This window comes from Polycladomyces abyssicola (assembly GCF_018326425.1).
Classification (GTDB): domain Bacteria; phylum Bacillota; class Bacilli; order Thermoactinomycetales; family JIR-001; genus Polycladomyces; species Polycladomyces abyssicola.
This window is the reverse complement of the sequence record NZ_AP024601.1, coordinates 2,604,854-2,662,524: the sequence shown is the minus strand read 5'-3', so window position 1 is coordinate 2,662,524 and position 57,671 is coordinate 2,604,854. Positions and strand designations below refer to the sequence as shown.

The window sequence follows — 57,671 nt, the reverse complement described above, 5'->3', positions numbered from 1 at the left end:
TATTCGTCACGACGAAACTGCTGAGAAATCAGCGGAAATTGCGGTTGCACCTTGAAAATTGGATACGGGAGAGTCAAGCATTCACAGGTAGCGAGTCCTGAGGAGAAGCTAGTAAGGGCGCACGGTGGATGCCTTGGCGCCAGGAGCCGATGAAGGGCGGGGCGAACACCGATATGCCTCGGGGAGCTGTAAGCGAGCGTTGATCCGAGGATTCCCGAATGGGGCAACCCACCAGTCCGACGAGGGCTGGTACCGCCACCTGAACACATAGGGTGGACGGGGGCACACCGGGGGAACTGAAACATCTTAGTACCCCGAGGAGAAGAAAGCAACAGCGATTCCCTGAGTAGCGGCGAGCGAAAGGGGAACAGCCCAAACCGTCGGGTTTTGCCCGGCGGGGTTGTGGGGCGTCTCACATGGAGTGATAAAAGGCGAGGGTAGACGAAGTGACCTGGAACGGTCCGCCATAGGAGGTAACAGCCCTGTAGTCGAAACCTTCGCCTCTCCGAGACGGACCCCGAGTACCGCGGGACACGTGAAATCCCGTGGGAAGCAGGGAGGACCACCTCCCAAGGCTAAATACTCCCTGGCGACCGATAGCGAACCAGTACCGTGAGGGAAAGGTGAAAAGCACCCCGGGAGGGGAGTGAAAGAGAACCTGAAACCGTGTGCCTACAAGCAGTCGGAGCGTCCTTGGGGCGTGACGGCGTGCCTTTTGTAGAATGAACCGGCGAGTGACGGTCACGTGCGAGGTTAAGGCGAGAAGCCGGAGCCGTAGCGAAAGCGAGTCTGAACAGGGCGAATGAGTACGTGGTCGTCGACCCGAAACCGGGTGATCTACCCATGTCCAGGGTGAAGTTGAGGTAACACTCAATGGAGGCCCGAACCCACTGGTGTTGAAAAACCAGGGGATGAGGTGTGGGTAGGGGTGAAATGCCAATCGAACTCGGAGATAGCTGGTTCTCCCCGAAATAGCTTTAGGGCTAGCCTCGGAGGATGAGTGACGGAGGTAGAGCACTGATTGGGCTAGGGGCCCTTCCCGGGTTACCGAACTCAGTCAAACTCCGAATGCCGTTTACTTTACTCCGGGAGTCAGACTACGAGTGCTAAGATCCGTGGTCAAGAGGGAAACAGCCCAGACCACCAGCTAAGGTCCCCAAGTGTCCGTTAAGTGGAAAAGGATGTGGGGTTGCCGAGACAACCAGGATGTTGGCTTAGAAGCAGCCATCATTTAAAGAGTGCGTAATAGCTCACTGGTCAAGTGACCCTGCGCCGAAAATGTAACGGGGCTAAACGGACCACCGAAGCTGTGGGTGTATCGGAAGATACGCGGTAGGGGAGCGTTCCCAGGGCGTCGAAGCTGTGCCGGAAGGCATGGTGGAGCGCTGGGAAGTGAGAATGCCGGTGTGAGTAACGAAAAGAGGGGTGAGAATCCCCTCCGCCGTAAGCCTAAGGTTTCCTGAGGAAGGCTCGTCCGCTCAGGGTAAGTCGGGACCTAAGCCGAGGCCGAAAGGCGTAGGCGATGGACAACAGGTTGATATTCCTGTACCACCTCCACTCCGTTTGAGCGAAGGGGGGACGCAGGAGGGTAGGGGATCGCGCGATTGGAAGTGCGCGTCCAAGCGGTAAGGCTGATCGGATAGGCAAATCCGTCCGGTCATAAGGCTGAGCCGTGATGGCGAGGGAAATTGAAGTACCGAAGTCCCTGATCCCACACTGCCAAGAAAAGCCTCTAGCGAGGAGTGAGGTGCCCGTACCGCAAACCGACACAGGTAGGCGAGGAGAGAATCCTCAGGCGCGCGGGATAACTCTCGTTAAGGAACTCGGCAAAATGACCCCGTAACTTCGGGAGAAGGGGTGCCTCGGTAGGGTTAACAGCCCGAGGAGGTCGCAGTGAAGAGGCCCAAGCGACTGTTTAGCAAAAACACAGGTCTCTGCTAAGCCGTAAGGCGAAGTATAGGGGCTGACGCCTGCCCGGTGCTGGAAGGTTAAGGGGAAGGGTTAGCCGAAAGGCGAAGCTCTGAACCGAAGCCCCAGTAAACGGCGGCCGTAACTATAACGGTCCTAAGGTAGCGAAATTCCTTGTCGGGTAAGTTCCGACCCGCACGAAAGGCGTAACGACTTGGGCGCTGTCTCAACGAGAGACCCGGTGAAATCGTAGTACCTGTGAAGATGCAGGTTACCCGCGGCAAGACGGAAAGACCCCGTGGAGCTTTACTGCAGCCTGATATTGAATCTAGGTACAGCTTGTACAGGATAGGTGGGAGCCTGAGAAGCCGGAGCGCCAGCTTCGGTGGAGGCGCCGGTGGGATACCACTCTGGCTGTACCGGGGTTCTAACTCGCAGCCGTGATCCGGCTGGAGGACCGTGTCAGGTGGGCAGTTTGACTGGGGCGGTCGCCTCCTAAAAGGTAACGGAGGCGCCCAAAGGTTCCCTCAGCGCGGTTGGAAATCGCGCCTAAGAGTGTAAAGGCAGAAGGGAGCTTGACTGCGAGACCTACAAGTCGAGCAGGGACGAAAGTCGGGCTTAGTGATCCGGTGGTTCCGAGTGGAAGGGCCATCGCTCAACGGATAAAAGCTACCCCGGGGATAACAGGCTAATCTCCCCCAAGAGTCCACATCGACGGGGAGGTTTGGCACCTCGATGTCGGCTCATCGCATCCTGGGGCTGAAGTCGGTCCCAAGGGTTGGGCTGTTCGCCCATTAAAGCGGTACGCGAGCTGGGTTCAGAACGTCGTGAGACAGTTCGGTCCCTATCTGCCGCGGGCGTAGGAAATCTGAGAGGAGCTGTCCTTAGTACGAGAGGACCGGGATGGACGCACCGCTGGTGTACCAGTTGTGTCGCCAGATGCATCGCTGGGTAGCCAAGTGCGGACGGGATAAGCGCTGAAAGCATCTAAGCGCGAAGCCCCCCTCAAGATGAGATTTCCCATCCCCTCGTGGGAGTAAGACCCCTTGTAGATGACGAGGTAGATCGGTCCGAGGTGTAAGCGCAGTAATGCGTTGAGCTGACGGATACGAATCGGTCGAGGGCTTCCCCTCACTCGCAAGTGAATGCAGACGATCCCGTAACCAATTTTGAAGGTGTAACCAAACACCATATCCTGTCTGGTGGTGATAGCGGAGGGGAACCACCCGTTCCCATTCCGAACACGGAAGTTAAGCCCTCCAGCGCCGATGGTACTTGGGGCGGGAGCCCCTGGGAGAGTAGGACGCTGCCAGGCAGGTTTTCTCCTCTATAGGCAACGCGGAGAGGTGTCCGAGCTGGCCGAAGGAGCACGATTGGAAATCGTGTAGGCGGGCAAAACCCGCCTCGAGGGTTCGAATCCCTCCCTCTCCGCCATTTTCATGCCGACTTCTGGATTACAGGAGTCTTTTTTCAACAATTTGAAAACGAGGAATCCGGTTGACGGATCCCCCTTCACTATGTTAGGATAAATTTCGCCTTGGTTCGGTAGCTCAGTTGGTAGAGCAGAGGACTGAAAATCCTCGTGTCGGCGGTTCGATTCCGTCCCGAACCACCATTATGCCGATGTAGCTCAATTGGTAGAGCAACTGACTTGTAATCAGTAGGTTGGAGGTTCGAGTCCTCTCATCGGCACCACGGGTAGTGGAGGGGCGTAGTTTAATGGCAGAACAGAGGTCTCCAAAACCTCCAGTGTGGGTTCGATTCCTACCGCCCCTGCCAATTAATCCCGGAATCCGTTTTGAATCCGGGTTTCAAGCTCTCGAAGCGCCGATTGTGCTCTGTCGATCCATTTCTCATCGACAGGAGCGTCTTTAACGGCCGGTTCTTGGAACTGGTCGATCAAGCCGGAAAAGACACCGGTATTGACACGATCATCCGGTCCGGCTTGGAATTCGTGACGCAGCACAAAAGGCCGGCCGAGCTTGACGGTGGCGTTGGGGTCACCGATTCGCCCTTTGACGGAGGAAACGGGAACGCGCAGGTAAGATTGATGCGCATCCGATTCCCGGTCTAGGGCCTTGTCAAAGTAACCGTGGTCATATTCATACGCACCGCCCAATTGGAATCCTTCTTTATCAAGCAGGGATTCCACGTCGGCAAAACGTCCCTGTACGTTTTCGATGATGGGTGAGTGTAGTGGGATCATGGATACCCCTCCTTTCAAAATAGTGTGCGACAGGATACTGTCGATCATACGACAAGGCGGCATAGCCAAGTGGTAAGGCAGAGGACTGCAAATCCTTTATCCCCGGTTCGAATCCGGGTGCCGCCTCCAAAATCTAGAAAAAAATTTCTTCGAAAAAAGGGTTGACATCATGAACAAGCTATAATAAAATAAATGATGTCGCCGCTGATTGAAGGACAAAAAACAAAACACGCGGACGTGGCGGAATTGGCAGACGCGCAAGATTCAGGATCTTGTGGTCGCAAGACCGTGGGGGTTCAAGTCCCTTCGTCCGCACCAACCATGTGCCCTTAGCTCAGCTGGATAGAGCGTCTGACTACGAATCAGAAGGTCGGGAGTTCGAATCTCTCAGGGCACGCCAAAGAACCACCATCCGCATGGATGGTGGTTTTTCCTTTCTTGGAAACAATCTGCTGACACGGGTTTTAACCACTGCATGATTCCGGGTGCGCTGTTTTCCCTTTTGCTCAAAGGTTGCTCATGGGTAACCCAATATCCTGTCGAGTGAGGAGTGGGTACGGGAAATAGCAGCCGGGGTCTGGATTTCCCACAGCGGCTACCTACTTCAAACGATTTCGATCTCATCGCTTGTTCAATTACCATCCACACTTTCGGATCTTCCGTTCCGATATACCAGTGGGTTACACCCCCGATATTGGGATATCGCTGAATGATGACATCCAGTTTGGCTTTGTAGCTGATGGTGTCCTGGAAATATCCTGTCTGAGTTTTACCATCTCGTCGATTCACCAGATAAGGTTCATGGTTTGCATCGCGCCGGAGGGGCCATCCATTTTGAAGCAGCACTTGTGCTGAGGAATAGGTTAAAGGATCTGGCGATGTCCGATCTGTCTTCCAAAGTTGGCCGACCCACGGAAAAACCACTTGGATTTTGTCCACCGGTATTTGAGTGACTGCAAAATCGAGAACTTTTACCAACCACGTGAGCGGGGTTCCGGGCCCCGGCTTTTTTAAGCTGTAGTTAAAAGTCATGATATTCACTTTGTCTGCATATCGGCCGAGATGTGCCCAGTCCTGAGCGATCTGCCCGGACCAATCTCCCGGTTCCCGGGTTTTGGGAAAGACGGAGATGTGAAGTTGTTTTCGTTTGGCGTGCAAATTCCGGGCGACAAGCACGACAAAGTCGGACAAGCGCTCTCGGTCCTGGGCGAGCAACGGCTCCAAGTTTAATTCCACACCGTCGATTCGTTGTTGCTCGGCCCATTGTACGATTTGTTTCGTCAAAAAACGTCGTCGGTCTGCCGTTTCCAGCCAGTAATGCAGACGCTTGGGATCCCACCCGTTTCCCAAAGAAAAGATGATTTGGATCCGATGTTGTCGCACCAGTGTCAGGGCTTTTTCGTTCTCTTTCGCCGAAGGAATGAGACCGATGGTGCCGTTCTGTTTTATTTCGTACCAAACGAAATATGCTGTGTCTATGGAGTCAGTATGTCGCTGAAAGGAAGTGGTGGCGGCATTCGTTTGCCAATACGGTACATAAACGGCCACCTTGGACCGGATGGACGGAACCGGCCGGTTGGCGGTCGGCGGAGCGACAACAGGTGGTGACGGGTGGGGCCTCCCGGCTTGGTCTGATGGGGTATGCTGATCGGTTGAATGCCAACGGTTATGTTTAGGTGGTACCGGCTGTTTTGCATCAGGGTAGGGAGAAGGGCCAGACTCCGCGTCTGTTTCTCCCCATTCATCCTCTCCTTCCCAACCGTACGGATCATCATCGTCGCTGGCAAACGGCTGAGTTGAAGACGGATCAGAAGGGTTTTGCTGTGGTTTCGTCACTTTCACCAGAGGGGCCCACCGGTTGACGGCGTATAGAATTCCCGCACTTGACGTGCCTGTAATCAACATAAACAGCAAAACGGTCCAAGTGGTAAATGACAAACCCCGCCACTGCCACGATCGTTTCTCCGGTTGTTTTTCGGGTGAAGATGGCGGTTTCGGTTTTCGATATAAATCATAATGATTCCGCATGGTCCTCTCCTCCTGAAAAATGGGTACATGCCCATCATAATGAAACGGCTCTGTGGGCAATAGTGCCAAAGGTCCTGATTTTTTTTTGTCATTCAAGGATGCTTATCCCTTTTCCTTGCATGGAAGGAAAAGGGATTATCCGTATAGTAATAACCGGTAGTGAGAAAAGGGGGGCCATTTCATGTGGAAAATGTGGTGCGGGCTGTTGCTGGCGTTTTTGTTGTGGGGAACTGGGGTAACCGGGCAAGCGATTCCCCAGACACAGGCAGAGGAAAGAAAGGCGGCGATGATGGCGGACTATGCCATGGAAATCAGGGAGAAAACACCACGGTCCGATGGGATTTACCATGTGGATACGCCCGCTATGATTCAACGGCTGAAGGAACTGAACATCAATACCTACTATTACCTTGTGTGGCATGAACGGACCGACTGGGATGATTTTGTTCATGAATTCATGCCTGCAGCTCAGAAAGCGGGCATCCATGTCATTGTTTATCTGGTCCCGCCGACGGAATCGACGGGGACGAGAAAATCGTATCCATATGTGACGGATTATCTCGCATGGGCACGGGCGATTGCCGAGATGTCGAAGCAATATCCCAATTTGATCGGTTGGGCAATTGACGATTTCAATCACAATCTGGATTTCTACACCCCGGCATATATGGAACAGATGAAAGAGACGGCCAAAAGCATCAATCCCGATCTGCAGTTTTATCCTGTCATGTATTCGGTGGCGTTGAACGAGGATTTTCTGAAAACGCGCGGTGCATTTATTGATGGCGTCATTCTGGCTTATCGGGACGATCCGTATCGAAATACGCAAATCTGGGCAACCGAACCGGCGCAAATTGAACAGGCGAGCGCGCTCACCCAAAAATACGGATTGGACCTGATTTGGATGGTGTACGCGTCCAAATTGTCCCGTACGCCGGCCAATCCCAGTCCCGTTTATGTGCGGGAGGTGTTACAGACGGCGCTGGACGCAGTGCGGGACGGGAAGATGGATGGAGTGGTCACCTACTCTTTGGCCAAGGAAAATCTGGCCGAACCGGAGGATCATAAAGCGGCCGATGGGAATGGTTATCTCAGCTTTTTCGTCCCGGCGGCAGTAGCCACCCGTCCTGGCGATCATGTGGATGCTACACAAACGATCCGTTCGGTACCCGGTCAGACGGATTCGTACAAACTCACTTTTCGGACGATGGACGAAGGCCCCAATGCCCCCGGATATCATGTGAAGCAGCTGCTGGTCGACGGGCAAGTCGTTTGGGAAGAGGATGTCGCAACGGAACTGACCGATCTCAAGTGGCGGGAGATCAGCCTAGATTTGACGCCGTATCTGAAAGGGAAGCCCCAAGCGACGCTGACGTTTCGGCTGATCGAAAAAAATGGCGTCAACAACTATTGGACCAATGTCGGTTTCGATTCGATCCGCACCGAAGGGTTTGAACTGGACAATCCTGAATTTGAAACGGATGCGAATTGGTCCATCGAACGAGACATACCCCGCCTGATCGGGGAAATCCTGCATTATGACCCCGAGCGGCAAGCGCATACCTTTCATCATGTCAACACCACGTATCTGACATACGATTTGTTTGATGACATCCGACTGGCGCACATCGATGAAGAAGTGAAAACCAATCTGGTGACCACAGCCGAAAATGCGATGGATTACTATTTCTCCGAAGAAATCGACAACGCGCTGAATCAACTGGAAGCGTTGGAGAACACGATTTCGGCACAATCGGGCAAGAAGATTCCTAAGGAGACGGCTGATGCATGGTTGAAGCAAATTGATGCCATCCGCGGGTTATACCGGACACAGTAAAAGGAAAAAATTTTTTGTCTGGTATTTTCAGTATAGAAGGATTTTACAGAATAAAAGAAGTATTATATATAGGCCAATCATATCAAAATTGGGGGGAACAGGATGCGCAGCCGAACTCGAGTGTTGTTCGCAGTGTTGTTGGCCGTTCTGCTCACAGTTACCGGTGCTTCCGTACCGGCTTCCGCATGGTATGATCCTTCTAGCGATCAAACGGTGGTCAAGTCGGGTGAAGACGGGTATTACTTTGTCGAGTTGAGCGACCCTGCCATCGCGGAGTACAACGGTGGAATCCAGGGATACGCCAGGACGAAGCCCGTAGCGGGAGATAAGATCAGCATACAGTCCGAAGCCGTTCAGTCCTATGCCAAACACTTGAAGAGCAAGCGAGACGCGGTGAAAAATTGGCTCCGGAATCAGGCTCCTCAAGTACGGGTAGTGACTGAATATGCGATCACCATAAACGGATTGGCCGTCAAAACCAACGGCACCGACCCGAGCATCCTGCGTCAGGCTCCCGGAGTCAAGCGAGTGGTCAAAAGCATCAAGTACCGCCCGGCAATGAATGTGAGCCACGAGATCATTCACGACATCCCGATGTGGAAATCCGGTTATGACGGGAAAGGGATCAAAGTGGCGGTCATCGACAGCGGGATCGACGCCAAACATCCGTTTCTGACCGATCCTGCTTTGAAGACGCCGGAAGGCTTCCCTAAAGGGGACACCCGTTTTACCAGCAACAAGGTGATCGTCGCGCGGGTATACTCTCCGGACCCAACCAAAACACCTGAACCGATCGACAGTCACGGCACACACGTTGCGGGTACGATCGCCGGCATCGCGGATTACCAAGATCCGTCCGGTGTTGCGACGAAGCCTCTGAGCGGTGTCGCGCCGAAGGCATATCTGGGTAACTACAATGTATTTCCGTGTAACGATTGCGAAGCGGAAAGCATTTATATCGCCAAAGCGGTGGAGGACGCGGTACGGGACGGAATGGATGTGGCCAATCTGAGCTTGGGCGGTCCGGCCGAACCCGGGTTTGACCTGCTGGCGGAAGTGGTCAACGCGGCTGTCGACGCCGGGATGGTCACCGTCATCTCCGCAGGGAACGAGGGACCCGGACCGATGACAATCGGTTCTCCCGGAACAGCGGACAAGGTGATCACGGTTGCCGCTGTGACCAACAAGCACTTCATCGGGTTACCGATCAAAGTGACGGTGGACGGAGTGGAAAAAACTCTGCCGGCCGGTTCCTCCGCACCTGGCGGACAAATCCAGACGCGAGTGGCAGCGCCGCTGGCCGTCGTCACCGATGATAACGGTACGGCCTGTCAGGGAATCACAGCCGATTTGACCGGCAAAATCGCCGTGATCAAGCGCGGTGGATGCACGTTCACGCAAAAAGCTACAGCGGCTCAGGATAAGGGAGCTGTCGGCGTGATTTTGATCAACAACAGTGATGGTGATCCCACTGCCATGTTGGTGGAAGAAAGCGTCACGATTCCGATGGTGATGGTGTCGCTGAATGACGGGGATTGGATTTTGAAGGGACAATCGGCGTCCGCCGTGTTGGAACCCCTCCCCGAGCGGGAATTCCTCACGACCAATGACAGCTATATCGCTAACTTCTCCTCCAGGGGACCGACGGTAAACTACACGCTGAAGCCGGATGTGGCCGCAGTCGGGGTAAATGTGTACTCCAGCGTGGTGGGAGGCGGCTTGGCGTCATACAATGGTACCTCGATGTCGGCACCTCATGTCGCCGGAGCGGCGGCCTTGTTACACCAGGCACACCCTGATTGGACACCGCAGGACATCAAAGCGGCGTTGATCGGTACCGGAAGGGATCCGAAGAGTGCGGCCAACCCGTTGGAAGTGGGCGGTGGAATCATCGACGTGGCCGCGGCCAATAAGCCGGTCGCTTTGGCCAATCCAGCGAGCCTGAGTTTCAAAATCGTGCCGCCCAACGGACAAAACAGCAGCAAAACCATGCAGGTAACGGTCAAAAACACCACAAACACCAAACAGATGTATTACATCATTGTTGACAACAAAGGAAATGTCAAAACAAGCGCTACCTATATCACCGTCAAACCGGGCGCTGAGGGCACGTTCGATGTGACCGTTTCCGGAAAAGGAAAAACGTTGGGGCTGGATTATACAGGATACATCACGTTGTTGGCCAAAAACGGCAAAAAGATTCGCATCCCATACCACTATCGGGTGGATCATCCCTAAAAATCAAATATCCCGGACCATTGCGGTCCGGGTATGTTTTTGATCTTATTTGAGGTGTTAAGACGCCTCTTTTTTTTGGGTTGTGTCGATGATACCGCCACCGAGACATACTTCCCCATCATACAATACCACGGATTGACCGGGTGTAACGGCCCGTTGTGGACGGGCGAATTCCACCAGAATCGTGCCGTCATCCCGGGGATGTACGACCACTTCCTGATCCGGTTGGCGATAGCGAAATTTAGCGGTACAACGGAAGGAACCCTTCGGCGCTTCCCCGCTGATCCAATGTACGTCGGTGGCGATGAGCGAATCGGAATACAGTGCAGGATGATCGTGTCCCTGTGCGACATAAAGAATATTGTTTTCCAGGTCTTTGCCAACCACAAACCAGGGCTCACCCGTTCCGGAACCACCGATCCCCAGACCGTGACGCTGACCCAAGGTGTAGTACATCAGGCCGTCGTGTTGACCTTTGTATTCACCGTCCAAGGTGCGCATTTCCCCTGGTTGGGCTGGGAGATAATGGCTTAAAAACTCTTTAAAATCCCGCTCGCCGATAAAGCAGATTCCTGTGCTATCTTTCTTTTTGGCGGTGGCCAATCCGGCTTCTTCGGCGATGCGTCGTACTTCCGGTTTGGTCAGGTGCCCGATGGGGAACAGCGTACGTGCCAGCTGTTCCTTTCCGACCATGTAAAGGAAATAAGTTTGATCCTTATTGGGATCCGCACCGCGAAGCAGTTGAACCTCTCCATCCGTTCGACGTACTTGGGCATAATGACCGGTGGCGATGTAATCGGCTCCTAATTGCAGGGCTTTCTCCATGAATTCGCCGAATTTGATTTCCTTGTTGCACATGACGTCCGGGTTGGGCGTCCGGCCTTTGCGGTATTCATCGAGAAAGTAAGCAAACACTTTGTCCCGGTATTCCTTTTCAAAATTGACCGAGTAGTATGGGATACCGATTTGGGCGCAAACCCTTCGGACATCTTCAAAGTCTTCCGTTGCGGTGCAGTTGCCGAACTCGTCGGTGTCATCCCAGTTTTTCATGAACAAACCGATCACGTCATATCCTTGTTGCTTCAACAGAAGTGCGGAGACCGACGAATCGACGCCGCCGGACAAGCCGACGACTACACGCGGTTTTTTACTCATATGATCAAGTCCCCTTTCGTCGTGAATGCTTGCCGGATCAAGGGGGAACGCAGTTCGCTTGTTCCTTCCTATCTTCTCCATTATAATCAAAACCAAGTGATGGACATAGTATCCACTAAAGGAATGTTGTATTTCACTTATTTAAAGTTAGTATATCACAGATGTCAAGGGTGAAAAGAAAGGGATTATGATGGCTACCATTATTGGTAAGAAAAAACTGACACCCTCTCAAATTTTGGTGATCGGGTTCGCTGTTACCATCCTGATCGGGGCCTTGTTGCTTACTTTACCCATCTCAACGGAAAACGGTCAGCCGCTTCCATTTGTCGATGCGCTTTTTACGTCTACCTCCGCCGTTTGTGTGACGGGGCTGGTTGTTCGAGATACGGCGACGACCTTCAGCACTTTTGGAGAATTGGTTATCATCACCCTGATCCAGGTAGGCGGATTGGGATTCATGACGTTCGCCACTTTGTTGGCGGTCTTGCTGGGAAAGAAAATCGGAGTAAAAGAACGACTTGTTTTGCAGGAAGCATTTAATCAGTTGAAAATGGCGGGCGTCGTCAAATTGGTTTTGTATGTCGTTTTCATCACTTTCACGATCGAAGGGCTGGGAATGGTCGCACTGGCCTTTCAATGGGTACCGCAATTCGGGTGGGAAAAGGGTATGTACTATTCCTTTTTTCACGCGGTTTCCGCTTTCAACAATGCGGGCTTCGACTTGTTCGGAGATGTGTACGGGAAATTTTCCGGTTTGACGCATTTTGTTGAATCACCGATTGTCAGCTTGACCATTTCCAGCTTGATCATTCTCGGCGGGATCGGTTTCATCGTCATCGTAGAGGTAATTCAGTACTATCGAACCAAACGGTTGAGTCTACATACCAAATTGGTGCTGTCCGTATCGGCGATCTTGATTGTAGCTGGCACGCTGCTGATCGTGCTGGTGGAATGGATGAACCCCAAAACACTGGGTCCGCTGTCTATCGGCGGCAAAGTCTTGGCTGCTTACTTCCAATCGGTCGCACCGCGGACGGCCGGTTTCAATACAGTGGACATTGCAGGTTTGTATCCGACGACGCAATTTCTGATCGTGATTTTGATGTTCATCGGGGCTTCCCCCAGTTCGACGGGTGGCGGCATTAAAACGACGACGTTGGCTGCCATCTTGTTGTCCGTGTGGACCATGGTACGCGGACATGATGATGTGGAGTCGTTCCGCCGTCGCATCCCCAGCACACAGGTGTACAAGGCGTTGACCGTCACCGTGGCCGCGTTGACGTTGGTGATTACGGTAACCATGATTTTGACCATCACGGAAAGTCATTATTTGGGACGTGACATCCTGCCGGCAATGTTTGAAACCGTATCTGCCTTCGGTACGGTCGGTTTGACAATGGGGTTGACGCCGCACTTGACGGTGGCGGGCAAGTTGCTGATCACGTTGACGATGTTCGCTGGACGTCTTGGACCGGTTACCATCGCGTATGCCATCGCCAAACGGAATGAACAGCGCCCATTCCGATATCCGGAAGAACGGCCGTTGATCGGATAGAGACAGAAAAAAGAGGGAGCAAGGTGAAAATGGTCGCAAGAAAGAGGTGTCCTGCTTCCAGGGGGGATGGTTTGGGTACCGATGATAATCGGAGCGGATCATGATGGAGCGAAAAGGATGAAGAACGGATGCCGGATCACCAATGGGGGGATCCGAGCATGAGAAAAAGCTTGACAGGTACGGCTATCTTGTTGCTCTTACCGATTGTTGGGGTGCTTGCCTGGGGAGTAAGATTCATTTTTTCCCCGGATGGGTGGCCCGTTTTGATCGAGACAGCTCCCAAGTGGATGGGTGTATGGTTTGGGTCGGTGGCGGTAGGCTTGGTTGTGACGCTTCTCAACCTGGCGGTGGCATTACCTGTGGCAAAGATGTTGTCTCACGTGGAATGGAAGGGAAAACCGGTTCTACCGGGCTACTTCCTATTTGTCATCGTACTTTTGACTTTTACTTTTACCATGATGGGGACGGACAAAGGGCTAGTGGGTTTGGTACTGATGGTGTTGATCCCTACCCTCCCCACTTCCATCCTCATGCTGAACTATGCTTATCAATCAATCGGGAAAGACATGGTGGAGCAGGCCAGTACCCTGGGGGCTTCTCCGGTCCAGGTGTTTTGGACGATCACCTTGCCCCTGTTGCGTCCCAAGATCGAACTGGTCTCTTTGCTGGTTTTTTTCACCGCAGTCGGCCAATCCCTTTTGATCTGGTGGTTGGAAGGTGGTCGTCTCCCTGTCATATCCGCACTGATTCACGGCGGATTGAACCGGACGACCGCCACGGTTTGCTTGTTTCTGTTTGTTGCTTCCGGTACCGCTGCACTGATCTGGATGTGGTGGATGGAACGAAAACATAACGGCAAACGTTCGCAAGGGGAGGGATGCGGTTGAAAGAAATATTGAAGTTGGAAAAGTGGACCGCATCACAAAACAGGAAAACTGTGCTGAAGGACATTCAGCTATCGGTGCATCAAGGGGAAATTCTCGCCTTGTTCGGTCCGGATGGCGCAGGAAAAACCATCCTGCTCAAAACCATTGCCGGCCTGCATCCGAATCAGCGAGGTCGCCTCTGGTTAAACGGCATGGATATCACGACACAGTCCGCCCATCGGCGCAATGTCGTGATGGTGTTTCGGAAACCATGGTTGTTTCCCCATATGACAGTGGGGGAAAACGTGGATTATGGGTTGCGTTTTCGGAAGTTGCCTCCGGATGAACGAAAAAAAATGGTGCACAACGCATTGGCGTGGGTCGGGATGGCGGATATGTCGAATCGAATGCCGTCGGAGCTTTCAACTGATCAGCAACGTCGCGTTTCACTTGCACGAGCATTGGTATTGCAACCCGATCTGTTGTTGCTGGACGAACCATTGAGCGATATGGAACCATGGGTGCGGCAAGATCTGCTGATCCTGCTGAAAGAATTGTTGCAAAAGCTGGGAATGACGGTGATCTTCTCCACACAGGAACGGGAGGAAGCGGTTCGATTGGCAGATCGAATCGCTATCCTGCATCAAGGTCGTATCCTGCAAGAAGGAACTGCCAGACAGTTGGTAGACAAACCGGCTACACCGGAAGTGGCGAGATGGATGGGATCAGCCGTTCTCATCCGAGGAGTTTGGCGAAAAAGGGTGTGGGAAACCGATGTCGGCTCTTTCCCCGTTGCCGTGTTTCCCTGTTCTTTTTCGGAAGGAGCGGCTGTCAGCGGTGTAATCTACCCCTGTGACCTTCAGGCGGCAGGTTGGTCGCAGCCTATTGGTGAGCGAACGCTGCGATTGGAAGGAAAATGGGTGTATTCTACAGACACGGGAAAGGAATATCAGCATTACATTCAATTGGACAATGGTGTCAAAGTGTCTGTCTCCAGTCGACGTCCATTGGAACGAACGGAAAACGGACGGGTCGCTCTGTTGGTGGAAGCGGATTGCATCCCGTTGTTTGCAGATGAGAAACATTTGTTATAATGATAGAAAAACATGATTCTTTCGATGGTATGATTTGTCTTTTATTTCAAAAAATGTTGGTCGTAGGTGGAATCATGAGCAACCTGAACTTTGACAATTGAATGGAGGGCGAAGCGTGGGAGAAAAACAGATGATTCCACTGTTCGACGGAGTCGGACACCCAGTGTGGATGGATCGGGAGGAATTCCGTAAAGAGGTGATCCCCCAACATTTGAAGGCGGAATGGGATCATCCGGAGGAATTGTACACGTTTGTGGTGCAGATTTTTCGGGACGGTTTTGTAGAAGAAGCCGACCGCGGCGCCGACCGATTGTTGGAGTTGTACAACCGGGCTGAAGGTGTTCTTCTGTTGAAATCATTGATCCTTTTGCGCAAGGGGAAAGATGAAGAAGCGGAAACCTTATTGCGTGAATGCATGGAGAAGTACCCGGAACGCGGACTGGCACACACCTATATGGCTCGTATTTATGACAAACGGGGAGACCGGGAACGTGTGATCGATTGGTTGCGTCGGGGACTGGAGCTGGAACCCAATCAGGAGACGGCGCTATTGTGGTGGGTCGATCTGATGATCGAAGAAGGCGGCAAGAGTAAGGCGATGAACGAACTGAAGCCTTTAGTGGAGAAAGAAGGGGCTTGGTGGCCGAAACTAATCGCCGGTCGTCTCCATTTGGAAGAGGGTGACACCTCGACAGCCGTTCATTTCTTCAACAATGCATTGGAATGGTTCCGGTTCCAGCGGGAGGAACAGACACCCCCGTCGTTTGATGAAGAGGTAGCGCTGATGACGGTAGTCACCCTATTGAGCAAACACGGGTGTCGGGACGAAGTCATCATGTTGTGTGATCAGTATTGGCGGGCGGAATACTCCACGCCTTTTGCAGTATTGGATTATGCGCAGGCGCTGGTCGAAGCGGGACGTGTCCGGGAAGCAGTCGACCGGTTGCAACAAGCTGTCAACTTCGTCCTTCCCGAATATGTGCACTTGGTGGAAGGAAAACTGGCGGAACTGAAGAGGAAGTATTCATTGAAGACCTGACGTCCCGACTGAAGGGACAGTCAGTTTCATAGTAGGCCTCCGGTTATTGTCAAACGGAGGCTTTCTTTTTATCATGGAGAGAAGGAGTGTGAACGGATGAGCGATCGATGGTATGAACTGATTTACGATGAGCGTCTTCAGATTGAACGCCCGGTCTTGCACGTGGAATATGATCAGCTGACCCTGGAGCAACAAGATGAGTTCGAAATGGTTTGCCAACGGGTATGTGCTCAGATTCCCCCGCAAATCAAGCTGCTGGAACAAGCTTATATGGATTGTTATGAACGATTGAAACAGACGGACGGGGACGAGGCATTTTATGAGACAATGGAGAAAATGAACGACATTTCCAGCCGTATATGTGATCTGAATGTTTTGTTTTTGCAAATTGAAGGCAGCTTTTTGGCCAGTCGAGCGCATACATGACCAAGCAGGAGTTTACCCGCTTGGTTTTTCTTATGCTCAAAAGAGAAAATTAACGTTGACGTAAACGTTAATTTGCCGGTACAATGAATATCAATTGAAGAGGTGACCTGCCATGGCTTGGCTCAAAATTGAAGAAGTAGCAAGGAAAACGGGGTTGACAAAGCGGGCGATCCGTTATTATGAGGAGATCGGGCTGTTTCAGCCCAGCCAGCGCAGTGACAGTGGATACCGCCTGTATACGGACCAAGATGTCCAAGAGTTGAAACGCGTGGTGGACATCAAGGAGGTACTGGGATTTTCGTTGCAAGAAATCCAGCAGTTTTTGGAGCTGGGCAAACGCATTGAGGCATACCGTCGGGAATATAGCCAAGCCACGGATCCGGCGGTGAAACGGCAGGATATCAGAGAGATGCGGGAAGCTTTGGAACAGCAGTTGCAGATGGTGGAAGCGAAAATGAAGAAGATGGTGGCGTTTCAGCAAGAGGTGCGAAACATGCTGACCCAGCTCCAGCAGATTGAAGAGACAATGGAGGGAAAGGGTGAAAAGCGTGGGTTCGACGATACATGATGAACATGAGCGACGGGCGCGGCGCGGGATTTTGACAACCTGTTTGGCGGCATTGTTCGGTTTCATGGGAATCGGCGTGGTTGACCCGATTTTGCCGATCATCTCCAAACAGATCGGCGCGACACACTGGCAGGTGGAAATGCTGTTTACCAGCTATATTTTGATGATGTCGGTTATCATGATCCCCAGCGGGATCTTGGCTGCTCGTTGGGGGAGCAAACGCATTCTGGTGTCTGGACTCTTCCTGGTGGCGGTCTTTGCGTCTGCTTGTGCAATGTCATCCACCATCGGACAATTGATGGCATTTCGTGCCGGTTGGGGAATGGGCAATGCGATGTTTTTTGCCACATCCATGTCCATTCTCATCGGGATGGCTGCCAACTTGGATCAAGCCATGGGCTATTATGAGGCCGCTTTGGGAATGGGCATGTCATTCGGTCCGCTGTTGGGCGGGCTGCTCGGGCAGTTCGGTTGGCGGTACCCGTTTATGGCCACCAGTGTCCTGATGCTGTTGGCGTTTGTACTGACGCTTCTCTTGGTTCAGGAGCCGGCCGGTCAGAAAATCCGACGCGCCGGTTTCGGCGACTTCGTCTCAGCCCTCACCTATCGGCCCTTTTTGTTGGTGGGAGTGGCGGCAATGCTGTACTACTACGCCTTTTTCACCGTTTTGGCCTATTCACCTTTGTTGTTGAAGCTGGATGCCATCTCCTTGGGGCTGATTTTTTTCGGATGGGGTGTCGGCTTGGGAATCGGTTCCACCAAATGGGCGCACGGACTGTTGCATCGCCATTCGCCGATGTGGGTCGTCCGGTTGGGAGCGGTCCTGATGGCGGTCGTACTTTTGTTGGTGCTGCTGTCGCCCAACAAGGTGATCACGATCGCGGTGATCGTGTTGTCTGGTTTCGTGTCAGGGTTGAACAACACCGCTTATTCAACACTGGCAATTGAGACGTCCCAAGCCCAACGGAGCATCGCTTCTGGTGCCTACAATTTCATTCGTTGGCTGGGTGCCGCGGTGGCGCCCGTGGCGGCCGGATTCGCCTCCACGTACTTTCCGACGGCACCGTATGCGATCGCGTTGTGCTGCATGTTGGTATGTGCAGGACTGCTGATGTCGGCCAAAAGCACGCAGACACCGGTTGCATCCTGATGTCTCCATCCCAGGCTCCGCTGTCATTTTCCAGCGGAGCCTGTTCCCCGTTCTTATATGGTAAAATAAACCTTTTTACATTCGCTCATCCTTTACTAAAATAAAGAAGGGCGAATTTAAATAGAAAGGTGGGGGAAAGACGAGTCAAAGCCCACTGTAACGGACTTGTCTTTTTATTCATATGGTAAATAGAAAAGAACTGAGCTTGTTTTCATTGATTGCAATTGTGGTCGGTACGATGGTGGGGGGCGGTGCGTACAATCTGCCGAGTGACATGGCCGTCGCAGCCAACAGTGGCCCTGTGCTTCTCGGATGGCTGATCACCGGGGCCGGGATGATTGCGTTGGCATTGGTGTTGCAGAATGTGGCCATGCGCCGTCCCGATCTGGACGGAGGGATCTACAGTTTTGCCCGAGCAGGATTTGGTGAATTTGTGGGATTCAACAGTGCATGGGGATACTGGGTGTCGGCGCTGTTGGGCAATGTGGCTTATGCTACCTTGCTGTTCAGTTCGCTCAGCTATTTCTTTCCCATGTTCGGAAAAGGGAACAACCTTCCCTCCATCGTTTTTGCATCCGTTTTGCTGTGGATGCTCCACTTCCTGATTTTACGCGGAGTGAGGGAAGCGGCGTTTGTGAACCTCATCACGACCATTGGAAAACTGGTGCCCATTTTCCTGTTTTTGATTCTGATGGTGTTTGCTTTTCACTGGGACGTTTTTGTCCGTGACTTTTGGGGAACGGCCCAGGGATTCAACTGGTCGGTGGTTAAACAACAAGTGAAAGACACCATGTTGGTGACGCTGTGGGTGTTTGTCGGGGTAGAAGGTGCCGTCGTGATGTCCGGACGGGCCAAACATCGAAAAGATGTTGGTCGCGCCACCGTCATCGGACTGCTGGGCACGATGGTGATCTACGTTTTGATCTCTGTCCTCTCCATGGGAGCACTCAGCCGTGAAGCACTGGCGAAACTGCATGAGCCATCGCTGGCGTATGTTTTGGAACACGTTGTCGGACCCTGGGGGGCTGTGATCATCAACTTGGGGTTGGTCATCTCTCTGCTGGGGGCGATGCTGGGCTGGACGCTTCTGGCTGCGGAACTGCCGTATGTAGCAGCAAGAGATGGGATCTTTCCCCGGTGGTTGGGCCAAGAAAATCACAACGGCAGCCCGAGTGGGTCGTTGTGGTTGACCAACGGGTTGATTCAACTGTTTATCATCATTGTCCTCTTCTCTGAGTCAACCTATCAGGTAGCGTATTCATTGGCCAGTGTGGCCATTCTGCTGCCTTACCTGTTTTCGGCGATGTATCAGATCAAACTGGTATGGACCGGTGAGGGGTACGCCGAGGGCGAATCCCGAGGCAAAGATTTGCTGCTTGGGATTGCAGCTGTACTCTACGCGGTTTGGCTCGTTTATGCTGCGGGGTTGGATTTTCTTCTGATGACGGCGATTTTGTATGCGTTGGGCATTTTCTTCTATATTTCCGCCCGCAGGGAAAATGGCAAAAAAGCATTTCACGGTTGGGAATGGCCGCTTGCTGCCGGGATCATCATCGCAGCCGGCGTTGCAGTCTATTTGATCGCTGTCGGCCAGTTGTCTCCGGCGGGTTGATCAGTCCGTCAATCAATCGATTTCCTATCTTGAACCATTCCTTTACATTTTGGTAAATCCCATTTTCAACCCTAAAGATTAAGAGTATGATAAGGAATGGTGAAGAAATCATGGACAGGAGGAATTGGCTTTGCTGTTCAACCGAGCGAAGGACCGGGTTTTCTACCAAACCTTAATCGACGCAGCTGCAAACCTGGTCGAAGCCATGCAACTCTTTCGCGAAAATGTTGAAACCCTGGAAGAGAAAGAGCAGTTCGCCGAACGGCTCAAAGAGCTGGAAGACAAAGGCGACGATTATACACATCTGATCATCCGGGAATTGAATCAAACCTTTGTGACACCGTTGGATCGGGAAGATATCCTGCAGTTGGCGGTCAAGTTGGATGACGTGCTGGACGGTGTCGAAGCGTGTGCATCTCGTTTCGTCTATTTCCGTGTGCATCAAACCACGCCGTATTTGATACAGTTCGCTGACATCTTGGAACGTTCGGCCAAGTACTTGCATGAAGCCTTCATCGCACTGGAAAAACGGGATTTCTCCACGATTCGTAAACTCTCCGTCGAGATCAACTTGTTGGAAAATGAAGGGGACCGGCTGATGCGGGAAAGTGTGGGTTCGTTGTTTGAAAACCCGACTGACCCGATTGAACTGATCAAGATGAAAGAGATTTACGAGAAGCTGGAAGGCGTGACGGACACGACGGAAGACTTGGCGGACGTGATGGAAAGTGTGGTTATGAAGTATGCCTGATCCGATGTGGTTAGTCGTACTCGTCGTCATTCTAGCACTCATCTTTGATTTTACCAACGGGTGGAATGATTCGGCGAATGCGATCGCAACCGTCGTCGGCACACGGACGCTCTCGCCGCTCCAAGCCCTGATGTTGTCCGCCGTGTTGAACCTGGCCGGGGCGTTTTTCTCTACTGCTGTGGCCAAAGCGATCGGGAATGACATCGTTGATCCCAATGGCATTACATTATTGGTGATCGTCGCCACTTTGCTGGCGGCCATTTTGTGGAATACGGCGATGACACTGATGGGTTTGCCGATCAGCGCATCCCATGCTCTGATCGGGGCATTGGTCGGAGCGGCCATCGCATACAGCGGATGGGATGTACTGCGGGTCAAAGGGATCATCACCATCTTGATCGCCCTTCTGGTTTCCCCGTTGCTGGGAGGCGTGCTGGGATATGCCATCATGAAACTGATCCGCGGGGTGTTTGCGGAAACGTCGCCTTCCAAAGTGAAAAAATGGTTCCGCCCGCTGCAAATTGTATCGGCCTCGTTCATGTCGTTCAGTCACGGTACGTCGGATGCGCAAAAGGCGATGGGCATCATCACCCTCGCCTTGTTCACTAGCGGACATCTATCCAAAATGGAGGTGCCGACCTGGGTGATGGTAGCCGCCGGTTTGGCGATGGCGATCGGGACGGCGGCCGGTGGATGGCGCGTCATCCAGACGATGGGCGCTCGTCTGAGCCGATTGGAAACCCCTCACGGTTTTTCTGCAGAAACCGCTGCTGCACTGATTTTGACCACGGTGGCCAAAATCGGTGTTCCGGTCAGCTCCACGCATACGATCACCGGTTCCATCATCGGTGTGGGTGCAGCCGAACGCATCCGCAGTGTGCGTTGGGGCATCGCCGGCAAGATCCTCTACGCATGGGTATTGACCCTGCCAGGTACGGCCGTGATGGGCTTTATCCTGTATGAAATTCTGCGAGTGCTGGAACCGTAATCCGTGATACAAAAAACCGGTCAAGCGACCGGATGAGTCTATTGACAAACCCAGCGGAAAAACCGCTGGGTTTTGTATTGGGATTTAAGTGCGTCAATCTTTTAGGGGGGTACGTCAAGTGACCGGTTATTTGTTTTCTTTGGACAATGCGACAACGGTGGCGACGATGCAGATCCCGCCGATGGTCTGCCATAAGCCCATCGGTACATGCAGCCACACCACTGTGACAATCGCGGCGGCCAGCGGTTCGGCACAAGCTAAAAGGGAGGTTTCCGTCGGTGTGAGATAACGTAGACTGTCCAGATACCAATAGAATGCGAGCAACGTGCCGAAAATGACCACAAATCCGACAAGCAACCAAGCGTTACCTGTCCACACCTGTCCCGATGTCCGCCAAAGCGGGTGGACCAAGTTCATTCCCACACCGCCGATCAGCATCGCCCAGCCCACGATGACACCGGCCCCCCACCTGGTCAACAAACGGGCCGGATACAACGTGTAAAAAGCGGCGGTGACGGCGGATCCCAAACCCCAGACAACGGCGGAAAGAGAGATGGTCAACCCGTCCAACCGCCCATTGGTCACCAGCAATCCGGTTCCCACCAATGCGAGCACCACAGCGGAGATTTCCTTGCGCCCGGGAAGTTGCTGGTTGCGGAGCGCCACGTAGACGGTGACGAAAATGGGGCCTAAGTACTGCAAAAGGGTGGCAGTGGCGGCGTTACCTGCTTGGATTGCCTCAAAATAGGTATATTGCACACCTGCCATCCCCAAAACCGAAAAGATCAGCAGTTGGCGGCGTTCCGATTTTTGTTTCCAGATCTGCCACACCTTTTGTTTTTGCACGAAAGCGAAATACAAAAGCAGCAAAAAGCCAGAGAGGGACAACCGAAGGGAAACAAGCCAACCGGGTTGAAATCCCTGGTGCTGGAACAGCCATTGTGCCGCTGTCCCCGACAATCCCCAACAAGTGGCTCCGGCCAACACCATGGCGAATCCTTTGAGGCGGTGAAAGGAGGGAGGAACCGCCATTGTTGCAGACCGCATCGGACTCATCCTTTCCCGAAAGCCGTTTCCCTCCATTTTAATGGGTAAACAAAGAGTTGGAAATGGGTTTTTGGCATCCGGGTTGAGGCGTCTGATCCATGGGAAATGTTTTCAACTTGGTCATCAGACACCTTAAACGGCATCGAGAATGTATCCTTCCAACTCGTTCAGCATTTGCAATAAAGCGGCACGGATTTCAAATTCCTTGCGGGTTTTGGGAAGTGGCATGTCTTCGCAGGTTTCACGCAAGGCGCGGATCTCCTCCTGGATCCGGTGGAAATCATCCTCACCGGAACGCAATGCCGCAGACATTTTTCTGAGAATGGAGGCCAGCATCTTCCCCTGAACGATCACCTGATCCACACGGGAGACGAGAGCAAGCATGTGTTTGATGCGTTCATACTGCTTTTCTTTTATTTCAAAGTGATGAAACCGGAGGACGTCGTCCGAGGTGATATAGTTGTCTTCATGCAGGAGCGCTTCTTTTTTTCCTTGTTGAATCAGGTTGTGGATGGTGAGAATTTCTGCACCGTCCCACAGATAGTCCTTCTCCTCCAACGCACGGGCGAAATGATCGAACACGTCGGCGACCGTCATCTCCAATTGACGGTGGATGTTGAGGAGTCGTTCCTTGCGGCTCGGCATGTAGAGCCAGTTGATGGTGAGTGAAACGGTCATGCCAGTGAGGATCAACCAAATTTCATTCAATAAAATGTCCATATCCAGATGGCCGGCGGTATACACGTGGATGGTGACGACGGTGCCGAGTAACAAGCCGCGCTCGGTCCTGGTACGTACCAATATCGGAATCAGAAGCAGCAGGATCAAGCCGATGACGTAAACATGAAACCCCAGCAAACTGAACAGCAGGGTATCCACTGCCAGTGTCAACAATACGGCAATCGCCATTTTTCCGGCGGTGACCACCGTTTCTTTTCGCGTATTCTTCAATAGAAGAGCCGCGACGATCCCGGTGAATTCCGCCAATTTCAAATGCAGGGCATTGGCGATGTAAATGGCGAGCACCACGGCAACAACGGTTTTTGCTGTTCGGAATCCGATTCTCATGGTTGGCTCATCCTTTTCCGAAGTGACTAGAGCGTGTTTGGTAAATCCGTGTAGGAGCAAATGCTTTCCCGAGTGAGCGACTAACCAAGCCCGGCTGAGCGAAGACCCGGAAAGCGCAGGAATGAAATCGCGGGCAAGAAATGGGACAGGATTCGCCAGACTCGCTCCAAAAAACGAGAGCCGGTGGGCAAATTTCGGTAACCGGCTCCCATGTGAAAAGTATAGGCAAAGGATCCAAGCTGTTCAATGGGTTTCGTTCAGCGGTCCTTTACAATGATGTAGGTTGCTTTGACGGGTCCGTGTACGCCTACAACCAGGTTCATCTCAATGTCGGCGCTGTTGCTGGGTCCGGAGATAAAGTTGACACAAGACGGAATCGCTTCCCCTCGTTCGGATCGCTCGCGGATCATGCGAGCGGCTTGTGTCATGCGAGGCACTAGCGTGCTCAGGGGAACAATGGCGATAAAGTAACGGGGGAGAAGGCTGACGGATCGGCCTTTTCCTCCGCCGCTCATCAGGACGACTGTTCCCGACTCAGCCAGTGTGATGTCGCTGATCGAGATGCCCACATCGGCCTGTTCCGCGCGTTCAATATTGATTTTCCCTTTTTCAGGATTCCATATATGGACATCCAACCCATACGGATTGTCTTGGGTGGTAAACAGGGTGGACAACCCGAACTCGGCAAAACGCGGGTCATCCGAACAGATCACTGATTTTCCATCGTAAGAACGTATCGTTTCCAACAATACGTCAGGCAGAGATGATGATTCCGCTCGCCGAACATCCGTATGAATCATCTGACATTGATGCTCAAACACCGACAACAGTTCTTCCTGTGTCGCATCGGCGAGGGTTCGCCATTGTGGTCCGTGTTTCCAATGAGAGGGCCGCTTAACCGGTTCTGAGATACGGAGGCGCCCCAGTTTCCGGGCGATTCGATCCAGAAACGCCTCTCGGTTGTGAATCATGGCTGCTCACCTCGTTTGCGCCGATTTTCAAACCACTCACGGAAGGTTTCCCGTTTGGGGGAGGGCAGGTCACGAATCGATGTCCACGGTTGGAGGGGGCCCGGTCCTTGACGGATAACGCCATCCTCCTCCCAGGGGCGAAGAGCGGTTCGTGCCAGTTTGGTTCCCCACCGGTACAGGCGGGGCGATTCGAACACCATGCCAAATGCCTTCATCGCCAAACGTTCGCCGAGCGGCGATTGCCTTTCCTTCTCGGCCGTTTTTTGTCGGTGTTGGATCAACAGTTCGTGCAAAGGTATTTTCACCGGGCACGCTTCCGTACATGCAGCACACAAACTGGATGCGTAGGGCAGTTCCCGGTAGAGTTCCTCGTCGCCCAATAATGGTGAAAGTACGGCGCCGATCGGACCGGAGTAGATAGACCCGTAGGCTTGACCACCGATGTGGCGGTAGACGGGACAAACGTTGAGGCAGGCGCCGCAGCGGATGCATTGGAGCACGCTTTGGAATTCAGTGCCCAGGATGTCGGATCGCCCGTTGTCGATGATCACCAGGTGAAACTCTTCCGGTCCGTCCACCTCACCCGCCGCTCTGGGCCCGGTCAGGCAGTTGATGTAGCTGGTCAGTTTCTGGCCGACGGCACTCCGGCAGAGCAATCCCACCATCACCTCCAGCTCCTCCCAGGTTGGGACGATCCGCTCCATCCCCATCACCGCGATGTGGACGGGCGGCAGGGAGGTGACGAGTCGGCCGTTTCCCTCGTTGGTGACCAAACAGACGGTGCCTGATTCAGCGACAGCGAAGTTGCAGCCGGTGATCCCCACTTCCGCCGTCAAAAAGTCGGGACGAAGCTGCTGACGGACGAATGCGGTCATTTCTTCGGGCGCAGCGGAACCCGTATATCCCAGCTTTTCCGCGAACACCTGGCGAATCCGCTCCCGGTCCTTGTGTATGGAGGGTCCTACGATGTGGGAGGGGGGATCATTGTCGTCCACTTGCAGGATGTATTCCCCCAGATCCGTTTCCACCACCCGGCAACCGATCGCTTCCAGGGCGGTGTTCAGGCCGATCTCTTCCGTCACCATCGACTTCGATTTGACGATACGGTGGGCGTCTCGTTTTTGAACGACATCCCGGATGTAGGCGGTCGCTTCCTCCGCCGTTTGTGCGAAAAAGACATGACCTCCGAGTTCATGTACCCGGTCGCTCAGTTGTTTCAGGTAAAAATCCAGATGTTCCAGGGTGTGACGCCGAATTTCTTCACCTAGTTGCCGCCATTCTTCCCAGTCACCCAATTCCTCAGCTGCACGCAGGCGGCTTGTCCGCATGCGTTCCTGTGCGGCACGGACCGCGTTCCGCATAAATTGATCCCGAATTCCTTTATCCACTCGTCGGTAAAAAACGACGTCTCCAAATTGCATGCCCATTTATCTCCCCTCCTGCTCCAGACCGGACTGCAACACCTGTGCGATGTGCATGACCCTAATCGGTTTTCCCTGACGGCGAATCCGGCCATCCAAATGCATCAGACAACCGCAATCGGCTCCGATCAGGACTTCAGCGTTCGTTTCCTTGATATGCGATACTTTTTCGTCGGCCATCTGTTGGGAGATGGGCGCCATCTTCACGGAAAAGGTGCCGCCGAACCCGCAGCAGTCATGTGCGCAGGGAAGCTCGGTCAGCGACAGTCCCTTGACGTTGGACAACAGTTTCATCGGCGCATCTTTTACCCCGAGCAGGCGGGTCATGTGACAGGAACGGTGGTAGGTGGCTTTGACAGGGAGTGTAGCATCGACATCCTCCACTCGCAGGATTTCTACCAAAAATTGTGTCAATTCATAACCCTTTTCCGCCAATGCGCGGGCTTTTTCCTGCCACTCCCGTTCGTCTTCCTCGGAAAAGAGATGAACATACTCCTTCAACATGGCCGTGCAGGAGCCCGAAGGGGCCACCACATAATCGGCGTGGGCAAACGTCTCGATCATGTGGCGGGCGGCTTTTTTCGCCTCCCGATGAAATCCGCTGTTGAAAGCAGGCTGACCGCAACAAGTTTGTGCGACAGGGAAATCCACCTCGCAGCCGAGTCGTTCCAACAGTTCCACGGTGGCTCGTCCGACTTCGGGATAAAACACATCGGCCAAACACGTGATGAACAACGACACTTTCATGGGAACCCCACTCCTCTCCCTGTTCATCAGGTCATCAGATGACCTTGTGTATAAAGGTGATGTAAATGAATCGGGTGTCACTCCTGTTCCCCGATTCGGCCTGACAACAGCTGTTCCACTCCGTTGAGATGCTCCAGCATCCGGAGGCGTGCCTGCTCGGCGTCTTGGGCTGCAATCGCATCGTAAATGGCGCGATGTTCACGGTTCAATCGTTCGGCGATGGACCGTTCGGCAAAGAGACCTTCTTGCCGTGCTTCCTGCATGGCAGTGACGATCATTTCCGAGACGCTGTTCAGCAGGTTGACCAGCATGTTGTTTCGTGCCGCTTGGGCGATTGCCAGATGAAAGGACCAGTCTAGTTGTTCACCTCGGGCATGATCGTATGCATACTGTTCCATCTGGTCCAGAATGTACTGGAATCGCTCAAGGTCTTCCTCCGTCCGGCGACGGGCGGCAAACATGGCAGAACCGGTTTCCAGCAGCCGACGGATTTCAAACAGTTGGCGTACGTCTTCGGGGCTCATCAAAAGGGCATGAGACAAAGTGGAGGACAAAGTGCGCGGATCGTACTGCCGCACATAGGTTCCTTCTCCTTGCTTCATTTCGATCAGCCCCATGGCCTTGAGAGCGCTCAGCGCTTCTCGGATCGCCGAACGGCTGACTCGAAAGGATTCGGCCAGCTGTTCGACCGAAGCCAACTTGTCTCCGGGTTTGAGCGACCCATTCTTGATTTGTTGGATCAACTGATCCGCCACTTGTTCGTAGATCTTTTTCTTGTGTATCTGTTGATACATGGTCTCCACTCCTGATGACACCATCGGATACACTTGAGAGCCTGTCTGATTTTCTCCCTGTCTGCATGCTATTCCTTACGGAGAAAATCTCTGTGCGGGAAAAAACTGCCACCACCGTTGCATTGTTGGCTGGAATGTCGCGTTCATGAAAGCGCAGAAATGGAATCGCGGGCAACTTCCTCTAAGCGAAGCGTACTATGTCCGCGTCCTTCGCTCCGGGGCGGAGCGGCCATGACTTGATTGCAGGGCGCAAGGAAGGGACCGGGAAAGCATTTTGACGGTATTCACCAGACAGCTATATTGGCCGAGTGACCATTCTCCCTTTCACTGCTGTTTCGCATCACTTAAAAGTTACTCACGGGAAAATGGTCACCCTTTCATCGGTCACAGTTTGGCACCGAATATCGGCCTTGACTTGTCATTTCTTCTGCAATTGAGAACGCGACGGCGGGCCGAAACTTTGCTCTGACGGTATGGGGTTGGTCACCTTTTCCCGAAGGATGCGGTCAATGCGTGCCAGATCTTCCGCGGTCAGCTCCCATCCCGTCACGCCATCCGCTTCTTTCAGTTGTTCCGGACGACGGGCTCCCCACAGTGCAACCGATACGCCCGTTTGTTGCAAAACCCAGCGTACAGCCAACTGCGTGACGGTTTTTCCTTTTTCCTCGGCCAGTTTTTTCAGCTCTTCAACGGCTGACAAATACTGACGGAAATGCTCTCCTTGAAACATGGGGCTGCGATGACGAAAGTCGTTTTGCGGAAATATGGTGTCTGGCGTAAATTTACCCGTCAGCAGCCCGTGTGCCAGCGTTCCCCAGGTCAGAGTGCCGATTTGGTGCTCCGCGCAGTAACGGAAGGTGGTGTCGAGCTCTTCCGTCTGGAACAGGTTCAAACGCGGCTGGTTGCTATGTAGTGGCGCCGCTTGCCGCCAAACGTCCATTTGCTCTGGCGAATAGTTGCTGACACCGATCGCACGGATTTTGCCGTCTTGATACAACCGGTGCAATGCTTCGGCTGTTTCCTCGATCGGCACTTCGGGATCAGGCCAATGCACCTGATACAAATCGATATAGTCCGTACGTAGCCGGCGCAGGCTGTCCTCCACTTCCCGGAAAACGCGATCGCGGGATGAATTGCGCCAAACTCGCCCTTGATCGTTCCACTCCAAACCGACTTTGGTGGCGATGATCACCCGATCCCGTCCGTGTTCGGCCACGGCCTCACCGACAATCTCTTCCGACAGCCCCATTCCGTATACAGGGGCGGTGTCGATCAAGTTGATCCCTTGATCCAAGGCATAGCGGATCGCCCGAACCGCTTGGGCACGATCCGTACCTCCCCACCCCCAACCGCCGATCGCCCAGGTTCCCAGGCCGATCCGCGACACGTTCAAATCGGATGTACCGAGTCGGATATATTCCATTTTATGACCTCCCGTTACCGGATTACTTCTATTGTCTTTGATTGAATATCCGAACGTCAAGGATGGCAGCGCTTTCAATGCCTAATATTTTCCTTCCCTAGTTTCATTGCGGGTTTGGCCGTTTTACATCCCCGTGATATAGTTAAAAAGGGAACAAATGTGTTCCGTTACGGAAGGAGAGGGTGGGATTGACCTTTTTGGATGTCGCTGTGGAAGCTGCCCGCCGCGCGGGTGATTTGATCCGTGAAAAGGCGTACCAAACGAAACAAGTGAAACAGAAAACGTCCGCTTCCGATTTGGTCACCGAAGTGGACCAACGTTCGGAAGAGATCATTCGGGACATCATTTTGCGTCATTTTCCCGACCACGCTATCCTGGGAGAAGAAGGGGTGGCCGCGGGAGATAAAACCGTAGAGGAAGTATGGGAAGAAAGCCGGCAACATGAATATGTCTGGATCGTCGATCCCATCGACGGCACCAGCAATTTCGTGCATGGATTTCCCTTTTTCTGCGTATCCATCGCGTTGGCGAAAAATGGAGAATTGATCACCGGCGTCATCTATGAACCGATGCGGGACGAGTTGTTCACCGCGGAAAAAGGGAAGGGAGCGTACCTGAACGGACAGCCGATCCGGGTCTCGGGTGAGGAGACACTGGCCGAAAGCTTGATGGCGACAGGCTTTTCGTATGGGCAGAGAAGAGTCCAGCAGCAGTTGCGCACATTGATGCGGACGGCTCCACGCTTTCGGAGTCTCCGAAACGGGGGTGCCGCGGCTTTGCATTTGGCGTATATTGCCGCGGGCAGACTGACGGGTTATTGGGAGTTGGGTCTCAATCCGTGGGATCTGGCGGCGGGTGTCTTGCTGGTGAAAGAAGCAGGAGGCGAAGTGACCGACACCTGGGGAAGGCCGTTTGATCTGACGGTGCGGAACACGTTGGCCACCAACGGAAAAGTGCACCGGGAAATGGTGGAGCTGTTGCGGGAATCACAGGCTGACGTAACGTGACGTTACATAACGGAAATGCCGATAACAGGGAGGCGGAACAATGACGATTGATTGGCAGAAGGAAGTGGAATCGCGGAAAGACGAGTTGCTGGAAAAACTGAACGCGTTTTTGTCCATTGAAAGTGTTTTGGACCCGGATACTGCAGGTGAAGGTGCCCCGTTCGGTAAAGGGATCCACCAAGCGTTGACCTATATGTTGGAGCTAGGGAAAGAAAACGGGTTTACCGTCAAAAATTTGGACGGTTACGCCGGACATATCGAGTACGGTGAGGGAGAAGAGATAATCGGCGTTTTGTCCCATGTGGATGTAGTGCCGGCGGGGGACGGCTGGACCACGCCGCCGTTTTCGCCCGATATTCGTGACGGCAAATTGTACGCCCGCGGGGCGATTGACGACAAGGGACCGACGATGGCCGCGTTTTTTGCATTGAAGATCGTGAAAGAATTGGGCCTCCCGCTGTCCAAAAAAGTGCGCCTGATCCTGGGGACCGACGAGGAAACCTACTGGCGTTGCATGGATCACTATTTCAAACACGAGCCGATGCCGGTGATGGGCTTTACACCCGATGCCGATTTCCCCTTGATCGTGGCGGAAAAAGGCTTCCTCGACATTTCCTTGCGCGGCGAAGTACCGTCCGGCGAACCCGCCGCTGACGGGGAAGATACATGGACGCTGGCTTCCTTTACCGCCGGGCAACGGGTGAACATGGTGCCCGATCTGGCCAAGGCCAAATTAGTGGGCGAAGGCGATGTGTTTGGCCTGAAGGAGCAGTATCAGGAGTTTCTGCTCAGCCGCCGCATCCGGGGCTATGCCGAGGAAGCGGATGACCACCTGATGCTGGTGCTGGAGGGAGTTTCACACCACGGTTCCGAGCCGGACAAGGGATTGAACGCCGCGCTGGAACTGATCCGGTTCCTGAAGGAAAAAGTACAGTTGGATGCGGACGGTCAGCGTTATGTAGATTTCGCCCATCGTTATCTGGTGGACAGCTTTTTCGGTGAAAAGATGGGACTGGCTCAGTCTGACGATATCGTGGGCAAATTGACGGTCAACGCCGGCGTGTTCCACTACGAACGGGAGCTGTCACATCTGGTACGGATCAACGTGCGGTACCCCATTTCCGGGGATCATGAAGCGATTTTGCGGAAGATCGATGAACTGGCCCGGCCCTACGGGTTGCGTGTCGAGGATGTGGATCACAAAGCGGCCCATGCTGTGGACAAAAACCACGAGCTGGTGCGCACGCTCTCCCGGGTGTATGAGGAGCAAACCGGGCAAAAAGCCGAATTGCTCGCCATCGGCGGCGGTACCTACGCCCGGGCATTGGACGTCGGCGTGGCGTTTGGTCCGCTGTTCCCGGGACGCGAAGAGACGGCGCATCAGAAGGATGAGCACATCGTGGTGGACAATCTGTTGAAAGCGACGGCCATTTACGCGCAGGCGATTTACGAGTTGGCGAAGTGAATTGGGAAAAAAGACATGTTATCACAACCCAGTGGGTCATCCGCTGGGTTTTTTTATTGTTGGAGCCTCAAAACTCGTCCACCTTGGAATTTGTGATCGTGATGGCACGGCGATTCTCTTGGCCGACGTGTTGTACTCGGTGCTGAGCATAAATGAATGATGTTGCTGGTATAATCAAAGAGAAAGTCATGCAGGCACTGAACGGGCAGAGCACCGGGGTGAATTTCGCCGGGGGGAGTTCACCCAATGAACCGGTGCCGAAAAAGCCGAAACCCAGTCATCCAAACAAGCCGGCGCATCCCGCTCCTTCTCCTGCCAATAACGGGGGTAACCCTGTTGTCGAGGGCTAAGACCGCCGGACATGTGGTTCTGGACTTTATTGGCTACTATGACGCCAAGGCAGCCCTGACCGGTGTGGATGAAAACGGGAACATGGGGAGAGCGGCTTGTGTGCGGTGCCATGGCATTCTCATCTCCAAGCCCGTAAAAGGGGTCAAGATAGCCGCCAAATACGGGGATGACGTCCTCCGTTACGGCAAGGGGTATGTAGACTACCTGGCCCGCAAATCGGAGAAGGTGGCGTGCGGGTGTCCGAATGGGATTAATCAAGCAGGAAAAGCAGTACTGAGTGTAGAGGATCTCATGAAAAAAGGAAAACCGGGCAGAAAGACAATGGGTAAGTCAAAACAAATCTTGGATCAAATGATTCTTGTATGCATCCAATAGTCGATCTTCTTCCCGCCTAAATGGGATAACGTTCACGAAAATCCCCTCCCCAAAAAATTCTGTTACGAGTTTTTCGCGGTCATTTTGGGATTGAAGGTGTTCTGAATCTGCATTCTTTCGTTTTTATTATATTCGAACTCGTAACAGAAAGTACATTCTGTTACGAGTTTTACAAGAGGATTGGCTTTACCGAACCCTGGTTTCCCCAAGTACGGAAAACCTCCGTTCATATTTTCTGCTACCATGACTCTACTTGCCAATAGTCTCATGCCATTTTAAAATATTCAAAAATAATCACCAAACATCGGGAAAGGATCTTGCTCATGCTTCAACTTAATGAGGGGTGGAAACATGAAAAAACAATGGAACGTAGGTATTTTTTTGTTCAACGGTGTAGATATAATTGACTTTTCAGGCCCTTATGAAGTTCTTTCGTATACAGCTTATGATAAGGATGGTCTCCGGAAACTTCTTATGGGAACAGCATCTATGCAGGACAGACCTTTCGTAACATTTACCGTTTCCGAAACCGGAAGTATGATTACTACTAACAATGGAATGAAGGTTCAACCCGATTACGGTTTTCACGATGCTCCATCCATTGATATTCTCCTTATCCCTGGAGCGCCGTTGATCCCCCTTAAAAAGGCATTAGAAAGTCAAACGGCTCTTCAGTGGATTCGTAAACAATATGATCAAGTAGATCTTATTGCATCCATTTGTTCCGGTGCTTTCTTTCTTGCCCAAGCTGGTTTGTTGAAAGGAAAAAAGGCTACCACTCATCACGCGGTTTGTGATTATTTCGAGCAACTGTTTCCTGAAGTAGAGGTCCAACAAGGTGTAAGATTTGTTGATGAAGGAAATATCGTTACTTCCGGTGGTGTGACTTCGGGGATCAACATGACTCTTTATCTTGTTGAACGTTTCCTTGGAAAAGAAAATGCTCAAACTGTAGCCCGTACAATTGAATTTGACACCAAAGTGCAGTGTTAAACTATTAGCGTACCGGTCCATATGTAGGGGAGCTAAGGTAACAATAACCAAAAAATGGTCTTCATTTTTTAAAAAGTTCGGCACTCAAGCCGTATCTAATATACACCAGCGCCGTTAAGGCGCTTTTTTTGTTGCGAAGTCCTCTCTCGGTTCCAGATCGGAAACAAAACGATCGATCCATCATGGGATTTGTCTATCCGTACTATCTTGGGCACCAGTCTGTTCATTTGGTTGTTACCTTAGCGGACATTGAGGGGTGGTTTTTTTCGGGGAGGTGATGTCCGCTAATAACATTTAGCGGATGGGAGCGTCTAGAGAAGTTCCAAAATAAAAATAAAATTAGGAACAACCGTAAAAATGAATACTGATGTCGATTTTCTTGTGTTATATTGAATGAAAATGAAGACAAAATGGAGGGATAATTCAATGTTTAAAGAATCTGGCTCCCTTCTTTAAAGAGGGTTGTACCAATAGTGGCGAAGTGGCATAGGTATGATGCCTAGGTTCCTCTGGACGAACGGCACGCGTTATGTGTTCTCCCTCAAAAGCAACCCGGTTAGGCCAGACGATCCCCCCGGGTTGTTTCTGTTTTACGGGAAAAAAGACCCTCATAGAGCGAATCTGAGGAATCTCTCAGCGTTTTTTTTTATTGTCTAGATAAAATCCCCACCCAGTTCGCTCCTTCTTTTCTAACGGAATGGTATCCGGACCGAAGCGGTTTTAAACCAAAAATAGATAGAAAAGGACACACCTGATATAAACAAGAATACAGCGGTGAAGAGGTTTAGGGGTGCACGTAGATCCTCAATTCCAATTGAGCGTATAAACATCTCAATATATCCCAAGATGCTAGCCACAAGCAAGCTAACTCCAATATAATAGACGAGTTTATTGGTTTTCCATTTGACACAATAGCAAGCCAATAGGTAAAAAGGACAGTGTATAAAAACAAAGTAAAAACCTGAACCAATAAGGAAAGGAGCCATTATATACGGGATCGAATGTACTGCTCTAGAAGAGCCTTAGTTAGGATTTCTGTTCTTGAAAAGTACCTTAATCCCTCTATATGGATACGCGAAGAGGTACCCGAATTGGAACAAAAAGAGTTGATTGATTTGTTAGTCGGTAAATAGATTAAACGGCAGAAATACCTGGCCACCCTTAGAGGATATCTGTCAGTCGTCGTCTGTCAGGCGATCTTCTCCAGTGTTTTTTCAGACATCACGTACCCAAACCGGTGCCGAAGATCGTGGGCACTGAACCCTTCCAATCTGGCCACCACATAACGCTGGCCAATGTAATGATGGGGCGAAGTTAACCGCATTCCTTCTCCTGAGGTGGAAGGGCATCTAGGAGAAGAGCGTTCAAAGGCCCACACCGAAGCGCGGGCAAACACCGCATGCCGTTATCGTGCCGAGCGATACGGATGGAAGCGAGGCGACCTTGTAGACTGGTCACAGGTGCCAGTGTTGCTTGGGTGGTTAGCCCAACAGACAAAGCCGTATCGATCAGCGGAATTTTTTACTTGGTCTCTAGATATTATGTTATCTTTCTTATTTCGACAAAAAAAGACTGATGACCTGCAAGCTTTGTTAGCAGTCTCAGGCCCAGCAAATGCTGGGCCTTTTTGATTGAGCATGATTTTGAGGTTTGTGTTCATAGTTGACGATATTTGGATTCATAATGGCCGATTTCTGATCATAGGTACTTTGCACTAAATTCGTTTGTTCGTTCGAATATATTAACATGGGGAGAAATGCGCGTTATTATGCGGACATCTTGGTTTCTGATGTGGATTTTATTACTACCTAAGAACTATCAAAAACCGTCGATTTTATATCGACTTTTACAACCTCGAACCTATTTATCGTTTTTATCTATCTTATCTTTTCGGAGGTGCAACATAACTTATCCTATTGGTTCTTGTGTACATGGGGGAGAGTGGTTGGTCAAGACATTCGTCCCAGCCGAGGACAATTGTGTAGGAATAGGGAGGAAGACACAATTGAATACTGTATCATTGAGCCGAGCGGCAAGTCGCAAAAGGGTCACCAATGTCTCAGTGTGGAAAAAAACGTTGATTTGGGGTATCTTTCTCACTTGCGTCGTTTTAATGCTCCATGTCAACACCTGGGCCGAGAAGACGGTGGACTTTTATGTAGGAATGTTCACATCTATCACTTTCGCCTATTTCCTTTTAAAGATGGTGGTGTCCTTCTGGTACAAACCCGACATCCGAGAGCCATACCCGGGGATTAAGGTGTCTGTGGTCATCCCGAGCTTCAACGAAAACCCCGACTCGGTTCTCAAGACGATCGAGTGCCTTATCGACCAAGACTATCCGGTGGCCGAGATCATTTTTGTGGACGATGGGAGCGACGATCCAAGTGCCTACGAAGCAGTGAAACGGTTGGCCGAAGAGGTCAATGGAGCCCGGTTGGAGGCGGCTGCGGCTTTGGAGATGGGGGGAGCTCGATATCATTGGGCGAAGGACTTGCCCGAGATCGTAGTACATCGTTTTGACAAAAACCAAGGCAAACGGGCGGCGCAGTTGTGGGGGTTCAAGCGATCCACTGGAGACTTTCTGATGATCGTGGACTCCGATGGATACATCTATCCCGATGCGATTCGAGAATTACTCAAACCGTTTCATGATCCAGAAGTCACGGCGGTTTGCGGTCACATCAACGCCCGGAATCGGGACTACAACTTTGTCACACGTCTCCAAGACCTACTTTATAAAAGTGCTTTTCGCGTCGGTCGTGCGGCTATGTCCGTAACCAATGCCGTCTTGGTGTGTTCCGGGGCTTTGTCGATGTTTCGGCGGGATGTGGTGATGAATAATCTTCACCATTTCCGGGATCAAAAGTTCTTAGGTCGGAAGATCGTGGCCGGTGACGATCGGCGACTCACTACTATCGCGCTTTATGAGGGCAAGGTAAAGTATCAATCAACGGCTCGATGCATCACGGATGTCCCCACAACGATTAGTCAATTCTTCAAACAACAAGTTCGGTGGGGAAAATCGGTCTACGTCGAGACGCCATTCACGATACCGGTGGCCCTCAAAAAACCTTTTTTGATGTTGTGGTTTATCGGTGAGAGCTTTTTGTGGGCGATCTACGGCACGTCGGTGATTGTTACCTTCACGACGGCTCCCACTACTACGTTACCGTTACTGGTGATCTATTCTTTGGGTTATTTGACGCTATCCGCTCTTATGCGGAACGTCTACTATGTTTTGAAACATCCTTTACTCTATCTACTCTCCCCGGTCTTTGGTCTTGTTCATTCTTTTCTTCTATATCCTATCAGGATATATGCACTTTTGACGCTTCGGGGCACAGGATGGGGAACTCGATGAAATTTGTGAACAATACGAATTAAATTGTTGGAAGGAGTAGAGAGAGTGAAAAAGGTACATGGGCGATTTCCGGTATTTTTGAGCTAAGCGATACTAATCTCATCTAGTAGAATTAGCGTTGGACAAATTCTTCCTTTCTAGTAAAATATAGATCGTTGGTTATAATAATTTCCTATGTTGTTTGGTGACGGTAGAGAGAGTAAGTCACAGCCCGGCGCGTTCGGTACGCGAAGTGAAGGATCTGTCGTTATTCCCTTTTTAGTGTGAAAAACCAGGTGAAAGGGGATGAATGGATGGATGAATTACGACGGAGCAGCCCCAAGCGGCCTCTACGTTCTCATTCGTCACAGTTTGAAGAAACGCCGGCGCTCTCGCGTTTGGCATCCAATGCTAGTAGTAGGAGCCAGGGTGGCGGAGGAAAATCAAGGAATCATCGGTTTTTAAAATGGCTTGGGCTTGTATTGTTATTTATCATAGCGAGTGGGCTACTGATAATCCGTGGATATTCTGCATTCAAGGCTTATGCAACCACGGTCAATTGGAAGGATTTGCAGAACCAGGATACAGTGTCCACTCTCTATGATCAAACAGGTCAGAAAGTAATGAAGTTGGTAGCTACGGACAAGGAATATGTTACATATGATGAAATGATTAAGCATAATCCGGATCTCCCTAAAGCATTTGTCAAGGTGGAGGACGTCCGCTTTTACCAACACCATGGGGTGGACTGGTTCGGTTTGGGACGGGCCATCGTCAAAAACATCATCACCATGCGTAAAGGTGAAGGTGGTGGAACTATCACGATGCAGGTGGCCCGTAATATCATCCTGAAAAACCGAGAGAAAACCTATTCCCGGAAATTGAAAGAGATGGCCACGGCGATGGCCATTGAAGACAAATTTAAGAAAAATCTAATCCTGGAATCGTATTTGAACAACATTTATTTTGGCAACGGCATCAAAGGCGTAGCGATGGCCGCCAAGGTGTATTTCGGAAAAGACATCACGAAACAAAAGTTGGAACCACAGGAAATCGCTTTGCTGGCCGGATTGCCGAAAGCGCCGGAGGGATACAATCCGATTCTCCATCCGGATAAGGCGTTGGAACGGCGAAACATCGTGTTGATGAAGATGGCGGAAGACGAAAATCTGCCGCCGATCATTCCACCGTCCGAGTTAAATAAATACAAGCAAAAACCGCTGGGGGTCGATGTTGAGACATATAGAGAGCACAAACGTAAGATCAGGCAGTATGATGCTTACAAGGAGTATGTGATCCGGGAACTAAAGGAACGGTATAACATTAGTGAGGCCGATCTAGCTACCCAGAATTACAATATTTACACTGGATTGAATCCGGCAGCGCAGGCGGCTGTGGAGAAAGCGATCAAAGACGATAGTCTGTATCAGGGTCACAAGAACTTAGATGGTGGTGCGACAATGATCAATCCGAAAAACGGATTGATTGAGGCGATCGCTGGTGGACGATTCTACAAACCGACGTTCGTAATCCGTTCTCTTGAACCTCACCAACCAGGATCGTCAATCAAACCGATCACCGTTTATGCACCGGCGATTGAATTGAATGACGATATAAACGAATATGCAATGATACCGGATGAGCCGAAATCGTATGGAGGCTGGATACCGAAAAACTATGAGAAGAAATACTACGGTCTCGTGCCGATGCGAGATGTCGTGGCCACGTCGATGAATGCAGCGACTGTTTGGATACTGAATAACAAAGTCGGGTTGAAAAACGCGTTGAAGTTCGGTAGGAAAGCAGGTCTACCACTGAAAAATGGGGATAAAGGTTTGTCCATGCTAGCATTGGGTGGATTGACTGATGGCGTAACCACGGTGCAGATGGCACAAGCCTACACCGCATTGGCCAACAACGGTGTGATGAACGAGGCCCATGCCGTCGAAAAAGTGGTAGACACAGAAGGCAATGTGTTGGAACCGATAAAAAAATTGAAAAAGGGCCGGAAAGTATACTCGCGCAAGACCGCTTGGTATACCACTCGAATGTTGTTGTCTGTCGTCTCCGGAAAAGGGGTTCGACACGGATACACCGGGAAATTTGCAAGGCTGGACAACGGTCAACCGGTGGCTGGAAAAACAGGAACGACGCAAAACGGTAAAGATGCCTGGTTTGTGGGTTACACGCCTAAGCATGTATTGGCCGTGACCATATTCAATCCCCCGTTTGGGGAAAAGGTGGAGCTGTCCGGTGGGAAATATCCAGCGAAAATGTTTAAGGCCATCATGGAAGAAACCATGGAAGGCAACAATGAGCCCATCACGCAGTTTGAGAAACCGCAGGGCGTGCCGGACCCGACACCGTCGATTCAGTTGTTGCCTATCAGTGTGACTGCGCAGTACGATCAAACGTCACACTCTGTACATCTAAGCTGGAACGCCCAAAACAATCCACGTGTCAAATACCGCGTGGAACGCTCCGAGGATCAGGTTCACTGGCAACCGTTGAGTGAGGTTCAAGGCGGTTCGTATACGGATACCAGCATTCAAGTGCTAAAGTCAAAAACCTATTACTACAGAGTGGTTGTTATCGACACGAAAACCCACTATGAACTGATGTCCAACGTAGTGAAAGTACAAGTGACGGCGAACCAACCGCAGACCTCAGCAGAACAGAAACAGGGTAACCCTCAGGACAATAACCAAGGCGATCTACAGGCTAATCCGCAAGACATTGACCAATCTCAGGGCACCGGTGGCTTCCTGGGCGGTCAAGGAAACCAGGTCGAAACGGCCACGGGCGGTGCCGCCAGCGGAACGGACCGTGGAACCGATACAAGCACTGCTGGTGGAACGGACCAAGGTGGAACCGATACAAGCACTGCTGGTGGAACGGACCAAGGTGGAACAGATCAAGGGACTGATACCAGCACCGATCAGGGTGGACAAGGCGGTCCCAGCGGTAACGGTGTCGGTAATGGTGTCTCACAATGAGGGCGAACATTCCTTCCATTTATATTACCTTAGGATCTCGACAAAAAAGACTGATGACACAGGTCAGCAGTGAAGCGATTGACAAGGCTGTTGAACTCATCAGCGAAGAAGCAATTTATATGCTGGCGTTACCCCTAACAAGTTTGGCCAAGATATGGAGTAAAACGACATCCGGCTGTCTGGCGTCAAGGGTCACTCACGGTCACTCACATAGTGGCCAAGGGCTAAGGGCTCCTGTCACCGCTCGTCACTACAAATGCATTTGTAGTATAATAATATCTCTACTTTAGCCGGCGAATTTGCCGGCGAAAGGAATGAGTTTATAGGATGAAGCCTGTAAACCCTTCCGCTTGGACACGGATGAGACCATGTGAGACAGCAATCCAAGCCGGGCTACGATTTGGTGACAGAGGGACGCACACGAGCCGCACGATCATGCTTCGTGAACTCCGCGACCTGCTGGCTGTCGTACCCGAGTTTGCTTCTCGCGAGGATTACGCATCTGCTATCATCGAAGACAACGTACTAGGCAAGCAGACAGTATCGAACCGGCGGCTCACCAATCAACGTCTGGGCGAACTTTACGGTCTTGACCCTCAGATTCCCATCTTCCGTGTGCTCCGTCGCCTTTGGGAGATGGATGAAGCAGGGCGACCGCTTTTGGCACTTTTATGCGCATTGGGGCGTGATCCCCTTTTACGGGCAACTGCTCCAACCATCCTCTCACTTAAAGCGGGCGAGGAGCTTGTCCGATTAACCTTTGTGGAAGCAATCAAGCAGTACACAGGAGATCGACTCAATGAATCGATTCTGGACAAAGTCGCTCGTAATGCAGGTAGCTCATGGACGCAATCGGGTCACCTTGAGGGACGTGTAAGGAAAATCAGGAAGCAAGTGGAACCAACACCTGGTGCAGTGGCGTTTGCCTTGTGGCTAGGATCCCTTTATTCACTTTCCGGTGAAGAATTGCTGTTAACTCCTTGGACAAGCGTGTTTGATCGAACCCCGGAAATACTCCTTGACACAGTTCTTCGAGCGAAGCAAATGCGGCTTCTCCACGCTCGAGTCGGAGGCGGTGTTGTGGAGATTGATCCTATTGCCGTGGATCCGGATGCTGAGGTGCGTTAACGATGGGTAAAATCGAAGATCTCGCGACGTTTTATGAGCGATACATGGGTGTACCATGGCAACGAACGATTGCCGGTGCCCAACGTGTGGTCATAGTGGTTTACGATAAGGAACTTGAGAGAGCCTTCCGTGCGAGAAAAGGCGAATTTGAGCAGCGAACTCGGGAGACCGGTCACGGATGGGCGGAATTTGACTGTACGCGGTGCTTTGCAGAATGGATGGCAGCGGATGAGTATCGGGAGGAATATTTTGAGTACCCAAGTGACTTAACTCTAAAGTTGGAAAGCGAGTTCAACGAATACGTGGCAGCCTCTCTTCGCGAACTGTTGTGTTCCTGCGATGAGAACACAGTTGTGGCAGTAACGGGGGTTGCAAGTCTTTACGGCTTTACGAGGCTGTCCGATCTTGTGCGAGCGGTTGAACCTGACATTAAGGGCAGACTAGTCATATTCTTCCCCGGTACGAAGGATGGCAACAACTACAGGCTTCTCGATGCCCGTGACGGTTGGAACTACCTTGCTCACAGTATAACCCTACATAGTTCCGGAGGTGCCTTATGAAGATTTTTGAGGCGTTGGATCGTGACCCTCGGACGAGTTCACTTGCAAATGGCGGTCAAGCGCGCATTATGGATGAGCCAGATGAACTAAAAATCCGTGAACTTCGCGCAGAACTCGAAACCTTCGTATGCGATGGTCAGTATGGAAATGCCATCGAGCGCATCCTTCAAAGCTATTTGACCCAATTGGACCGGCCTCGGCAGCATGCAGCCTGGGTGAGTGGATTCTTCGGCAGTGGTAAATCTCACCTGCTGAAAATGCTCGGTCACCTGTGGGTGGATACTCCATTCGAAGATGGATCAACCGCACGCTCTCTCGTTCCCCAACTCCCTGATGAGATCGTTGCTTTGTTCCGTGAGCTGGATACGCAGGTTGCCCGAAGTGGAAAGCCAGCCATCGCTGCAGCCGGGACCATGCCGTCCGGCAGTGGAGATCGTGTTCGGCTCACGGTTCTTTCAATAATTCTTCGTGCATGCGGTTTACCCGATCAATATTCACAGGCGCAATTTTGTTTTTGGCTGCGTGACCAAGGGTACCTTGAGCAGGTGCGCTCTACCGTTGAAGCTGCCGGTAAGGACTGGTTTAAGGAACTCAACAATATGTATGTCAGCCGATTGATCGCACAAGCTGTTTTGGCCTGCGATCCCAACTTTGCCGAAGATGAGCGTGGAGCGCGACAGGTTCTCCGGGTGCAGTTTCCAAACCCTACAACGGATATTTCCACCGCCGAGTTTATCGAGGCTGCACGTAAGGCGCTCGCGCCCGATGGGGAGCTACCACTGACGGTTCTCATACTTGATGAGGTCCAGCAGTACATTGGCGATTCCACGGATCGCGCGGTGATATTTACTGAGATTGCCGAGGCGATCCAGACGCAGATGGACAGTCGAGTCATGCTTGTGGCGTCGGGTCAGTCAGCACTCTCAGCAACACCATTGCTTCAGAGACTGCGCGATCGCTTTCGTATCAATGTCCAACTGTCAGACACAGACGTCGAAACGGTTACACGAAAAGTTTTGCTCCGTAAAAAGCCAAGTGCGATCGACCATATTCGTAACGCCCTCGAGCGAAACGCCGGCGAAATTTCGAAGCATTTGCAAGGGACCCGCTTGGCGGAACGATCAGAGGATCGGCAAATTATTGTCGAGGATTATCCCCTGCTACCGACTCGGCGCCGCTTCTGGGAGGAGTGTTTTCGGGCGGTCGATGCTGCCGGCAGCCAGAGTCAATTGCGGTCACAGCTTCGGATTCTGAGTGATGCGTTAAAAGATATCGCTGAATCCGATCTCGGAACAGTCATTCCCGCCGATAAACTATTTGAGGCAATTGCCCCCGACCTTGTAAGCACCGGAGTTCTTCTGAACGAGATTTACACAAGAATTCAGGAGCTCGATGACGGCAGCGATGAAGGCCGGATGAAGAAACGGCTTTGTGGACTCATCTTTCTGATTAACAAGCTTCCGCGTGAAGCGGGTGTCGATGTCGGCGTTCGAGCGACAGCAAAGATACTTGCTGATCTGTTGGTCGAAGATCTGGATGCTGATTCCGGTCCGTTACGCAAAACAGTTGAAACACTTCTGGAATCTCTTGTCAATGACGGCATGCTCATGAAAGTTGGCGATGAATACCGGATCCAGACGACTGAAGGCGCGGAGTGGGATCGTGCTTTTCGGGAAAGAGTTGCAGCCTGTCGGCAAAAGGAAGTGGAGATTGAATCCAAGCGCGATCAGCTTTTGGCGAGCGCAGTTCAACAGATCGTGAGCAAGATTCGTTTAGTGCATGGGGAATCCAAAATTCGCAGGACGTTAACGTTACATGCCCGTGTGGATGAACCCCCGGCTACCGGCGATCAGATTGTCGTGTGGATGCGGGATGGCTGGTCGACAAGCCAAAAGGATGTGGAAAATGAGGCACGTCGTCGTGGGCAGGAAGATCCTGTTATCCACATTTTCATACCCCGTTCTTTTGCCGATGACCTCCGGACTCGAATTATCGAAGTCGAGGCCGCTCAACAGGTGCTCAACTCCAAGGGTGTTCCCAGCACCCCGGAGGGTAGAGAAGCACGTGAAAGTATGGATAGTCGACTCAAGACGGCTCAATCGGCTCGTGATGAACTGATCCGTGAGGTGGTTACGTCCGCCAAAGTGTTCCAAGGCGGTGGCAACGAGATATTTGGTGATTCACTTGAGTCCAAGATCCAAACTGCCGCTCAAGCTTCTATGGCCCGGCTTTTCCCGCGCTTTGCAGAGGGTGATCACCGGGCTTGGGAAACCGCGTTGAAACGGGCACGTGAGGGGTCTGACCAACCCTTTAGCATAGTGGATTGGAGCGGTTCAACAGAAGACCATCCGGTGGCAAGGCAAGTATTAGCTATTGTGGGCAATGGTGCCAAGGGTAGTGACGTGCGGAAGACTCTGAAGGGAGCACCTTACGGTTGGCCTCAGGATGCCATTGATGCGGCTTTAGTGGCGTTACACCGTGCTGGTGTACTTCGTGCCACACTGAACGGAAAACCTGTGCTTCCGGGTCAGCTTGATCAGAACCGTATTTCCAGTGCCGAATTTCGCCCAGAGAAGGTCCGTCTCGGGACTATGGACAAGATCGCACTGCGTAGTCTCTACCAAAAAGCAGGAGTGTCCGTGAAATCTGGGGAAGAAGAGCTCAAAGCCAACCAGTTCTTGGACACACTTCTGGAACTCGCCAGAGCCGCAGGAGGAGATCCGCCTCTGCCGGACCGACCGGATACATCGAAGATTGAGGAGTTGAAACGTCTTACTGGAACAGAGCAGCTTGGGGCAATCCTCCAGGTTAAAAGCGAGCTGGAGAAGTGGATTGACGAGTGGACTGAATTGAAGCAGCTTGCTGAGAAGCGGTTACCCGGCTGGCAGTTGCTGGAGCGTCTACTCGCTCATGCCGAAACTCTTCCAGTAGCTGCGGAAGTCAAGCCGGAAGTGGAAGCTATTCGGTACAAACGATCCCTTCTTGAGAATACCGATCCTGTTCCACCCATTCGGGCAAAGGTCGCTGCTGCTCTCCGTGCAGCAGTGACTGAGCAATATAATGCTATACGAAAAGCCTGGGATCAGGGGATGCACACGCTTCAGAACAATCCTACTTGGACTGCCCTTGACGATGATACATGGAATCAAATCATTGCACAAGTTGGGTTACGGTCGCCTGTTGAACCGTCGATCAACAGTGATGAAGACCTGTTGTATGAACTCGATCGTCAGCCGCTCGCCGCGCGTGCTGACGCCGTGGCAGCTATACCCGAGCGTGTAGCCCGGGCTCTCGAGGAGGCCGCACGTAAACTCAAGCCAAAGGCTCAGCGTATTTCACTGCGGCCTGCTACGCTCGAAACAGAAGATGAAGTAAAAGCTTGGCTCGCCGAGCACGAACGGAAGCTACTTGAAGCCATCAAGCAGGGTCCGGTTATTATTGGTTAAAGGAGGGAACAACAATGCCTGTACTCTCGAGTGAACTACGTAGCCAGCTTGCACGGGTGGTGGTCGACGCGCGCGAGGCTGCTGAGGAGGGCGCTCGTTCCGCCCTCCAGGCCCTTGCGGTTCACCATCACGAGCCTTATGGTCCGATGACGCCCGAGCAACGGAACCTTCGTAACCGGCTCCGCGCCCATGGGCGACAGCTCGGTGACAAGCGTGACCCCAGGCGCGGAACCCAGGAGATCGACTGCCTCGTTCACGAATGCGCCTATCAACATTGGCATCGCATGCTTTTTGCTCGTTTCCTTGCTGAAAACGACCTGCTCATCGAGCCGAATTCCGGAGTAGCCATTACGTTGACCGAATGTGAGGAGCTGGCTCGCGAACTAAACGAAGATCCATGGGTCATGGCCAGTCGGTTTGCCCAACAGATGCTTCCGCAAATTTTTCGGGCGGACGACCCGGTTTTGGAAGTCATGTTGCCACCAGAAACGCAGCAGACGTTGGAAGGGTTGCTGGCCGATCTTCCCTCCGCCGTATTCACAGCTGACGACTCCCTTGGCTGGACCTATCAGTTCTGGCAATCGGCCGAGAAGGAACGAGTCAATAACAGTGGAGAGAAGATCACGGGTCGGACGCTTCCCGCGGTTACGCAATTGTTTACCGAGCCATACATGGTGTTTTTCCTCCTGCACAATACGATCGGTGCCTGGCATGCCGGCAAGATTTTAGACAGCCAACCCGAACTAGTGGAGTCCGCAAACAGCGAACAGGAACTTCGTGAAGCGGTAGCACTCAATGGCTATAGCTTTGATTATCTTCGCTTTGTCCGGGAACCAGTTAATGAGAAGGATGCCGACAGAGCAAAAGGGCCTTGGCGACCGGCTGCGGGAACGTTTGATGCTTGGCCACGAGATGCAAAGGATCTGAAGGTGCTCGACCCTTGTTGCGGAAGTGGACACTTTCTCGTTGCCGCGTTCGATTTATTGGTGCGCTTGCGCATGGATGAAGAGGATCTGCCGCTCGAGGATGCGGTCCGGGCTGTGCTGGCAGAGAATCTCTTCGGGCTGGAGCTGGACGCCCGTTGCACGCAAATCGCGGCGTTTAATTTGGCATTGACCGCTTGGAAGATGGTGGGCCGTGTTATCGACTTACCGGTCCTCAATATCGCCTGCTCTGGTTTGTCCGTCGGTGTGTCCAAAAGCGAGTGGCTCAAGTTCGCCGGCGAAGATATGAACCTGAGGTATGGCATGGAGCGGTTGTACGATCTGTTTGAGCAGGCTCCTGAGCTTGGTTCACTAATCGACCCGCGTCGGGCGATACCTGACGATGAACTGTTCGTTCCGGATTTCAATGAGCTTGAGCCGTTGCTGGTAGAGGCGATGCGAAGCGAAGAAGTTGTGGTAAGTGAGCAACACGAGATTAGCGTTGCTGCTCAAGGTATTGCTAGGGCTTATAAACTGCTTGATGACGAATACACATTAATAATCACGAACGTGCCGTATCTTAAGCGGACAGGGCAGAGCGATACGCTTCGGGCTTTCTGCACCGCCAATTACCCCGAATCCTCGTATAATCTTGCTACGGTGTTCTTGGATCGTCTTATGGAAATGAATGGAAAGACTGGCACGGTCGCTGTGGTCATTCCCCAGAACTGGACATTTCTTGCTACTTATAAGGCATTTCGGAGCCGGCTTCTGAATACGCAGCAATGGAATCTCCTAGCCAAACTCGGACCAGGCGCATTTGAAACAATTTCTGGAGAAGTGGTCAATGTAGCTCTTTGTGTTATTTCTGCCTCGGAGCCGCCCGATGATCACATGTTTTATGGTATCGATGCTATGAAAGTACAAGAGCCGCGTGCTAAGGAGGCGACACTCCGTTGTTCTCCTCTACGTGGTGTTGACCAAGAAAAGCAGTTGACTAACCCAGACGCTCGCATATCCTTAGATTTTACGGCGGCTGACGAGATCCTTGGAGATTATGCAAAAGGATTGGCCGGTATACAGAGCGGTGATACACCTCGATTCAGTCGCTACTTTTGGGAATTTTACCGTATATTTACAGATTGGTCATTCCAGCAAAGTACCCCTGATTCCACTTGTCATTACAACGGCAGAGAGCGGGTTCTTTTCTGGCAGGAAGGTAGGGGAGAACTAACACGAAGTCCTGGAGCCTACGTTCGGGGAACAGAAGGATGGGGGAAGCAGGGTGTTGCAATTTCTCAGATGGGTGAGTTGTCTGCAACCCTCTTTACAGGAGAGATCTGGGATAACAATACGGCCGTTATCGTACCAGAAGATACTGACCACTTAGCTGCCATTTGGTGTTTTTGTGCCTCCCCAATCTACCAAGAGGCCGTACGCAAGCTCGACCAGAAGGTGAATGTTACAAATGCAACCTTGGTAAAGGTACCGTTTGATCTGGAGTATTGGCAAAAAGTGGCCTCTCAGACATACCCTGACGGCTTACCCCAACCGTACAGTGATGATCCAACACAATGGATATTCCATGGTCATCCAGCGAAGGCGGAAGCCCGTACAGTACTCCAGGTCGCTATTGCTCGTTTGCTCGGTTACCGCTGGCCGGCGGAGCAGGACCCGAGCATGCGTCTCGCCACCGAAGCACGGGAGTGGGTCAACCGCTGTAGTGAGCTGAATCAGTTTGCCGACACAGACGGAATCGTCTGTCTTTCCCCCGTACGAGGAGAGAGCTCGGCGGCGGATCGACTGCGCCAGCTTCTCGCCGCTGCGTTTGGTAATGATTGGTCACCGGCGAAGGAGCGGCAACTTCTTCAGGCTGCGGCCCTCAATGGTCGGCCTGCTTCATCGCTCGAGGAGTGGTTGCGGGACAAATTTTTCGAAGAACACTGCAAGCTGTTTCATCACAGGCCGTTTATCTGGCACATCTGGGACGGCCGTAAAGACGGCTTCCATGCTCTGGTCAACTACCATCGTCTTGCCGGCCCTGATGGTGATGGTCGACGTACCTTGGAAGCATTGACTTATACGTACTTGGGTGACTGGATCGAGCGGCAGAAAGCTGAGCAGAGCGAGGGTAAGGAAGGTGCGGACGCCCGTCTCGCTGCGGCTCTTGACCTTCAAGAGCAGCTGAAGAAGATCTTGGAGGGCGAGCCACCATATGATATATTCATCCGCTGGAAGCCATTGCAAGAACAGCCGATCGGTTGGGAGCCGGACATCAATGACGGTGTACGGCTGAACATTCGGCCGTTCATGTCGGTGACGCTGAACAAGGGTGGTCGGGCCGGTGCCGGCGTACTGAGATATAAGCCGAACATCAACTGGAAGAAGGATCGTGGGAAGGAGCCGGAAAGTCTGCGCCCCAGGGATGACTTCCCCTGGTTCTGGGGTTGTGATCCGGAGAGATCCCCCGAGCATCGTACCAATTTCATGGGCGGTCAGAACTTCGACGGCAACCGCTGGAACGATTTGCACTACAGCATCGCAGTAAAACAGGCGGCGCGGGAACGCGCGGCAAAGGGGGCGCTGTCATGAGAACGCAAACAGAGACATCGACGACTCTCCTCGATGTACTTGTTACCGCACTCCGCGCATGTGACACCGCCCCGGATGGCATGGTACGCCCGGCGGCGATCCTGTGGACAGACCCAAAGCGGCAGTGGCTGCCCCTGAAATCCTTGCTTTTGAAGCGTTTACCCGAGTTAATCGTTTTTGGGGATTATGACCCTGCTCTCCGAACTGGACCGGCGATCTGGATTCGCTGTATGGTTGACCGGACGCTGGAGGAACCGAAGATCCCCGAGAACCGGGTACCGATTGTCTACTTGCCGGGGGTAGCGAGACAGGACTTGCGTGCGGGTGAGGACTGTCCGACGTCACTGAGACCTTTAGTGGAATTGATGTATCGAGGAACGCTGTGGCTGCAACGCGGTGGCCACGACTGGACGGTCACAGCGTTCCTGACTTCACCTCAGGGGCTTGCTCTGGATCTTGCGAAGGATCAGAATACGCTCGAAGCTTTGGCACGGGCACTGCGTGAAGTGGCAGAGACGCCTATCGCGCGACTTCGTGGACGTCGCCTTGAAGCGGAAGATTTTGATCAGTTGCTTTTAAGCGATGTGGTACGCGATCTGTTGCGATGGATGAGCGACCCAAAAAAAGAAAAGGAACGGATGGGTTCCGAGCGTTGGGAAGCATTCCGTAACCAGTGTCGGGCACAGTTTGACTTCGATCCCGAGAAAGATGGTGAGTTAACCGCCGGCGAGCAACTAGGATTGGGGGAAGGGCCGTGGAAAGAGGTGTGGGAGCGTTTTGAAGAGGCTCCTCATTTATTTCCGGGTATTCCCGATCTGCTTCGGCGGTCGAAGCCGGATGTTCTCCTTTTCGAGCGTGAGCGATGGCCAGATCATAACGATCAGGATGAAGAGGAGGTTCGGATCGAACTTGCCGGACTAAAGGATCTTTCACACAGCCAAGCGTGTGCCAAGGTATTGGAGCTTGAGCAAAAGCACGCTGAACGACGAAGCTGGGTCTGGGCACGACTTGGTCTCTCGCCGATGGCCGCGGTACTTGAACCCCTGGCACGGCTCGCCCGCGTGGCTCGGTCGGCTCTCGGGGGAAGCACGCCGGATGAGATCGCGAATGCTTACGTGGAAGGTGCCTGGGAGGCGGACGCGGCATCCTGGGAGGCGGTTGCCCTTGCTCCAATCGCTGATGAGGCTCTTATTAAAAACACCGTTCGAATTTTGCTCGAACCATGGCTGGACGAGTCGGCGCGCTCTTTTCAGCGAGCGGTCGAGGCGCATCCGCTTCCTGTAAAAGGCGAACAAGAACCCGTTGTCGCAGAACCCGGGATGTGTCTGTTGTTCGCCGATGGCCTCCGGTATGACGTCGGTCGGAGACTTGCCGAGCGTCTGGAGGGACGTGGTTGCCGTGTCCACGTTCGGTGGCGTTGGTCGGCGCTGCCAACGGTGACCGCTACAGCGAAGCCCGCTGTCACGCCAGTTGCTGGTAATATTGTCGGTGACCAATTGCCAGACGACTTCACACCAAGATTTACTGGGAGTGGTAAGCCGGCCAACGCGATAATGGTTAGAGCCGCTTTGAAGGCGGGAGGATATCAGGTGCTGCAAGGCGAACTTGATGACCGGACCGTCGACGACGAAGCATTGGGTTGGTGTGAGGCGGGGACGATCGACCAACGTGGACATGACCTCGATGATGAGATTGCCCGGCACATTGAGCCGGAGCTTGAACGACTGGCTGAACGAATCCTGAAGTTGTTGGAAGCTGGTTGGACATCGGTGAGAGTGGTAACCGACCACGGTTGGCTCTGGGTCCCCAGAGGACTGCCGAAAGTCGATCTGCCTAAGCACCTGACGGCAAGCCGTTGGAAGCGATGTTCTGTGATAGCGGGTGAATCACAGGTTAATGCGTTGATCGTCCCCTGGTACTGGAACACAGCTCAGCGTTTTGCTACTGCACCCGGGATCGCCTGCTTCAACTCCTCTCCAAGCTATGCGCACGGTGGACTCAGCATTCAGGAGTGCCTGATTCCTGATCTGCACGTCGAGCGTGGGAGTAGATCGGCACCTCGGGCCACCATTCGTTCAGTGACTTGGCGTAGAATGCGCTGTTTCGTTGAGGCGGACTGTCCAGTAGGCGAGGTGATTGCCGATCTTCGTCTTGAGAGGCCCAACGGGAAGTCTGTGGTAGCATCCACCAAGACACTTGATAAGGACGGCACGACCAGTTTGGCCGTCGTCGACGCTTACGAGGACAGGAATCTGGTTCTGGTCCTTCTGGACCATGCCGGAAATGTTCTTGCCCAACGAAAAACCAGGGTGGGAGAGTCGTCATGATCGCTCATGTGGAAATGGACCATCTCGACAAGATTGCAGCATCTGTCTTCGAAGGCTACCTTGTCCGAAAAGATTTGGTGCGAAAGTATTCCCGCCAGTTCCCGGTTCCAACCTACGTGGTTGAGTTTCTCTTGGGCCGGTATTGCGCAAGCACAAATGAGGAGGAAATCCAAGAGGGTCTCGAAATTGTCGGGAAACAGTTGAAGGGGCGTACGGTTCGGTCTGGGGAAGAAGAGCTTTTCAAGGCCAGGGCACGGGAGGAAGGTTCAGTCAAGCTAATCGACATCGTGAAGGCCCGACTCGACCCAAAAAACGACTGCTATGTGGCCGAGTTGCCGAGCCTAAACCTGCGGGATGTTCAGATCGCTGATTCGCTTGTGAAAGAGAATGAGAGGATGTTGACGGACGGTTTCTACACCGAGGTAACGCTCGAGTACGACCCGATTGTGGCTCAAGAGAAGAACGGGCGTCCATTTCGGATTGCTGCGTTACGACCGATCCAGATGTCCAGCCCCAACGTTCTTGACGTATTGTCGAAGGGACGGAAGGTGTTTACCACTGAGGAATGGCGTGATTTCCTCATTCGATCGATCGGGTTGGAGCCATCCGCTCTAAGCGACCGAGCCAAGATGGTGGCCATCCTTCGCATGGTGCCGTTCGTCGAGCGTAATTACAACCTCGTTGAGCTCGGACCACGAGGCACAGGGAAGAGCCATCTGTTCCAGCAGATATCCCCCTACTCCCACCTCATATCGGGTGGGAAGGCCACAGTGGCCAAAATGTTTGTCAACAACGTGAGCGGCCAACGTGGATTGGTTTGCCAGTACGATGTTGTCTGTTTCGATGAGATATCCGGTATCTCTTTCGATCAGAAGGACGGCGTAAACATCATGAAAGGGTATATGGCCTCTGGTGAATTCAGCCGTGGGAAAGAAAGCATACGTGCTGAGGGCGGAATTGTGATGGTCGGGAACTTTGATGTAGATATTGAGCAACAACAACGCATTGGACATTTGTTGAGCCCTTTGCCGAAGGAGATGCGGGATGATACAGCTTTTCACGACCGTATCCATGCTTTTGCTCCGGGATGGGATTTCCCGAAGCTCAATCCTAACGAGCACCTGACGAACCATTTCGGATTTGTTAGTGACTTCCTGAGCGAATGCTGGCATCGACTGAGGGAAATTAGCCGTGTCCCGGTTCTGCAGAACCGTGTATTTTGGGGTGGTGCTCTCAGCGGTCGAGATATAGAAGCGGTTAACAAGACTGTTAGTGGCTTAGTGAAGCTTCTCTTCCCGGATCCAGAGATGCCTGTTCCGGACGATGACCTTGAATGGATCGTTCGTGTGGCCCTCGAATCTCGCCGGCGTGTCAAGGAACAACAGAAGCGCTGTCTCAAGAGCGAATTTCGCAACACTCATTTTAGCTACACCCTGGGTGTCGAGGGAGTAGAGAAGTTTGTGTCCACTCCTGAATTACACAGTGATGAGGCAATTGAAGGCGATCCTTTACCACCAGGCCAGGTGTGGGCGGTCGGACCGGGAGCCAATGAATCTGGGCCTGGACTGTATCGTATTGAAGTGGCCGTGGGGCCAGGCAGTGGCGTACGTATTTTGAATCACCCACAGCCACCTGCGTTCCGTGAAAGCGTCAAAGTGGGTGAGCAGAATCTCTATGCGCGGGCTAAAGAGCTTGTCGGTGACCGAGATCCACGGAGCTATGAGTTCTCCATCCAACTTCGCGCAATGGATACGGACAAGAGTGGAGCAGGTTTGGGGTTGGCCGTCCTCGTAGCCATGGTGGGGGCACTCTTAGGAAGAAACACCCGTGGAGGGACCATTATCGTTGGTCCGCTTAATCTGGGAGGTTCGATTGAAATACTTCACAATCCTGTAGCCATTGCTGAACTCGCCATAGATAAACAGGCAACGACGCTGCTGATGCCAATCTCTGCTCGTCGTGCCCTCAATGATCTTCCCGATGAACTTTGGACGAAGATTAGAATCGAATTTTATAGTGATCCTACTGATGCTGTTTTTAAGGGTTTGATCGAGTAGGGGGAATACAACAACAATGGACGTACTGTTGCTACTCTTGTCGGCAACGTGGTGGTGGTTAACGTTTGTTGGTTGTCTTCTTAGTTTGGTTTAATGAGAATCCGACTACATGCCTTTAGGGATTTTCTTCACGGACTTCGCTACGTACGGATTCGGAGGCTTGCCAGGGTAACGGAGTAATGCATTCCTCCTCTGAATGAGGAGTAGTAGCCCGAAGGCGGGACCTTCCGTGATCCACGTTCGTTTTTCTCTATTTTTCTCCCAAACTATATACAAACCCAGCGGAAAAACCGCTGGGTTTGTAAGCGCCCAGCTGAATAGTATGAGTAAAGAAGACATCTCAGAGCGACTCGATTTCCTTGACAGGAAAACCAATATCCTGAACAACCGCCTGCTGGATGTTGAGGCGAAGACGTTGGATCTGGATGAATTGAAGCAACGTGTAGAGAAATTGGAACTACTAATGAATGATACTTCGAAATAAAATGGTCGACGAAATTCCCCAGTTAACGAATAACCACCCTCATTGTGAAGTGCCCCCCTTTAAGTAAACACGCAATAAAAAGTGTGCGTAAATTTACTTAAAGGGGGGCTTTTCCATGGCCACAAAGTTCCGTTCGTTCAGTCAGGATAATGTATCATTAAGAACGTAAGGGCGTGATCGCAAAGGAATTAGGATAGCCATATTGAATCATATCGGTCGAGAGTTGATTCATTTCCATTTCTAAACGCCTTTCAACTTTCCTTAGAATGTTAAAGAAAAGAGTCCTCAAACAGTGAGGACTTCATCTGCGACTTCCTTTGGTACGATGACCAGGGGGACACACAGAGCATCTGCAACCTTTTTGAGTTTCTCGATACTTGCACCGTGATACTCATTACGCTCGTCTCGAGATACTTGAGCATTGGACACTCCCAACCGCTCTGCCAGTTCAGTTTGTGTGATTCCTTTGTAAATGCGGTAAGAAATCAGCATTCGCCCCAACTGATCTAAGCTGGTTTTTCGCGGGAACTCGCCTTTTTTTACCTTCTCGTAGTATTTTACTTCGTCTTCGATTTGATGGTAATACGCCCACAATGGTTCTAATGCTTTTTCAACCTGTTCAGGGGTTAATCCAATTTGTTCAAAGTGTTTTTTCTTCTCTTCAATACTCTTCCGTTGTGCCTCTAAAGCCTTCAGAGACTTTTGGTATTCTGCATCCGTTCGGATCAACTTAGGCCCCTCCTTTTAACGGATAATCTGAACAATCCCTTTTTCCCGATATGTCCCACGTTGTAGTCGAAACGCATCTGGAAATGGTAATTCTTTTCCTTCTGGATCCCGGAGCCCAGTTCTGTTGCTAAAAAAGCCATAGAGATCATTGGGAATATCGGTGTAATGAGGGTACAACTCTACTCGGTATTTGTGCCACATTGGAAGTTGTGGTTTATGGGGGGAGTCTGGGTGTGGCTTCCGCTCTCGCCAGTTCCACGTCCAGATTGGTTCGATTTCATTGAGTGTATCCTGCCCACGCTTTACAAAGTCAATGACGGGACATTCAAAGTAACCGTCGATGTCGTTTGGATGCGGTTTGTTTTCAACAAACGATCCGTCGATGAAGATTTTCTCGTATCCGACTTCCCACAATTGACGAACCATCACTTCAAGCCCTTCCACCAGTTGATATCGCCAGTACGCATCCCAGCCATCCGGTTTTTGAAACCCTCCGGTGACTAAGATGCTTTCCTTCAATTCTTCAAGTGTTAAACGATGTGTCCCGGGCGGCAGCAATCCATGTTCGCTAAAGCTTAAGTCCATGAACAGTTATTCCCCCTATACACCCGTTTAATACATAAGTTGATTATCCTTTATTGTTATATTAACATATAAGTTAAATTAACTCAAATGTAAATAATGAAAAAATGTCCGCTAATATACATTAGAGGACATATACACCCGAAAAATCTGGCCTTGATGTCCGCTAAGGTTTCGAATATCCATGAAATATCTTGTCCGCTAAGGTAACAGCAAAATGAACATAGGGATGTTTGTTCCTAGGACACCCAAAAAATCAGGTATGATAACCAGGTGGAGATATGGATCAGCATCTCAGAAGCTTTTTAGGAGATTTGATCGAGATTGTTCATGATAAATATCATGATTCGCTTCAGGCAGAACAAGATGAATCAGATCTGGACAAAACATTTCGCTTAGGTTGTAACTTTGCTTATTATGATGTTCTGGAGTTGATCGAATCTCAATTAAGAGCTTTTGGTTATGATACAAAGCAGTTCGGTGTAATTGCTCCCGAGTTTGGAAAGATGTCTGAATCCGAATAGGGCATCATGTATCGGGTGGGTGTAGGTATTAGGTAAGCGGGGCAGAGACGGGAAATCGGAGTCTGGGATTTTAACAGAAAATTCAAACCGGCATCATTCGATGCCGGTTTATTTTTTCATGGCAAGGTTTTGTCTACCGTGTTCAACAACGGATTCAGTATGCCCTCAACCAATCCGTGATCTCCGTTGTTGCCGCCATTCCCTTGATCGCCGTCGCCCGGTTGATCATCAGGCGGTTGAGGTGGTTGCTCCTGTGATGGTGGCGTTTGGGAATCCGGCGGATTACTCGGTTCGGTTTGGGATGGTTGACCCGAGTCATCCCGGCGCGGTTTCCGTGACGGTTGATCAGTAGATGCCGGTTCCGGTGCAGGGTTCGGTTCGTAGGAGGATTGTTCCCTCTCATTTGCAGTTGTTCCGTTGCTATGATCGGTATTCGGTTTCGGTTGTACATATGTAGGTGCGGTGACGGATGGTTTGTTCTCCGGTTTCATCGCAACCGCCGGCGAATGAGTCAACTGAGACGAATGGTCGGCAGAATCGGATAAATGGTTTTTGGACGCATCGGTTTTACCATACGGATGGTCAACGGGTTGTTGTTGATCGTTAGAAGTGGATACGGACGACGGAGTATAGGTGTAATAATCGCCGGTGATTTCTTTCAACACATGTTGTCCGACAGGCGCTTGCGCCGTTTGTGCGGGGATGAAGCCGGTCAACAGGAAGCATCCTGTTACGGTGGCAAAAACCATTCTCCTCCGCTTTTTCAACTGCTTTCGACGTTCCGATCTCGTTGGCATTGAACACTCCCCTCCTTTCCAACCCTATCATCGGCCATTGTATCAAATTGCAGGCGGCTTGTCTGTACCAGCGGAAATGCAATTCGTGTCAAAGTCAGGGGATATTTGACATTCATAGAGGGAGGTTGTCTGTACACTTGTGTTCCGATCAGATAAGCTCTCTGTTTTTTAACGATTGCGCAATAGGGACTCAATCTTCGCTACACAGGCGTTTGATACAATTCGTTTGATCCCGGTAAACAGACATTTCCCCAAGGAGGGGGTCCCTCATGGCGAAAACGATAGAGACACTCACCCCGCTGACAGTCAAGTTGGCGGAAAATGACGAGGAGCGGCAACAAGCCTTTCGATTGCGTTACCGTGTGTTTGTCGAAGAAATGAAGAATTCGTTACTAACGAATTCCCAACGGTTGGAATGCGATCACTATGACCCGTATTGCGACCATTTGATCGTCGTGAAACCTGACTGCGGGGAAGTGATCGGTACGTATCGTTTGTTGCCGGGTGACCGGGCTCGTCGTCACTGTGGCTTTTATTCCGAAACGGAATTTGACCTTTCCGCTTTTCAAAGTGAGGCATCGGTCACCTTGGAGTTGGGCAGGAGTTGCGTCGCACCAGAATACCGCGACGGAAAAACGATTCAATATTTGTGGGCTGGTATCGCGGATTATCTGAAACGGCACCGGTTTCGGTACCTCATTGGTTGTGCCAGTTTGCCATCAATGGAACGGGAAGATCTGAACCGGGTTTACAGTTGGTTGCATTGGAAGGGGATGTTGACCGACGAATTCGGTATTCAGCCGCTTCCTGACCGGAAAGTGGAAGGGTTGGAACTCATCGACATCACGGGGCAGGAGAAAGCGATCATGCGGACCATTCCTCCATTGCTCAAAGGGTATGGTCGTTTGGGAGCCAAACTGGCGGCCCAGCCCGCATACGACCCGATCTTTGGTACCTTCGATTGGTTGGTGGTGCTGGAAACATCACGTGTGATCCGACGATATCAGCGTCACTTTTTGGAGGGGAGGTAAACGTTTGTACGAATGGATCGGCAGATTGACGAAGAATGAGCGCAGGATGCAGATGGTCTCGCATTGGTTGCGGCGGATGCCGCGTCCATTGGTTGAATGGATGTGCCGATGGGTGGGTTTATTGCTTTATATGGTAGGTTTTGCGTTGAGACGGAAAATCCGGGAAAATCTGTCCCGATTGTTGCCGGAACGAACTACCGGGCAAATCCGTCGCATCGCCCGACAGTATTTTGAGCACGGGGTCCTTACACTGTATGAGATTTTGGTCGATGTACCGTCCGAGTCGATCGGTAGCCGTTCAAGATTTACGGTCGAAGGGGAAGAACATCTGAGACGGGTGCTGGAGAACGGAAAAGGGGCCATTTTGTTTACTCCTCATGTCGGCAATTATTTTTATTATTACTGGTACTTCTCACAACGTTATCCCTGCCTGACCGTGGTAACGGCGGGGAGTGAAGAGCTGCGCCCCCTGTATCTCCGTATGCAATCACTCGGATGCCAAGGATTGGATTATGACAATACCCCGCCACTGACGCTTTTGCGCAAGTTGCGGCAGCATTTGCGCGAAGGTGGTGTCATTCTGCTCTTGGGAGATTTTTGGCGGCCCAATTTCCCGCCTGCTTTGATGTTTGGCAGAAAAACGCGCAGTCCCAGGGGAGCGGCCCAACTGGCTTTGCAAGAGCAAGTACCCGTAATCCCCTTTTACGGATACCGTGAGCGGGGCTTATGTCATCGCATGGTGATCGAACCGCCCGTTTACCTGTACAAGTATTTCAAGTCCAATCAAACTCTGGAAGCGACCAACCGGTTGAACGGTTTTCTGGAAAAAGCAATCCGCGCTTGTCCTGAGCAATGGTTTTACTGGTTTAACGCCGATCGCCGTTTGGATTTGGTGGGCGATCAGGTTGTGGAAGGCGGAGGGAGTAAAGATGACATCGACCCGGTTTCCGTTTCATCATAAGAACCAACAAGTTTTTCCCTCGATGATTTCTACGTTGGTGACGGGCAATCTGTCACCTTTTGCAGGTTGGGCGGGGAAATGGGGACAAGTTTCCACTTCCGCCATCTC

43 protein-coding genes, 7 tRNA genes and 2 rRNA genes (1 of these 52 cut by a window edge) are annotated in these 57,671 nt (G+C 51.9%); 38 read left to right on the top strand and 14 right to left on the bottom strand.

Annotation, left to right across the window (positions count from 1 at the left end):
* Positions 1–101 precede the first annotated feature (101 nt).
* From KI215_RS13290 to KI215_RS13265, 6 genes are all read left to right on the top strand, one after another.
* Positions 102–3,041 (top strand): 23S ribosomal RNA (locus KI215_RS13290).
* Positions 3,042–3,106: 65 nt separating this feature from the next.
* Positions 3,107–3,223, top strand: a 5S ribosomal RNA gene (gene rrf, locus KI215_RS13285).
* A 25-nt stretch (positions 3,224–3,248) separates the two neighbouring features.
* A tRNA-Ser gene (locus KI215_RS13280) sits at positions 3,249–3,342 on the top strand.
* Positions 3,343–3,447: 105 nt separating this feature from the next.
* A tRNA-Phe gene (locus KI215_RS13275) sits at positions 3,448–3,523 on the top strand.
* Between the two features lie 4 nt (positions 3,524–3,527).
* Positions 3,528–3,603, top strand: a tRNA-Thr gene (locus KI215_RS13270).
* Positions 3,604–3,613: 10 nt separating this feature from the next.
* Positions 3,614–3,687: transfer RNA gene (locus KI215_RS13265), tRNA-Trp, on the top strand.
* A gap of 1 nt (position 3,688) precedes the next feature.
* Here KI215_RS13265 and KI215_RS13260 read toward each other — a convergent pair.
* Positions 3,689–4,114, bottom strand: a complete 426-nt coding sequence (locus KI215_RS13260; protein ID WP_212773184.1) for a YugN family protein — start codon at positions 4,112–4,114, stop codon at positions 3,689–3,691.
* Positions 4,115–4,169: 55 nt separating this feature from the next.
* Here KI215_RS13260 and KI215_RS13255 point away from each other — a divergent pair.
* The 3 genes from KI215_RS13255 to KI215_RS13245 all read left to right on the top strand — a co-directional run bounded on the left by KI215_RS13255 (position 4,170) and on the right by KI215_RS13245 (position 4,514).
* Positions 4,170–4,243 (top strand) — tRNA-Cys (locus KI215_RS13255).
* Positions 4,244–4,345: 102 nt separating this feature from the next.
* A tRNA-Leu gene (locus KI215_RS13250) sits at positions 4,346–4,432 on the top strand.
* Between the two features lie 5 nt (positions 4,433–4,437).
* Positions 4,438–4,514 (top strand) — tRNA-Arg (locus KI215_RS13245).
* Here the strand turns inward: KI215_RS13245 and KI215_RS13240 are convergent.
* Complete coding sequence (locus tag KI215_RS13240; protein ID WP_212773183.1) at positions 4,502–6,142, bottom strand: glycosyl hydrolase family 18 protein; 1,641 nt, start codon at positions 6,140–6,142, stop codon at positions 4,502–4,504. The genes KI215_RS13245 and KI215_RS13240 overlap by 13 nt on opposite strands.
* Before the next feature lie 181 nt (positions 6,143–6,323).
* Between KI215_RS13240 and KI215_RS13235 the strand changes: the two genes are divergently transcribed.
* Together KI215_RS13235 and KI215_RS13230 are read left to right on the top strand one after the other, a co-directional pair.
* Positions 6,324–7,979 (top strand): hypothetical protein, encoded by a 1,656-nt coding sequence (locus tag KI215_RS13235; RefSeq protein WP_212773182.1) that lies wholly within the window; start codon positions 6,324–6,326, stop codon positions 7,977–7,979.
* A gap of 102 nt (positions 7,980–8,081) precedes the next feature.
* Entirely contained in the window at positions 8,082–10,217 is a 2,136-nt protein-coding gene (locus tag KI215_RS13230; RefSeq protein WP_275956709.1) for a S8 family serine peptidase, read from the top strand.
* A gap of 57 nt (positions 10,218–10,274) precedes the next feature.
* Here the strand turns inward: KI215_RS13230 and mnmA are convergent, their stop codons facing one another.
* Positions 10,275–11,372 (bottom strand): tRNA 2-thiouridine(34) synthase MnmA, encoded by a 1,098-nt coding sequence (mnmA, locus tag KI215_RS13225; RefSeq protein ID WP_212773181.1) that lies wholly within the window; start codon positions 11,370–11,372, stop codon positions 10,275–10,277.
* A 187-nt stretch (positions 11,373–11,559) separates the two neighbouring features.
* On the opposite strand from mnmA, the gene KI215_RS13220 reads away from it, so the two are divergent.
* The 10 genes from KI215_RS13220 to KI215_RS13175 all read left to right on the top strand — a co-directional run bounded on the left by KI215_RS13220 (position 11,560) and on the right by KI215_RS13175 (position 21,421).
* Entirely contained in the window at positions 11,560–12,927 is a 1,368-nt protein-coding gene (locus KI215_RS13220) for a TrkH family potassium uptake protein (RefSeq protein ID WP_212773180.1), read from the top strand.
* A 158-nt stretch (positions 12,928–13,085) separates the two neighbouring features.
* Positions 13,086–13,814: an ABC transporter permease gene (locus KI215_RS13215; RefSeq protein ID WP_212773179.1), complete on the top strand. Its 729-nt coding sequence runs from the start codon at positions 13,086–13,088 to the stop codon at positions 13,812–13,814.
* Positions 13,811–14,887, top strand: a complete 1,077-nt coding sequence (locus KI215_RS13210; protein WP_212773178.1) for an ABC transporter ATP-binding protein — start codon at positions 13,811–13,813, stop codon at positions 14,885–14,887. The genes KI215_RS13215 and KI215_RS13210 overlap by 4 nt, the downstream gene beginning before the upstream one ends.
* 115 nt (positions 14,888–15,002) lie before the next feature.
* Complete coding sequence (locus KI215_RS13205) at positions 15,003–15,926, top strand: tetratricopeptide repeat protein (RefSeq protein WP_212773177.1); 924 nt, start codon at positions 15,003–15,005, stop codon at positions 15,924–15,926.
* A 96-nt stretch (positions 15,927–16,022) separates the two neighbouring features.
* On the top strand, positions 16,023–16,352 hold the full coding sequence (locus KI215_RS13200; RefSeq protein WP_212773176.1) for a hypothetical protein: 330 nt from the start codon (positions 16,023–16,025) through the stop codon (positions 16,350–16,352).
* Positions 16,353–16,464: 112 nt separating this feature from the next.
* Positions 16,465–16,920 carry a MerR family transcriptional regulator gene (locus KI215_RS13195; protein WP_212773175.1) on the top strand — a complete coding sequence of 152 codons (456 nt, stop codon included), beginning with the start codon at positions 16,465–16,467 and terminating at the stop codon, positions 16,918–16,920.
* A complete protein-coding gene (locus KI215_RS13190) occupies positions 16,892–18,070 on the top strand; it encodes an MFS transporter (RefSeq protein ID WP_246512120.1) in 1,179 nt (392 codons plus the stop codon). Before KI215_RS13195 ends, KI215_RS13190 begins: the two co-directional genes overlap by 29 nt.
* Positions 18,071–18,251: 181 nt before the next feature.
* On the top strand, positions 18,252–19,682 hold the full coding sequence (gene arcD, locus KI215_RS13185) for an arginine-ornithine antiporter (protein WP_212773174.1): 1,431 nt from the start codon (positions 18,252–18,254) through the stop codon (positions 19,680–19,682).
* A 130-nt stretch (positions 19,683–19,812) separates the two neighbouring features.
* Positions 19,813–20,433, top strand: coding sequence for a DUF47 domain-containing protein (locus tag KI215_RS13180; RefSeq protein WP_212773173.1), 621 nt, complete (start codon positions 19,813–19,815; stop codon positions 20,431–20,433).
* Positions 20,426–21,421, top strand: coding sequence for an inorganic phosphate transporter (locus tag KI215_RS13175; RefSeq protein ID WP_212773172.1), 996 nt, complete (start codon positions 20,426–20,428; stop codon positions 21,419–21,421). Before KI215_RS13180 ends, KI215_RS13175 begins: the two co-directional genes overlap by 8 nt.
* Positions 21,422–21,547: 126 nt before the next feature.
* Here the strand turns inward: KI215_RS13175 and KI215_RS13170 are convergent, their stop codons facing one another.
* The 7 genes from KI215_RS13170 to KI215_RS13140 all read right to left on the bottom strand — a co-directional run bounded on the left by KI215_RS13170 (position 21,548) and on the right by KI215_RS13140 (position 28,892).
* A complete protein-coding gene (locus tag KI215_RS13170; protein ID WP_212773171.1) occupies positions 21,548–22,468 on the bottom strand; it encodes a DMT family transporter in 921 nt (306 codons plus the stop codon).
* A gap of 132 nt (positions 22,469–22,600) precedes the next feature.
* The gene (locus tag KI215_RS13165; protein WP_212773170.1) at positions 22,601–23,536 is read right to left on the bottom strand and encodes an aromatic acid exporter family protein; all 936 of its coding nucleotides are present in this window, start codon (positions 23,534–23,536) and stop codon (positions 22,601–22,603) included.
* A 257-nt stretch (positions 23,537–23,793) separates the two neighbouring features.
* Positions 23,794–24,507, bottom strand: a complete 714-nt coding sequence (locus tag KI215_RS13160) for a LutC/YkgG family protein (protein ID WP_212773169.1) — start codon at positions 24,505–24,507, stop codon at positions 23,794–23,796.
* The gene (locus tag KI215_RS13155; protein WP_212773168.1) at positions 24,504–25,934 is read right to left on the bottom strand and encodes a LutB/LldF family L-lactate oxidation iron-sulfur protein; all 1,431 of its coding nucleotides are present in this window, start codon (positions 25,932–25,934) and stop codon (positions 24,504–24,506) included. Before KI215_RS13155 ends, KI215_RS13160 begins: the two co-directional genes overlap by 4 nt.
* On the bottom strand, positions 25,935–26,675 hold the full coding sequence (locus tag KI215_RS13150; protein WP_212773167.1) for a (Fe-S)-binding protein: 741 nt from the start codon (positions 26,673–26,675) through the stop codon (positions 25,935–25,937).
* 77 nt (positions 26,676–26,752) lie between these two features.
* The gene (locus tag KI215_RS13145; RefSeq protein ID WP_212773166.1) at positions 26,753–27,469 is read right to left on the bottom strand and encodes a FadR/GntR family transcriptional regulator; all 717 of its coding nucleotides are present in this window, start codon (positions 27,467–27,469) and stop codon (positions 26,753–26,755) included.
* Positions 27,470–27,887: 418 nt separating this feature from the next.
* Entirely contained in the window at positions 27,888–28,892 is a 1,005-nt protein-coding gene (locus KI215_RS13140; protein ID WP_212773165.1) for an aldo/keto reductase, read from the bottom strand.
* 182 nt (positions 28,893–29,074) lie between these two features.
* Here KI215_RS13140 and KI215_RS13135 point away from each other — a divergent pair, with 182 nt between their 5' ends.
* The 4 genes from KI215_RS13135 (at position 29,075) to KI215_RS13120 (ending at position 33,083) form a co-directional block, all read left to right on the top strand.
* On the top strand, positions 29,075–29,899 hold the full coding sequence (locus KI215_RS13135; protein ID WP_212773164.1) for an inositol monophosphatase family protein: 825 nt from the start codon (positions 29,075–29,077) through the stop codon (positions 29,897–29,899).
* A 40-nt stretch (positions 29,900–29,939) separates the two neighbouring features.
* On the top strand, positions 29,940–31,364 hold the full coding sequence (pepV, locus tag KI215_RS13130; RefSeq protein ID WP_212773163.1) for a dipeptidase PepV: 1,425 nt from the start codon (positions 29,940–29,942) through the stop codon (positions 31,362–31,364).
* A 336-nt stretch (positions 31,365–31,700) separates the two neighbouring features.
* Positions 31,701–32,090: a hypothetical protein gene (locus tag KI215_RS13125; protein ID WP_212773162.1), complete on the top strand. Its 390-nt coding sequence runs from the start codon at positions 31,701–31,703 to the stop codon at positions 32,088–32,090.
* Between the two features lie 351 nt (positions 32,091–32,441).
* A complete protein-coding gene (locus tag KI215_RS13120; protein ID WP_212773161.1) occupies positions 32,442–33,083 on the top strand; it encodes a DJ-1/PfpI family protein in 642 nt (213 codons plus the stop codon).
* A gap of 1,189 nt (positions 33,084–34,272) precedes the next feature.
* On the opposite strand, the gene KI215_RS16140 is transcribed toward KI215_RS13120, so the two are convergent.
* Positions 34,273–34,407: a hypothetical protein gene (locus KI215_RS16140; RefSeq protein WP_275956708.1), complete on the bottom strand. Its 135-nt coding sequence runs from the start codon at positions 34,405–34,407 to the stop codon at positions 34,273–34,275.
* Between the two features lie 681 nt (positions 34,408–35,088).
* Here KI215_RS16140 and KI215_RS13115 point away from each other — a divergent pair.
* The 9 genes from KI215_RS13115 (at position 35,089) to KI215_RS13075 (ending at position 52,939) form a co-directional block, all read left to right on the top strand.
* Positions 35,089–36,447 (top strand): glycosyltransferase family 2 protein, encoded by a 1,359-nt coding sequence (locus KI215_RS13115; RefSeq protein ID WP_212773160.1) that lies wholly within the window; start codon positions 35,089–35,091, stop codon positions 36,445–36,447.
* A gap of 602 nt (positions 36,448–37,049) precedes the next feature.
* Complete coding sequence (locus tag KI215_RS13110) at positions 37,050–39,422, top strand: transglycosylase domain-containing protein (protein ID WP_212773159.1); 2,373 nt, start codon at positions 37,050–37,052, stop codon at positions 39,420–39,422.
* Positions 39,423–39,857: 435 nt separating this feature from the next.
* A complete protein-coding gene (locus KI215_RS13105) occupies positions 39,858–40,550 on the top strand; it encodes a hypothetical protein (RefSeq protein WP_212773158.1) in 693 nt (230 codons plus the stop codon).
* A gap of 2 nt (positions 40,551–40,552) precedes the next feature.
* A complete protein-coding gene (locus KI215_RS13100) occupies positions 40,553–41,110 on the top strand; it encodes a BREX protein BrxB domain-containing protein (RefSeq protein WP_212773157.1) in 558 nt (185 codons plus the stop codon).
* Positions 41,107–44,556, top strand: coding sequence for a BREX system P-loop protein BrxC (gene brxC, locus KI215_RS13095; RefSeq protein WP_212773156.1), 3,450 nt, complete (start codon positions 41,107–41,109; stop codon positions 44,554–44,556). The genes KI215_RS13100 and brxC overlap by 4 nt, the downstream gene beginning before the upstream one ends.
* Positions 44,557–44,570: 14 nt before the next feature.
* Entirely contained in the window at positions 44,571–48,071 is a 3,501-nt protein-coding gene (locus KI215_RS13090; RefSeq protein ID WP_212773155.1) for an Eco57I restriction-modification methylase domain-containing protein, read from the top strand.
* Positions 48,068–50,398 carry a BREX-1 system phosphatase PglZ type B gene (pglZ, locus tag KI215_RS13085; RefSeq protein WP_212773154.1) on the top strand — a complete coding sequence of 777 codons (2,331 nt, stop codon included), beginning with the start codon at positions 48,068–48,070 and terminating at the stop codon, positions 50,396–50,398. Before KI215_RS13090 ends, pglZ begins: the two co-directional genes overlap by 4 nt.
* Positions 50,395–52,455, top strand: coding sequence for a BREX system Lon protease-like protein BrxL (gene brxL / locus KI215_RS13080; RefSeq protein WP_212773153.1), 2,061 nt, complete (start codon positions 50,395–50,397; stop codon positions 52,453–52,455). Before pglZ ends, brxL begins: the two co-directional genes overlap by 4 nt.
* A gap of 229 nt (positions 52,456–52,684) precedes the next feature.
* On the top strand, positions 52,685–52,939 hold the full coding sequence (locus tag KI215_RS13075; protein WP_212773152.1) for a hypothetical protein: 255 nt from the start codon (positions 52,685–52,687) through the stop codon (positions 52,937–52,939).
* 285 nt (positions 52,940–53,224) lie between these two features.
* Here the strand turns inward: KI215_RS13075 and KI215_RS13070 are convergent, their stop codons facing one another.
* Together KI215_RS13070 and KI215_RS13065 are read right to left on the bottom strand one after the other, a co-directional pair.
* A complete protein-coding gene (locus KI215_RS13070; RefSeq protein ID WP_212773151.1) occupies positions 53,225–53,668 on the bottom strand; it encodes a helix-turn-helix domain-containing protein in 444 nt (147 codons plus the stop codon).
* 15 nt (positions 53,669–53,683) lie between these two features.
* Entirely contained in the window at positions 53,684–54,253 is a 570-nt protein-coding gene (locus tag KI215_RS13065) for a DUF6932 family protein (RefSeq protein ID WP_212773150.1), read from the bottom strand.
* A gap of 278 nt (positions 54,254–54,531) precedes the next feature.
* Here KI215_RS13065 and KI215_RS13060 point away from each other — a divergent pair, with 278 nt between their 5' ends.
* Positions 54,532–54,774, top strand: a complete 243-nt coding sequence (locus tag KI215_RS13060) for a hypothetical protein (RefSeq protein ID WP_212773149.1) — start codon at positions 54,532–54,534, stop codon at positions 54,772–54,774.
* Between the two features lie 116 nt (positions 54,775–54,890).
* Here the strand turns inward: KI215_RS13060 and KI215_RS13055 are convergent, their stop codons facing one another.
* Entirely contained in the window at positions 54,891–55,571 is a 681-nt protein-coding gene (locus tag KI215_RS13055; RefSeq protein ID WP_212773148.1) for a hypothetical protein, read from the bottom strand.
* A 269-nt stretch (positions 55,572–55,840) separates the two neighbouring features.
* Between KI215_RS13055 and KI215_RS13050 the strand changes: the two genes are divergently transcribed.
* The 3 genes in view from KI215_RS13050 to KI215_RS13040 are tightly spaced (at most 22 nt apart) and all read left to right on the top strand, a layout consistent with a single transcriptional unit that may run on beyond the window.
* The gene (locus KI215_RS13050) at positions 55,841–56,602 is read left to right on the top strand and encodes a GNAT family N-acetyltransferase (protein WP_212773147.1); all 762 of its coding nucleotides are present in this window, start codon (positions 55,841–55,843) and stop codon (positions 56,600–56,602) included.
* A gap of 4 nt (positions 56,603–56,606) precedes the next feature.
* Positions 56,607–57,563, top strand: coding sequence for a lysophospholipid acyltransferase family protein (locus tag KI215_RS13045; protein WP_212773146.1), 957 nt, complete (start codon positions 56,607–56,609; stop codon positions 57,561–57,563).
* Between the two features lie 22 nt (positions 57,564–57,585).
* Positions 57,586–57,671 carry the 5' portion of a hypothetical protein gene (locus tag KI215_RS13040; protein ID WP_212773145.1) on the top strand. 55 nt of this gene lie beyond the right edge of the window, so 86 of the gene's 141 nt are visible here — the first part of the coding sequence; its start codon is at positions 57,586–57,588; the stop codon falls past the right edge of the window.

What these genes read in the sequence shown, in the direction of transcription:
- KI215_RS13260 (WP_212773184.1), bottom strand. Translation starts at nt 4,114, where the DNA reads ATGATCCCACTACACTCACCCATCATCGAAAACGTACAGGGACGTTTT.
- KI215_RS13230 (WP_275956709.1), top strand. Translation starts at nt 8,082, where the DNA reads ATGCGCAGCCGAACTCGAGTGTTGTTCGCAGTGTTGTTGGCCGTTCTG.
- mnmA (WP_212773181.1), bottom strand. Translation starts at nt 11,372, where the DNA reads ATGAGTAAAAAACCGCGTGTAGTCGTCGGCTTGTCCGGCGGCGTCGAT.
- KI215_RS13235 (WP_212773182.1), top strand. Translation starts at nt 6,324, where the DNA reads ATGTGGAAAATGTGGTGCGGGCTGTTGCTGGCGTTTTTGTTGTGGGGA.
- KI215_RS13220 (WP_212773180.1), top strand. Translation starts at nt 11,560, where the DNA reads ATGATGGCTACCATTATTGGTAAGAAAAAACTGACACCCTCTCAAATT.
- KI215_RS13140 (WP_212773165.1), bottom strand. Translation starts at nt 28,892, where the DNA reads ATGGAATATATCCGACTCGGTACATCCGATTTGAACGTGTCGCGGATC.
- KI215_RS13145 (WP_212773166.1), bottom strand. Translation starts at nt 27,469, where the DNA reads ATGTATCAACAGATACACAAGAAAAAGATCTACGAACAAGTGGCGGAT.
- pepV (WP_212773163.1), top strand. Translation starts at nt 29,940, where the DNA reads ATGACGATTGATTGGCAGAAGGAAGTGGAATCGCGGAAAGACGAGTTG.
- KI215_RS13065 (WP_212773150.1), bottom strand. Translation starts at nt 54,253, where the DNA reads ATGGACTTAAGCTTTAGCGAACATGGATTGCTGCCGCCCGGGACACAT.
- brxL (WP_212773153.1), top strand. Translation starts at nt 50,395, where the DNA reads ATGATCGCTCATGTGGAAATGGACCATCTCGACAAGATTGCAGCATCT.
- KI215_RS13160 (WP_212773169.1), bottom strand. Translation starts at nt 24,507, where the DNA reads ATGATTCACAACCGAGAGGCGTTTCTGGATCGAATCGCCCGGAAACTG.
- arcD (WP_212773174.1), top strand. Translation starts at nt 18,252, where the DNA reads ATGGTAAATAGAAAAGAACTGAGCTTGTTTTCATTGATTGCAATTGTG.
- KI215_RS13120 (WP_212773161.1), top strand. Translation starts at nt 32,442, where the DNA reads ATGAAAAAACAATGGAACGTAGGTATTTTTTTGTTCAACGGTGTAGAT.
- KI215_RS13090 (WP_212773155.1), top strand. Translation starts at nt 44,571, where the DNA reads ATGCCTGTACTCTCGAGTGAACTACGTAGCCAGCTTGCACGGGTGGTG.
- KI215_RS13060 (WP_212773149.1), top strand. Translation starts at nt 54,532, where the DNA reads ATGGATCAGCATCTCAGAAGCTTTTTAGGAGATTTGATCGAGATTGTT.
- KI215_RS13165 (WP_212773170.1), bottom strand. Translation starts at nt 23,536, where the DNA reads ATGAGAATCGGATTCCGAACAGCAAAAACCGTTGTTGCCGTGGTGCTC.
- KI215_RS13240 (WP_212773183.1), bottom strand. Translation starts at nt 6,142, where the DNA reads ATGCGGAATCATTATGATTTATATCGAAAACCGAAACCGCCATCTTCA.
- KI215_RS13105 (WP_212773158.1), top strand. Translation starts at nt 39,858, where the DNA reads ATGCTTCGTGAACTCCGCGACCTGCTGGCTGTCGTACCCGAGTTTGCT.
- KI215_RS13110 (WP_212773159.1), top strand. Translation starts at nt 37,050, where the DNA reads ATGAAGTTGGTAGCTACGGACAAGGAATATGTTACATATGATGAAATG.
- KI215_RS13155 (WP_212773168.1), bottom strand. Translation starts at nt 25,934, where the DNA reads ATGGGCATGCAATTTGGAGACGTCGTTTTTTACCGACGAGTGGATAAA.
- KI215_RS13100 (WP_212773157.1), top strand. Translation starts at nt 40,553, where the DNA reads ATGGGTAAAATCGAAGATCTCGCGACGTTTTATGAGCGATACATGGGT.
- pglZ (WP_212773154.1), top strand. Translation starts at nt 48,068, where the DNA reads ATGAGAACGCAAACAGAGACATCGACGACTCTCCTCGATGTACTTGTT.
- KI215_RS13175 (WP_212773172.1), top strand. Translation starts at nt 20,426, where the DNA reads ATGCCTGATCCGATGTGGTTAGTCGTACTCGTCGTCATTCTAGCACTC.
- KI215_RS13150 (WP_212773167.1), bottom strand. Translation starts at nt 26,675, where the DNA reads ATGAAAGTGTCGTTGTTCATCACGTGTTTGGCCGATGTGTTTTATCCC.
- KI215_RS13215 (WP_212773179.1), top strand. Translation starts at nt 13,086, where the DNA reads ATGAGAAAAAGCTTGACAGGTACGGCTATCTTGTTGCTCTTACCGATT.
- brxC (WP_212773156.1), top strand. Translation starts at nt 41,107, where the DNA reads ATGAAGATTTTTGAGGCGTTGGATCGTGACCCTCGGACGAGTTCACTT.
- KI215_RS13195 (WP_212773175.1), top strand. Translation starts at nt 16,465, where the DNA reads ATGGCTTGGCTCAAAATTGAAGAAGTAGCAAGGAAAACGGGGTTGACA.
- KI215_RS16140 (WP_275956708.1), bottom strand. Translation starts at nt 34,407, where the DNA reads ATGCGGTTAACTTCGCCCCATCATTACATTGGCCAGCGTTATGTGGTG.
- KI215_RS13055 (WP_212773148.1), bottom strand. Translation starts at nt 55,571, where the DNA reads ATGCCAACGAGATCGGAACGTCGAAAGCAGTTGAAAAAGCGGAGGAGA.
- KI215_RS13050 (WP_212773147.1), top strand. Translation starts at nt 55,841, where the DNA reads ATGGCGAAAACGATAGAGACACTCACCCCGCTGACAGTCAAGTTGGCG.
- KI215_RS13200 (WP_212773176.1), top strand. Translation starts at nt 16,023, where the DNA reads ATGAGCGATCGATGGTATGAACTGATTTACGATGAGCGTCTTCAGATT.
- KI215_RS13170 (WP_212773171.1), bottom strand. Translation starts at nt 22,468, where the DNA reads ATGCGGTCTGCAACAATGGCGGTTCCTCCCTCCTTTCACCGCCTCAAA.